At 38.6% G+C, this 57671-nt stretch carries 54 protein-coding genes (2 of these 54 running past the window's edge); 14 read left to right on the top strand and 40 right to left on the bottom strand.

Going from position 1 to position 57671, the window contains the following annotated elements; genetic code table 11:
• From leuS to nadD, 5 genes are all read right to left on the bottom strand, one after another.
• Positions 1-983: the 5' portion of a leucine--tRNA ligase gene (leuS, locus tag QKW49_RS21910; protein ID WP_282864768.1), read on the bottom strand. It extends 1483 nt beyond the left edge of the window; only the first 983 of its 2466 coding nucleotides appear in the window; its start codon is at positions 981-983; its stop codon lies beyond the left edge, outside the window.
• An 18-nt stretch (positions 984-1001) separates the two neighbouring features.
• The gene (rsfS, locus tag QKW49_RS21905; RefSeq protein WP_282864767.1) at positions 1002-1367 is read right to left on the bottom strand and encodes a ribosome silencing factor; all 366 of its coding nucleotides are present in this window, start codon (positions 1365-1367) and stop codon (positions 1002-1004) included.
• Between the two features lie 225 nt (positions 1368-1592).
• Positions 1593-2936, bottom strand: a complete 1344-nt coding sequence (locus tag QKW49_RS21900) for an LCP family protein (protein ID WP_282864766.1) — start codon at positions 2934-2936, stop codon at positions 1593-1595.
• 26 nt (positions 2937-2962) lie between these two features.
• Positions 2963-3532 (bottom strand): bis(5'-nucleosyl)-tetraphosphatase (symmetrical) YqeK, encoded by a 570-nt coding sequence (gene yqeK, locus QKW49_RS21895; RefSeq protein ID WP_282864765.1) that lies wholly within the window; start codon positions 3530-3532, stop codon positions 2963-2965.
• A gap of 65 nt (positions 3533-3597) precedes the next feature.
• Complete coding sequence (nadD, locus tag QKW49_RS21890) at positions 3598-4245, bottom strand: nicotinate-nucleotide adenylyltransferase (protein ID WP_282864764.1); 648 nt, start codon at positions 4243-4245, stop codon at positions 3598-3600.
• Positions 4246-4496: 251 nt separating this feature from the next.
• Here nadD and argC point away from each other — a divergent pair, with 251 nt between their 5' ends.
• The gene (gene argC / locus QKW49_RS21885) at positions 4497-5537 is read left to right on the top strand and encodes an N-acetyl-gamma-glutamyl-phosphate reductase (RefSeq protein WP_282864763.1); all 1041 of its coding nucleotides are present in this window, start codon (positions 4497-4499) and stop codon (positions 5535-5537) included.
• A 134-nt stretch (positions 5538-5671) separates the two neighbouring features.
• The gene (gene argB / locus QKW49_RS21880; RefSeq protein ID WP_282864762.1) at positions 5672-6580 is read left to right on the top strand and encodes an acetylglutamate kinase; all 909 of its coding nucleotides are present in this window, start codon (positions 5672-5674) and stop codon (positions 6578-6580) included.
• A gap of 165 nt (positions 6581-6745) precedes the next feature.
• On the opposite strand, the gene QKW49_RS21875 is transcribed toward argB, so the two are convergent.
• Positions 6746-8074 carry a transposase gene (locus QKW49_RS21875; protein ID WP_282868035.1) on the bottom strand — a complete coding sequence of 443 codons (1329 nt, stop codon included), beginning with the start codon at positions 8072-8074 and terminating at the stop codon, positions 6746-6748.
• A 427-nt stretch (positions 8075-8501) separates the two neighbouring features.
• On the opposite strand from QKW49_RS21875, the gene QKW49_RS21870 reads away from it, so the two are divergent.
• The 3 genes from QKW49_RS21870 (at position 8502) to fba (ending at position 10931) form a co-directional block, all read left to right on the top strand.
• On the top strand, positions 8502-8651 hold the full coding sequence (locus tag QKW49_RS21870) for a hypothetical protein (RefSeq protein ID WP_282864761.1): 150 nt from the start codon (positions 8502-8504) through the stop codon (positions 8649-8651).
• The gene (locus QKW49_RS21865; RefSeq protein ID WP_282868211.1) at positions 8648-9811 is read left to right on the top strand and encodes a uroporphyrinogen decarboxylase family protein; all 1164 of its coding nucleotides are present in this window, start codon (positions 8648-8650) and stop codon (positions 9809-9811) included. Before QKW49_RS21870 ends, QKW49_RS21865 begins: the two co-directional genes overlap by 4 nt.
• Before the next feature lie 190 nt (positions 9812-10001).
• A complete protein-coding gene (gene fba, locus QKW49_RS21860) occupies positions 10002-10931 on the top strand; it encodes a class II fructose-1,6-bisphosphate aldolase (RefSeq protein ID WP_282864760.1) in 930 nt (309 codons plus the stop codon).
• Positions 10932-11074: 143 nt separating this feature from the next.
• Here fba and QKW49_RS26075 read toward each other — a convergent pair whose 3' ends face one another.
• The 12 genes from QKW49_RS26075 to QKW49_RS21805 all read right to left on the bottom strand — a co-directional run bounded on the left by QKW49_RS26075 (position 11075) and on the right by QKW49_RS21805 (position 28196).
• Entirely contained in the window at positions 11075-11266 is a 192-nt protein-coding gene (locus tag QKW49_RS26075; RefSeq protein WP_349239054.1) for a hypothetical protein, read from the bottom strand.
• Complete coding sequence (locus tag QKW49_RS26070) at positions 11267-11398, bottom strand: enolase C-terminal domain-like protein (RefSeq protein WP_349239140.1); 132 nt, start codon at positions 11396-11398, stop codon at positions 11267-11269.
• 228 nt (positions 11399-11626) lie between these two features.
• On the bottom strand, positions 11627-12385 hold the full coding sequence (locus QKW49_RS21850; protein ID WP_282864759.1) for a transposase: 759 nt from the start codon (positions 12383-12385) through the stop codon (positions 11627-11629).
• A 235-nt stretch (positions 12386-12620) separates the two neighbouring features.
• Positions 12621-13160: a hypothetical protein gene (locus tag QKW49_RS21845; protein WP_282864758.1), complete on the bottom strand. Its 540-nt coding sequence runs from the start codon at positions 13158-13160 to the stop codon at positions 12621-12623.
• Between the two features lie 8 nt (positions 13161-13168).
• Positions 13169-18595, bottom strand: coding sequence for an RHS repeat-associated core domain-containing protein (locus tag QKW49_RS21840; RefSeq protein ID WP_282864757.1), 5427 nt, complete (start codon positions 18593-18595; stop codon positions 13169-13171).
• Positions 18585-19559, bottom strand: coding sequence for a hypothetical protein (locus tag QKW49_RS21835; protein WP_282864756.1), 975 nt, complete (start codon positions 19557-19559; stop codon positions 18585-18587). Before QKW49_RS21835 ends, QKW49_RS21840 begins: the two co-directional genes overlap by 11 nt.
• Positions 19560-19694: 135 nt before the next feature.
• Positions 19695-22589 carry a S8 family peptidase gene (locus QKW49_RS21830; RefSeq protein ID WP_282864755.1) on the bottom strand — a complete coding sequence of 965 codons (2895 nt, stop codon included), beginning with the start codon at positions 22587-22589 and terminating at the stop codon, positions 19695-19697.
• Positions 22590-23090: 501 nt separating this feature from the next.
• Positions 23091-25532, bottom strand: a complete 2442-nt coding sequence (locus QKW49_RS21825; RefSeq protein ID WP_282864754.1) for an ATP-dependent Clp protease ATP-binding subunit — start codon at positions 25530-25532, stop codon at positions 23091-23093.
• 37 nt (positions 25533-25569) lie between these two features.
• Positions 25570-26595, bottom strand: coding sequence for a protein arginine kinase (locus tag QKW49_RS21820; RefSeq protein WP_282864753.1), 1026 nt, complete (start codon positions 26593-26595; stop codon positions 25570-25572).
• Position 26596: 1 nt separating this feature from the next.
• A complete protein-coding gene (locus QKW49_RS21815) occupies positions 26597-27130 on the bottom strand; it encodes a UvrB/UvrC motif-containing protein (protein ID WP_282864752.1) in 534 nt (177 codons plus the stop codon).
• A 207-nt stretch (positions 27131-27337) separates the two neighbouring features.
• Positions 27338-27784, bottom strand: a complete 447-nt coding sequence (locus tag QKW49_RS21810; protein WP_282864751.1) for a CtsR family transcriptional regulator — start codon at positions 27782-27784, stop codon at positions 27338-27340.
• Positions 27785-28007: 223 nt separating this feature from the next.
• Positions 28008-28196 (bottom strand): hypothetical protein, encoded by a 189-nt coding sequence (locus tag QKW49_RS21805; RefSeq protein ID WP_282864750.1) that lies wholly within the window; start codon positions 28194-28196, stop codon positions 28008-28010.
• Positions 28197-28401: 205 nt separating this feature from the next.
• Here QKW49_RS21805 and QKW49_RS21800 point away from each other — a divergent pair, with 205 nt between their 5' ends.
• The 5 genes from QKW49_RS21800 (at position 28402) to QKW49_RS21780 (ending at position 35904) form a co-directional block, all read left to right on the top strand.
• Positions 28402-29592, top strand: coding sequence for an aspartate aminotransferase family protein (locus tag QKW49_RS21800; RefSeq protein WP_282864749.1), 1191 nt, complete (start codon positions 28402-28404; stop codon positions 29590-29592).
• 105 nt (positions 29593-29697) lie between these two features.
• The gene (gene carA / locus QKW49_RS21795) at positions 29698-30771 is read left to right on the top strand and encodes a glutamine-hydrolyzing carbamoyl-phosphate synthase small subunit (RefSeq protein WP_282864748.1); all 1074 of its coding nucleotides are present in this window, start codon (positions 29698-29700) and stop codon (positions 30769-30771) included.
• Positions 30764-33973 carry a carbamoyl-phosphate synthase (glutamine-hydrolyzing) large subunit gene (gene carB / locus QKW49_RS21790; protein WP_282864747.1) on the top strand — a complete coding sequence of 1070 codons (3210 nt, stop codon included), beginning with the start codon at positions 30764-30766 and terminating at the stop codon, positions 33971-33973. Before carA ends, carB begins: the two co-directional genes overlap by 8 nt.
• A 183-nt stretch (positions 33974-34156) precedes the next feature.
• A complete protein-coding gene (gene argF, locus QKW49_RS21785; protein ID WP_282864746.1) occupies positions 34157-35080 on the top strand; it encodes an ornithine carbamoyltransferase in 924 nt (307 codons plus the stop codon).
• A gap of 344 nt (positions 35081-35424) precedes the next feature.
• Positions 35425-35904 carry a GNAT family N-acetyltransferase gene (locus tag QKW49_RS21780; RefSeq protein WP_282864745.1) on the top strand — a complete coding sequence of 160 codons (480 nt, stop codon included), beginning with the start codon at positions 35425-35427 and terminating at the stop codon, positions 35902-35904.
• A 239-nt stretch (positions 35905-36143) separates the two neighbouring features.
• On the opposite strand, the gene QKW49_RS21775 is transcribed toward QKW49_RS21780, so the two are convergent.
• Both QKW49_RS21775 and QKW49_RS21770 read right to left on the bottom strand, forming a co-directional pair.
• Complete coding sequence (locus tag QKW49_RS21775) at positions 36144-36371, bottom strand: PF20097 family protein (RefSeq protein WP_282864744.1); 228 nt, start codon at positions 36369-36371, stop codon at positions 36144-36146.
• A 90-nt stretch (positions 36372-36461) separates the two neighbouring features.
• The gene (locus QKW49_RS21770; RefSeq protein ID WP_282864743.1) at positions 36462-37028 is read right to left on the bottom strand and encodes a GNAT family protein; all 567 of its coding nucleotides are present in this window, start codon (positions 37026-37028) and stop codon (positions 36462-36464) included.
• Between the two features lie 206 nt (positions 37029-37234).
• Here QKW49_RS21770 and QKW49_RS21765 point away from each other — a divergent pair, with 206 nt between their 5' ends.
• Genes QKW49_RS21765 through fetB form a run of 3 tightly spaced genes read left to right on the top strand, consistent with a single transcriptional unit; the run spans position 37235 to position 38996 of the window.
• Positions 37235-37543, top strand: a complete 309-nt coding sequence (locus tag QKW49_RS21765; RefSeq protein ID WP_282864742.1) for a PadR family transcriptional regulator — start codon at positions 37235-37237, stop codon at positions 37541-37543.
• Between the two features lie 16 nt (positions 37544-37559).
• Entirely contained in the window at positions 37560-38201 is a 642-nt protein-coding gene (locus tag QKW49_RS21760; RefSeq protein ID WP_349239053.1) for an ABC transporter ATP-binding protein, read from the top strand.
• Positions 38202-38207: 6 nt separating this feature from the next.
• Entirely contained in the window at positions 38208-38996 is a 789-nt protein-coding gene (fetB, locus tag QKW49_RS21755) for an iron export ABC transporter permease subunit FetB (RefSeq protein ID WP_282864741.1), read from the top strand.
• A 92-nt stretch (positions 38997-39088) separates the two neighbouring features.
• Here the strand turns inward: fetB and QKW49_RS21750 are convergent, their stop codons facing one another.
• The 13 genes from QKW49_RS21750 to putP all read right to left on the bottom strand — a co-directional run bounded on the left by QKW49_RS21750 (position 39089) and on the right by putP (position 48698).
• Positions 39089-39316 (bottom strand): thioredoxin family protein, encoded by a 228-nt coding sequence (locus tag QKW49_RS21750; protein ID WP_282864740.1) that lies wholly within the window; start codon positions 39314-39316, stop codon positions 39089-39091.
• A 39-nt stretch (positions 39317-39355) separates the two neighbouring features.
• Positions 39356-40372 carry a permease gene (locus QKW49_RS21745; protein ID WP_282864739.1) on the bottom strand — a complete coding sequence of 339 codons (1017 nt, stop codon included), beginning with the start codon at positions 40370-40372 and terminating at the stop codon, positions 39356-39358.
• Between the two features lie 17 nt (positions 40373-40389).
• A complete protein-coding gene (locus QKW49_RS21740; RefSeq protein WP_282864738.1) occupies positions 40390-40731 on the bottom strand; it encodes a metalloregulator ArsR/SmtB family transcription factor in 342 nt (113 codons plus the stop codon).
• 175 nt (positions 40732-40906) lie between these two features.
• Positions 40907-41308, bottom strand: a complete 402-nt coding sequence (locus QKW49_RS21735; protein WP_282864737.1) for an arsenate reductase ArsC — start codon at positions 41306-41308, stop codon at positions 40907-40909.
• 23 nt (positions 41309-41331) lie between these two features.
• Positions 41332-42387 carry an ACR3 family arsenite efflux transporter gene (gene arsB, locus QKW49_RS21730; protein WP_282864736.1) on the bottom strand — a complete coding sequence of 352 codons (1056 nt, stop codon included), beginning with the start codon at positions 42385-42387 and terminating at the stop codon, positions 41332-41334.
• 2 nt (positions 42388-42389) lie between these two features.
• Positions 42390-42773 carry a metalloregulator ArsR/SmtB family transcription factor gene (locus tag QKW49_RS21725; RefSeq protein WP_282864735.1) on the bottom strand — a complete coding sequence of 128 codons (384 nt, stop codon included), beginning with the start codon at positions 42771-42773 and terminating at the stop codon, positions 42390-42392.
• Positions 42774-42949: 176 nt separating this feature from the next.
• Positions 42950-43309, bottom strand: a complete 360-nt coding sequence (locus QKW49_RS21720; protein ID WP_282864734.1) for a NifB/NifX family molybdenum-iron cluster-binding protein — start codon at positions 43307-43309, stop codon at positions 42950-42952.
• Between the two features lie 42 nt (positions 43310-43351).
• Positions 43352-44227 (bottom strand): ATP-binding protein, encoded by an 876-nt coding sequence (locus tag QKW49_RS21715; protein ID WP_282864733.1) that lies wholly within the window; start codon positions 44225-44227, stop codon positions 43352-43354.
• Positions 44199-45059 (bottom strand): ATP-binding protein, encoded by an 861-nt coding sequence (locus QKW49_RS21710; protein ID WP_282864732.1) that lies wholly within the window; start codon positions 45057-45059, stop codon positions 44199-44201. Before QKW49_RS21710 ends, QKW49_RS21715 begins: the two co-directional genes overlap by 29 nt.
• 11 nt (positions 45060-45070) lie before the next feature.
• On the bottom strand, positions 45071-45433 hold the full coding sequence (locus QKW49_RS21705; RefSeq protein ID WP_282864731.1) for a NifB/NifX family molybdenum-iron cluster-binding protein: 363 nt from the start codon (positions 45431-45433) through the stop codon (positions 45071-45073).
• A complete protein-coding gene (locus QKW49_RS21700; RefSeq protein WP_282864730.1) occupies positions 45430-46251 on the bottom strand; it encodes an Mrp/NBP35 family ATP-binding protein in 822 nt (273 codons plus the stop codon). Before QKW49_RS21700 ends, QKW49_RS21705 begins: the two co-directional genes overlap by 4 nt.
• Positions 46252-46382: 131 nt before the next feature.
• Complete coding sequence (locus QKW49_RS21695) at positions 46383-46799, bottom strand: MerR family transcriptional regulator (RefSeq protein ID WP_282864729.1); 417 nt, start codon at positions 46797-46799, stop codon at positions 46383-46385.
• 411 nt (positions 46800-47210) lie between these two features.
• The gene (gene putP / locus QKW49_RS21690; protein ID WP_282868209.1) at positions 47211-48698 is read right to left on the bottom strand and encodes a sodium/proline symporter PutP; all 1488 of its coding nucleotides are present in this window, start codon (positions 48696-48698) and stop codon (positions 47211-47213) included.
• Between the two features lie 351 nt (positions 48699-49049).
• Here putP and QKW49_RS21685 point away from each other — a divergent pair, with 351 nt between their 5' ends.
• Entirely contained in the window at positions 49050-51890 is a 2841-nt protein-coding gene (locus tag QKW49_RS21685) for a phosphodiester glycosidase family protein (protein ID WP_282864728.1), read from the top strand.
• Positions 51891-52149: 259 nt separating this feature from the next.
• On the opposite strand, the gene csaB is transcribed toward QKW49_RS21685, so the two are convergent.
• From csaB to QKW49_RS21650, 7 genes are all read right to left on the bottom strand, one after another.
• Positions 52150-53250: a polysaccharide pyruvyl transferase CsaB gene (csaB, locus tag QKW49_RS21680; RefSeq protein WP_282864727.1), complete on the bottom strand. Its 1101-nt coding sequence runs from the start codon at positions 53248-53250 to the stop codon at positions 52150-52152.
• Positions 53251-53260: 10 nt separating this feature from the next.
• A complete protein-coding gene (locus QKW49_RS21675; RefSeq protein ID WP_282864726.1) occupies positions 53261-54388 on the bottom strand; it encodes a glycosyltransferase family 4 protein in 1128 nt (375 codons plus the stop codon).
• Positions 54385-54927, bottom strand: coding sequence for a DapH/DapD/GlmU-related protein (locus tag QKW49_RS21670; RefSeq protein ID WP_282864725.1), 543 nt, complete (start codon positions 54925-54927; stop codon positions 54385-54387). The genes QKW49_RS21675 and QKW49_RS21670 overlap by 4 nt, the downstream gene beginning before the upstream one ends.
• Positions 54924-56258, bottom strand: a complete 1335-nt coding sequence (locus QKW49_RS21665) for an O-antigen ligase family protein (protein ID WP_282864724.1) — start codon at positions 56256-56258, stop codon at positions 54924-54926. The genes QKW49_RS21670 and QKW49_RS21665 overlap by 4 nt, the downstream gene beginning before the upstream one ends.
• Before the next feature lie 233 nt (positions 56259-56491).
• On the bottom strand, positions 56492-57043 hold the full coding sequence (locus QKW49_RS21660) for a hypothetical protein (RefSeq protein ID WP_282864723.1): 552 nt from the start codon (positions 57041-57043) through the stop codon (positions 56492-56494).
• 7 nt (positions 57044-57050) lie between these two features.
• A complete protein-coding gene (locus tag QKW49_RS21655; protein ID WP_282864722.1) occupies positions 57051-57542 on the bottom strand; it encodes a DUF4330 domain-containing protein in 492 nt (163 codons plus the stop codon).
• A gap of 125 nt (positions 57543-57667) precedes the next feature.
• Positions 57668-57671: the 3' end of a glycosyltransferase gene (locus tag QKW49_RS21650; RefSeq protein ID WP_282864721.1), read on the bottom strand. It continues 1088 nt past the right edge of the window; the window shows 4 of its 1092 coding nt (coding positions 1089-1092); its start codon lies beyond the right edge, outside the window — the gene reads right to left on this strand; the stop codon is at positions 57668-57670.

Raw genomic sequence — 57671 nt, 5'->3', positions numbered from 1 at the left:
ATCAGTACATAGTTGGCAAGATATAAAGGTACCTTTTCATTATTAAGCGGATTAATGACATATCTTCCGGTAAATACGCCTTCTTTCTCGGTCTCGTTAGATGTTCTGGTAATCTCATTTAAAAACTGCATTTTTTCAATAAACTTACGGCATTCTTGTTCCTGCGGCATGCCGCTGATAAGCTCTTCAACAATCGAATGTTCAGGAGCAACAACCATATAGGATACACCAAAAATAGTATCCGGCCGTGTGGTATATACAGTGAGTGTCTTATCCATGCCATCAATCTTAAACTGTACTTCCGCCCCTTCACTGCGTCCGATCCAGTTTGCCTGCATCGTCTTAACCTTATCAGGCCATCCTTCTAACTTATCGATATCATCAAGCAGTTTCTGAGCATAGTCGGTAATCTTAAAAAACCATTGTTCCAAATCTTTTTTACCCACATCTGATTTACATCTTTCACACTTGCCATTTACCACCTGCTCGTTCGCCAGCACCGTAGTACAAGACGGACACCAGTTTACATATGATTTTTTCTTGTAAGCAAGTCCGTTTTTGTACAACTGCAAAAACACCCACTGTGTCCATTTATAATAGCTAAGATGGCAAGTAGCAACCTCTCTATTCCAATCATAGCTTATTCCTAGCTGCTGAAGCTGTTTTCTCATATTTTCAATATTGGACCAGGTCCATTCATTAGGATGCACACCATGCTTTATAGCTGCATTCTCAGCAGGAAGCCCAAAAGAATCCCATCCCATCGGATGAAGTACATTATATCCGGTCATCGCTTTATACCGCGCTACCACATCTCCTATGGAATAGTTACGCACATGCCCCATATGTAAGTTTCCGGAAGGATAGGGAAACATTTCGAGGGTATAGTACTTTGGTTTATCATTTTGTTCTACTTTAAAATGCTTATGATCCTCCCAGTGTTTCTGCCACTTTTTCTCGATTTCAGTAAAATTATAACTCATGCTTTTTCCCCCTCGTGATTAAACTCGATTAATAATTGATTCAATATCTAAACGCGGTGCATCCGACCATAACCGTTCAAGATTGTAAAAAGAACGGGATTCATGATAAAAGATATGCACAACTACCTCTCCATAATCAAGAAGTATCCATTGTGCACTGGCATATCCTTCTTTATGTATAGGATAATACTGTATTTCTATCAGCTTCTCTTCTACCGCATCCGCAAGAGCCTTTACCTGTGTAGTAGAATTTCCGGTGCAGATAATAAAATAGTCTGCCAACAAAGATACATTTTTAATATTCAAAACATCTATATCCTGTGCTTTTTTATCATCAAGAATCTCAGCGATCTTGAGCGCCAGTTTTTCTGTATTTAATGTCACTATATTCTATTGCCTCCTCTTCATCAATATATTTATTATAAATAGAAAATACTTTAAAAAAGTTATCGATATCAATAGTGGGGAGTGGGGAGTGGACAGTAGGGAGAGATTCTATTTCTTATTCCCCACTATTCACTCCCCACTCCTCACTATTTCATATTATTTTACTACATAATATTAAAAATTTCTATATTGTGTGAAAAAAAGAACGACACCGTCGCTCTTTTATCGTACTTCAATCATATCATTTCCTACTATGACCGTTACGTCTACACCGACCGATTTATCCAAATCCTTACTTGTATCTATCTCTCCTAAAGCCTTTATAATCTCCCTGGAATATTGTCTGCTGGTTCTGTCAATGGCCACAGTTTTACTGTAACGCACACCTTTAAAATTATCTACTCGTATCACGTTAAACCCCTTCGCTTTGAGGTCTTCAGCAACCATCGTTGCAACTCCATCCGTATTAGATCCGTTTAACACTTCTACTTTAATAAATTTATTTTTCCAACTGGGCTTGTACTCTGCTTGTTTTTCTTCCTCTTGCGGCAAGCTTTCCTGCTGTTCATCTTCTTGTTGGTTATTATTACCTAAATCCGTCTTCTCAATACTCTCATTTATGTTTTCTTCCGGCGTGAAATATTCTTTAATCATTTCAGCCGTCTTTGCTTTATCGTGAATGAAATACGAGATTCCGCCAATAAACTCTCCCTCTCCCGGAAGCGTCATCATTGTAATTCTTTCCTTATTTATTTGCAGTGCATCGTCTACGTATTTATACATTTCCTGTGTTTCAAAATTTGTTTTTACATTTTGAATGACTATAGCTACCAACTTAGGGATCTTAAAAATATTTTTTATGCTAACCGTCTTGTCAATGACTGCAGAAATAAACTCCTGCTGCGCCTTTACACGTCCTACATCTCCTTCCGGATAACCTGTACCGTCATTATTCTTTCTAAACCTTACAAACATCTCCGCTTTTTTCCCGTTCAATGCCTGCGTTCCTTTATTTAAATGAATATACAAATTCTGTATAGGATCGTCATAATTCATATTGATAGGAACATTTACCGTTACGCCGCCAATCTCATCAATAAGGGTTCTAAATCCCTTCAGATTTACCAAGACATATTTTTCAACCTCTATACCGGTTAAATTCTTTACAGCGGTAAACAATTCCTGCTCTTTTCCGAACGCATACGCTGAATTGATCTTTTTATCACTTCTAAAAGTTTCAATCTTTGTATCCCTAGGTACTTGAAGCATATTTACCTTTTTTGTGTCTTCATTATATTGGGCTAGAATAATTACATCTGTTCTGTATCCTTCTGCATCAACACCCAGCAGTAAAACATTGAGGATATTGGGTTTTTTTTGTTCTATTTCCTTATTATTACCTTTATTAGGGTCCGTGCTTTCAGCAGTTCCCCATTCCAACTCTGAGTCGTCATCATAATTTGCAATCCGATAAGATAAGGCAATTCCGCCAGCAACGACTCCCGCTATAAGAGAAAATACAACCACCAACAGTAGTACTAGGCGAATAAAAACCTTTAAATTCATATAATCACTCCTGATAAATCCATTGCTTATTTTTCGTATAGAAGAATATAATTTCGAGCATTGATTGTATTTGGATGTATTACCTTGCCACGTTTTAAGACGTATCTAATAGTCGCATCAATTCCCGCCAAGATCCCGTCATTCAAATCATCATAAGCAATTCGCCGTATTTCCTCTACACCGGGATAGTCACGATTAGGTTCAATAAAATCTGCCAGATAAACGATTTTTGTCAATAACGTCATTTTTTCTTTAGCTACCGTATGATAATAAATCGCGTCCAGTATTTCCGGATCGTTTATCCCAAAATAACACTGCGCAAATTTTGCCCCTAAAGGGCCATGAATCAAATGTATTTCTGATCTTTCAATTTCATTTAATACTATATCAAAGTTGTCGCATAATTGCAATAATTGTTGTTTTTTGAGGTCTTTTGCGCAATCATGAAGCAGTCCGGCTACACTTGCTTTATCCATATCACAATGGTAAATCTTTGCAAGTTGTACCGCGGTATCTCTTACACCTATCGAGTGCTTCAGTCTATCTTCCGTTAGCAGCTCTTTCAGCTTATCCATTATCTGATTTTCATCCATCATATGTTTTACATTTCCCCCTAATTTTAAAACCTCATAAAAATAGTGGTACAGCATCATACTCTCCACTATTTATATAAATTGTTCTTATATATGTAATTTTCAACCGCTTCGGATAAAAGATACTTTATAGGCAAGTCCATGCGTACTCTTTCACGAATATCAGTTGAAGAAATAGCCAATGAAGGCACTTCTACAAAATGAATTCTTCCATTATAGTTTACTGTAAGATATTCGATTTCTTTAAACAGTTCCTCGTATTTATACCCGGGTCTTGTAGCAGCAACGAACTGACACATCTCAAACAATTTTTCTATATTCTTCCATGTAAGAACCTCACTTAAAGCGTCTGCACCCGTTATAAAATAGAATTCCGCCGTTCCATTGTACTCAATATCAAAATCACGGATAGTATCTATGGTATAGGTATATCCTTCCCTATCAACCTCATTTCTTGATACCTGAAAATACGGATTGGTTGCAGTGGCTAATAAAGTCATCAAATATCTATGAGTCTTATCCAACACCTTTTGTCCTTTCTTATGGGGTGGATTTCCTGAAGGAACAAATATAACGTCCTTCAAATCAAACTTCACCCGTGCCGCCTCAGCAGCTACCAGATGCCCATAATGAATAGGGTCAAAGGTTCCGCCCATGATCCCGATTTTTATTTTTTTTGATGTCATTTCTGTGCAATTTTCAATAAAGTCCTTCATTTTTAAAATAACCATCCTGTCAAATAATACTCAAACACATTATACCATATTTATTATAATGGTAAATATAAAATCTAAGAGTATCTAGTATACTTTTTATAATATTTAAGTAGCGAATAAAAAATAATAATGTATTGCATTTTTATGCATTAATATGTATAATTATCAAATAGTCAAAATCGTTAGACCGCAAATAACTTATATAAAACATTTTTAGCGATATAATCAGCTTTCTAAAGGAGGTTTTAATAATGATTAAAGTCGGAATATTAGGCGCAACCGGATATGCAGGTATTGAATTGGTTAGAATACTATGCCGGCATCCTGAGGTTGAAATCACGTCTATTGTGTCACAAAGCTTCGTAGGGAAAAAAATATCCGACGTCTATCCGAATCTTCGCGGGATCGTGGATACCGTATGCGAGGAACTAGATGCGAAGGAGATTTCAACGAAATGTGATGTGGTGTTTACTGCACTTCCGCATGGCGCTTCTAAAACGGTAATCCCTGAACTGGTTCAATACGGTCTCAAAGTCATAGACTTGAGCGGTGATTTCCGGTACAATGATGTTTCGGTGTACGAAAAATGGTACGGTACCAAACACGAAAACGCCCAATTACTTGAAAGTGCTGTTTACGGAATGCCTGAACTTCACAGAGATAAAATCGCCAATGCTGATCTGATCGGCAATCCGGGATGCTATACAACTTGTTCCATACTAGGCCTCATCCCTCTGCTTGCCAATAAATTGGTTGATACCAAAAACATTATCATTGATGCCAAATCGGCTGTATCCGGAGCCGGAAGAAGCCTTGGACTGGATTATCACTTTTGTGAATGCACCGAAAATATGAAAGCGTATAAAATCGCTACACATAGGCATACCTCTGAAATCGAACAAGAATTAGGTATTGCTGCACAGGAAGAGATCATGGTATCTTTCACCCCCCATCTCATTCCGATGAAGCGCGGCATCATCAGTACAATGTATGCCAACTTAAAAAATAAGCATACAACGGCGCAGCTTTTGGACATTTATCAACGATATTATAAAGATGAATTCTTTATAAGGATTTATGATGAAGGTCAGCTTCCTGAAACAAACCACGTAGCAGGTTCTAATTTCATCGATATCGGTTTGGTAGTTGACGAACGGCTAAATAGAGTGATAGTGGTATCGGCACTGGATAATCTGATAAAAGGCGCTGCCGGCCAAGCTGTACAGAATATGAATATTATGTTTAAACTGGACGAAAAAACAGGCCTTGCCACACCGGGACTGTATCTCTAATTAACAATTAATAATTAATAGTGAATAATGATCAATTGCGAATAATTAGAAAAACATGCCCTACATGACGCTATAAAATTGTCCATTGTACATTTGAAATGAACTATTCACTAAAAAAAGGCGGGGGAATCATCATGAAAGTATTAGATTATAAACAAGGAATCTTAAATATGGATGGACTCATAAAAAAAGCGGGCATATTGATTGAAGCACTGCCCTATATTCAAAAGCTTTATGGAAAAACCGTAGTCATTAAATACGGCGGCAATGCTATGATTAACGAAGATTTAAAAAACTCCGTGATGGAAGATATCACACTGCTCAAATATGTGGGCGTTAACCCCATTATCGTTCATGGAGGCGGCCCGGATATTACTAAAGCACTCCAAACATATAATGTTGAAAGCAAATTTATAAATGGCTTACGAGTGACCGATGCGCAGACTATTGAAGTCGCCCAAATGGTCTTAGTAGGAAAGACTAACAAAGAAATCGTATCCCGACTGAATTGCAAGGGTGGAAAAGCAATCGGTCTATGTGGTATTGACGGCGGTCTTATTGAATGTGAAAAATATAAAACCGTTGTTGATGGCGAAGAAACAGATATCGGTTATGTAGGGAAAATAACAAATATCAATTCCAAAGTACTGCAGCATATAGCTCAAGATGAATATATTCCTGTTGTAGCTCCTATCGGGGTTGGGAAAGACGGGCAAAGCTATAATATCAATGCAGATACCGTAGCCGGTGCCATCGCGTCCGCTTTAAAAGCAGAAAAGCTTATGCTGCTTACCGATGTTCCAGGTATTAAAACCTCTGGCGATAGTGATGATGTCATTTTTGAGATCAACAAGGATGAGATATATGAATTGATTGATACAGGCGTTATTAATGGCGGAATGATTCCGAAAGTATTAGGCTGTATAGAAGCTCTTGATGCGGGCGTGAATAGGGTTCATATTATTGACGGACGTATTCCGCACTGTATCCTGCTCGAAATCTTTACCAATACAGGAATAGGAACAATGATCACAAATAAATAAATGGCATAACAGTTCACAGTTTAGCAGTTCACAATTCACGGTTCACAGTTCACGGAATACACATTCCGTAACTGATGTCCGGAATTGTGAACTTTTTTTATTTATATACTATAGTTTTGCAGAAAACTCTTGGGTAAATGTGTTACCATAAAAACCCACTGTGCATTATGCAACGAAGTCCACGATAGCATCTTTATCCAAGACAATTTCATGCTGTTCCGCTTCTGGTGCGGAATCAGCGAATACAAGTTTTCCCAAGGCATACTTTCTCAAACAATACCGTAGCTTGGAAAAACTTAACTCTGATACCCAAGGGGTATCCCCTGTATCGGAAGTAATATTTAACCATTTGCACTTGCCATACTTTATAAGTACAATTTTACCAATATTATAGGCGATACCAACAGTGTGTAAAAATCGTAATACAGGTAATAAGCTGTGGTGTTGGTATTCTCCAAAACCGAGATACTGCTTAACATCGCGTATTGCCAATTCTATTGAAAAACGGGAACCGTATATTTCAATAATCTGGGCAGCAGTGAGGGTTGTATCTGTACTGATTAATGCCATTAGCTTACCTTTATTAGTATGGAGCACTACCGTACGAACCTTTTTGGATAACTTGAGCATGCAAACATCGGCTACAGCAATTTCTATAGTTTGAATTTTGCCGTAAAGCTGTACAGTAACAATTTCATGTTCGGTAAGATTCCAAAGTTCACGAACTTTAATTTGTTTGCCATATTTGGGCTTACGACCCCTTTTTTTCTGCGATTGCGGTTCAGGGTCTAAACGTGCTACAGCATCAGCTCTTAATTTAGTAACAACATCAATGCCTTGGTCAAGCAATGGCTGAATAAAAGGTTTGTTTGCAAAGTATGCATCTTCTACGGTACGTAGTTTATGACCGCTTTGTAATACCCATTGATTTAACTGGAGTATTTGAGCATGTGCAACATCCCAGATTTTTAATGGTTCTGCTTGGCCTGATTGATTACATTTCCATTGGCTCTTTGCAAGCTTTCCTGTAACGAGTTTAAAGGAAATAAGGAAGCTAATATATTGGTTTTTGAAAAAGCCTGTAATACCAAGTACTCCCCAGTGATGTCCTATAATATATTCACCAGCATCAGCATTACCGCTGTGGTTATCCCATTTTTGAATGCCGATTACTTTCTTAGAATCTTTTGCATTCAAAGTAGTATCAAAGCAGGCTTGAATCTTACCATGTACCATGAGTTCATTTGGGAACAAGTTCAGAAGCAGCAAAAACATTTTTCTTATAACTTCTGTATAATCCCATTTATACTCCGTAAAGAACCTACACCAACTAGATACGTCTTTACGAAAGAAAAAGCAATGCCGATACAGCTTTCTGGTAGTTTTCTTGCCTGGAACCACAAGTAGGCACCATATATAGCAAATAAAATAATTATAAGTTTTTATGCATTTAAAGCATTCTTTTGGAAATAATAGTAACTGGATTATTTCCATAGGAATGTAGATAGTCATTGCAGAATCGCTCCTTTTTAAGGGATTGGGCCGGTGCCCTGCAATATCTATATTCCTATTTTATTGTGCTTTTATGCTGGTAATTGATGCATGTAATTTAAAAAGTGCAAAACTATAGTTATATAGAAACATAGTGAAATATTGCTACAATTCAAAAATTATTCAAAGAATTATTATTGGAAAAGTAGTTTCTTTCTCCAAACTTCCGATAGATTACTTATTTGTAGAAGCATCGGGCCTGTCGGACCCATCTAATATAGAGAGTATTGTAACTCAAGTTCAAAGGACTACAAACGAAGCATTCGATTTTAATGTTATTTATTATAGTGAGATTATTATAAACCCTATATAAAATGTTAGCGGAATTTAAGGAGGTAAATAATTATGAATTCAAAGCAGTTAGTATTAGATGCAATCTATAACAAAAAAACGCAGAGAACACCATGGGGTTCCATTTGTCGGCTGTCATGCGGCTACATTAATTGATGTAACTGCAGAAGAGTTTCTTAAAAGCGGTGAAAATATCGTTGCAGGTGTAACGAAAGCATATGAGTTATAAGACCCGACGGACTTCCTTCATTATTTGATTTGCAGGTTGAAGCAGAAGCGATGGACTGCCGATTAGTATATGCTGCTTCTAACCCTCTTGAAGAGGGCATGAAAATTGAAGACCTTAAAATCCCTACTGAGAAGGATGGTAGATTTCCTATAGTATTGGAGTCCACGCGTAAAATCTGTGAAACAATTGGACAGAATATTGCAATTTATGGACTTATTACCGGGCCTTTTACGCTGGCTTTGCATTTGATGGGAACCGCTATATTTTACGAGATGATCGATGAGCCTGAAAATACGCATAAACTGATGAATTTTTGCAAAGATGTATGTATTGCAACTTCCGAAATGTATATTAATGCAGGCGTAGATATCATTGCAGCTGTAGATCCCATGACCTCTCAAATATCACCGAGTAATTTTGCTGATTTCGTTTCTCCTTATATCACTGAAGTTTTCGAATATATCGCATCAAGAGGAAAAGCATCTTCTTTCTTTGTTTGTGGAAATGCTAAAAATAATATAGAAGAAATGTGTAAGTGTAAACCAAACAACGTATCAATAGATGAAAATATCCCTCTGGAATATGTCAAAGAAGTATGCCAAAAATATGGCGTATCTGTTGGTGGAAATATAAAATTAACTGTAACAATTCTGTTCGGTACGCCGACGGATAATTTAAATGATGCCAAGAATTGCATGGAGATTGGCGGAAATACAGGTTTTATCCTTTCACCCGGATGTGATATGCCCTACGCAACACCTGCTGAAAATGTTCTTGCTATATCGAGTCTTGTACATGGAGAAGAATCGGAATTTTTGGAAGCTGCAAGTGTTCTGGATGGAATAGAATATAATCTTCCGAATTATAAAGAAGAAAAACAAGTCATCATAGATGTAATAACGCTGGATTCTGAATCCTGTGCCCCTTGTCAATATATGATGGAAGCTGTTAAAACTGCCGCTAAAGACTTTGGTGATAAAGTGAAATACATTGAGCATAAAATAAAACAAAAAGAATCTGTTGTGTGTATGATCAAACTCGGCGTTAAAAATCTTCCTACCATTTGTATAGATAGAGAAGTAAAGTTCATCAGTATAATTTCTGAAGTTGATAAAATAAAAGAAGCGATAACAGAAGCGGCAAACGCAAAAGGAATCTAAGTGAAACAGTTGCTTTGAAGTCTTGATATCTTACAAACAAATATTAAAAATTTTATGCAAATGGAGAAAGATTTCTAAAAATATAGAAATCTTTCTCCATTTGCATTATAATAAAGCTGGATATGATAACCATAGTAAAACTATTTAAACCTTTACCATAGGTTTAATCAACGAAAGGCGGTAATATAATATGGCATTAGTTAATACGAAAGAAATGTTCAAAAAAGCATATGAAGGTGGATATTCCATCGGTGCTTTCAACATCAACAACATGGAGATTATTCAAGGTATAGTAAATGGCGCAAAGAAGAAAAATTCAGCTGTAATTTTACAATGTTCTCAAGGGGCTTTAAAATATGCAGGCCCTAAATATCTTAAGGCTATGGTTGACGCAGCAGTAGAAGAAACCGGTTTGGATATCGCGCTTCATCTTGATCATGGCTCAGATATGGAATACATCAAGTTAGCTGTAGAAAGCGGATTTACTTCTGTTATGTTTGATGGTTCACACTTTGATTATGAAGAAAATGTTAAAAAGACAAAAGAAGTTGTTGACTATGCGCACGCCCACGGCGTTACCGTTGAAGCTGAACTTGGCGTTCTTGCCGGAGTAGAGGATGAAGTTTCAAGCGATCATCATGTATACACAGATCCCGACCAAGCTGTGGACTTTGTCAACAGAACCGGTGTTGATTCTTTAGCAATCGCTATCGGAACAAGCCATGGGGCTTTCAAATTTACCGGTGATGCTCAATTAAGATTTGATATATTAGAAGCAATCCAAACGAAGCTGCCAGGATTTCCAATCGTTCTTCATGGTGCATCTGCTGTTGATCAAGAAACGATAGCAGTTTGCAACAAATATGGCGGAAACATTGCCGGCGCTAAAGGTATTCCGGTTGATATGCTAAGAAAGGCTTCCTCAATGGCTGTATGCAAAATCAACATGGATACAGACATAAGACTAGCAATGACAGCTGCTATCCGAAAAGTCTTCGGAGAAAATCCAAAGGAATTCGATCCAAGAAAATACTGTGGTGCCGGTAGAGACCAAATCGAAAAACTGGTTATCGAAAAGATTGAAGGTCCTCTTGGTTCTGCAGATTCAATGAGCAAATAATTATTAAAAATTCAGTTCAATATTGTAAATCAGATAAAAATATCCTCACATCTATGAATGTGGGGACTATCAAATCCGAAACCCTATTAACTCAAGAAAAGCTCCTTGCAGAAAGTCTGCAAGGAACTTTTCTTTTTTTGTCTTTATTTAATAATGACCTTTTCGGATAATTTAATTGTTTCTTCCATGAGTTCTTGGCCGATACCAGGTAATTCAGGCACTTCATAATATCCGTTTTGAGGCTGGTAATTGTATTTACAGCTATTAATATTATGAGGCAAAAGCGCTCCTGAATGATGTTCATGTATAACAAAGTTCGGAATGACCGCTTCCAATTAAAGCGCAGCAGCTTTAGCAATCGGACCACCACAAACATGCATTTGTACCCCAATATCATATACATTAGCCATATCACAAATTTTCTTCCCCTCGGTTATACCACCTACCAATCCGAGGTCAGGCTGGATAATAGAAGTAGGAGCGCAAGGACGGTCCTATTGCTTCTAATTACGCTTTAAAGACTACACTGGGAGAAATCCCTAGTATTCTTGCAATTTGCTTGCAATTTGTCTATGTGTTGCTCCTTCTATGGCTTTTGCAGCTCTTATGATTTTATCTCTTTCCGGTTTGCTCATATTATGTATACTGTCCAAACCACAGGGGCGGTTCTTTCGGTTTAGAACAATTAGTAATCTTTATGCCTTTAAAATAATCATTCTACTTATACCTGTCAACCTTTCTAATTGTCTTGTGGATAATCCCTGTTCCCTCAATTCTTTTAGGTATCTATTTCTTATTTCTGGTGCAAACTGCTGCAACTCTTGGCCATTTATTATGTTGCATGTTTTTTTAACTTTTTCAATTGCTTCATGGTCTGTTAATCTTCTATTATCTTCTATTTCCAAGCATGTATCATTATTTACTTCTCTATGAAAAGCTTTAAAACCTTCAATGGCTTTTTTTCTATCTTGATTAATTATATCAAGGGTATAATCTATATCTACAAATTCCTTGCTTACTATAAACTCATTGTAACTACACCATCTGTAGTCCAATATATCTTTTACCAAGCCTGCCTTTATAGGATTCTGGTGGATATATCTTACAACAGTCAAAAAATATATCTCACTCTCAACTACTTCACTTCTATATCGATCCTGAAATAAATGTCCGCATCTCTTATACTTCCAGTTGTACCAGTAAACATAACTTGCTCCTATCCTTTTAAATACTACTCCTAAATCTTCTTTTCCTTCTTGTATAAGTAAGTGAATATGATTTCCCATTAGACAAAATGCATATATCTTGTATCCGCTCTTTTCCTTACACTCTTTTAGTGTTTCTATGAATTTTATTCTATCTTCATCATCTGCAAATATTATCTGCTTATTTATTCCACGCAAAATAACATGATAAATCCCACTTTCACTTTTTTCTCTCGCTTTTCTTGGCATAAAAAACCACCTCCGTATCTATGGTATCATAGACACGGAGGCTTGTCAAACCAAAAGAACCGTCCCCTTGGTTTCTTCTAACAAAAAAATAGCACCACCATTTATTAAAAGATGATGCTACTATAAATAAGTATATTCATTTAACAAGAAGCATTTTTCTTCATAATCAACAGATATATTAGATTATTTATATTAATATATCTGTTCTCTCGGTTTATAGTTCGCTTTATCAGTATCATACTAGTTTTATTCTTTCTGCCAATTTAGATATAATTCTACTGTTTAGCAGCTGAGGATTTAATTCTCTAATAATATTTAAATACCCTTTTGCTTTATCTTTAACTTCTTGTTTGAAAGAATTAAATGAAATTTCTACATTCCTCCATTCCGGATAAACAAATGAATATTTCGGTTCCCCAATAATGTAATCATTACTTAGTTCATCTTTTAATTTTGCAAAACTAATATTTAATTTGTTATCGATAAGAGTAAACTCAATCCAAGAATCAAATGTCTCAATAATTTTGAGTGCGGCATACTTGCTTTTCTCTAATTGAATAATAGTATCAATTAATAGATCAAACCATAATGTAAGGAGTTCCTGGCCTGTTTCATCTTCTCCTAGAGGGTTGTCATGATAGTATCCTTCAATATTACCATTAAAATTCAGAGAAAAGAAACCTTCTACATCTCCTCCATCCATATCAAACTCATTTGTTTCTATTTGTCTCAACATGATAAAATCATCTACAATTCTAAACCTAATTTCAAACATATTTTCACCTACTTAGCTAATTTTATTAACTGCTCGTATGTAAGACTATGGGTACCAAAACCAGTAGAGAAATTCCCATCCCTTATAAAAATCTGTACTTTTTCACCATATGCTTCAATTGTATGATATCCATTTGTTATCCCTTTATTTACTGCATCTTTATAGGCACTATTTAGTGCTTGAGTAATTTGCTGTTCACTCCAATTTGGATTAAAGAATGATTTTTTGCTAAGATATTGTTCTACAGCTTCTTTTGATTGATGTAACGCTTGTTTTGCATATTTACTAGGCATATGATCATTTAGTGGATGTTTTAATGCTTTTTTACTTAAATCAGCAACTTCCTTCCACTTATTCGGATCAAAGTTATTCGGATCAAGATTACTGCTATTACCACTACCAGCAATCTCCTTTATCTTATTAGCAATATTTTTCCCTGTTTCACTCATTCCCTCAATAAATTGAGGTCCATGCTGAACAGCCCAATTTCCAGCTTGTTGAAGTCCTTCTGTTATTTGAGGTGCATATGTATACCATAGATTTTGTGTTGAAATCCATAGTTGTTGCAAACTGTTTCCGGCTTGAATCCACACATTAGGATCTGCCAATGGCATATGTCCGCTTGGGTCAGTATATAGTATAGGATTATTTAAACAATACGTATATAGATTCAAACTTAACGGATCAGTAACTTGTCCCTCATAGGAATCCTCACTAATAAACCGTCCAATTGTAGGGTCATAATACCTAGCCCGTAGGTAGTACGTTCCTGTCTCTTTGTCGAACATCTCTCCTGCATACCTAAATACATTGGTATCATTCGGGTCAGGGTTCTTTTCGTTTCCAAATGCATCGTAGTCATAATTCTTTATAACATTTCCTGATGCGTCTGTCAATTGTACTACATCACCATGCCCATTGCGCAAAATATAGTTTCTTACACCATTAATATCCTGGGTGATCAAGTCTATTCCTCTGATATACTTTTGGGTAATGTTTAAGCTCGGGTCAGCTTCCGCTATTATATCTGTACCGTCCCAGATATGATGGATGGTGACTCCATTGACGGTTTTGGAGGTTCTTAAGCCGTCACCGTTATATGCATATGTTACGGTTTTATTCCCTTGTACTGCTTTTGTTAATTCGCTAAAGCCGTTATATTCATAGACGGCGCTTTCAGTGCCTGTGGAAAACGGGGCGGCCATACCGGTTACTGTCATGCTTTGCCTATTGGAATTATCGTCATAGGTATAGGCTGCGTTCATTTCTCCGTCCACTGCTTCATTTTCCAGTCTGCCAAGGCCGTCGTAGATATAGCTTGTTTTCACTCCTGCATGGTCGGTTTTGCTTTCCTGGTTCCCATCGAGGTAGTAGGTGTACGCAAATTGCGATAGTACTTGCTGGCCTTTTTTGTTGGCCAGGTTGATTAACCGGTTGGCAAGGTTATAGGTATAGTCTGCCGTTATCTGGTTGGGGTAGGTTAATGTTTTTCTGTTTCCGTTTTGATCGTAGCTGTAGGTTGCTATCAGCGCACTGCTTTCATATACCTGGTGCATTCTGTTTAAGTTATCGTACTGGTATGACATTTGTAGTTTTGGTATGCTGTTTTGCTTTAGCGTGAAGCTTTTCCTGTTATCTCCCATATCATAGGCATATTCTTTTGTACTGCCGTTTGATGCTGTTTCATTGATTAACCTTCCAAGGCTATCATAATAATAGGTGGTGCTGCTTTGTCCTTCTGTTACCGACATACGGTTGCCGGTGAGGGTGTAGGTATATGCGTAGGCCCCGTTTCCTGCTCCGTTGATTGTTGCCGCATTACGGGTTAGCATTCTCCCCAATCCGTCATAGGTGTAGTCTATGGTATTGCCTACCCGGTCCGTTTTTTCTATGACTTGATTGTTGAGGTTATAGGTATAGCTTTCATGTTTTCCCGACGGGTTGGTTTCTTTGATGATATTTCCTACATTGTCATATTCATATTTTGTAACCTTGTATTCATCATCTCCACCGGAGGTTACATTGTCTAGCCCGTTGATTGTGAGCGGCTTGTTTAATCCGGTGTACATTCTAAGCCGGTTCCCTGCTGCATCATAATAATACTGCGTATAGTTTTCTACTGTGTTTTGGTCTTTATAGGTGATGACTTTTACCAGCCGGTTTAGTGGATCATATTCATAATCAATGATTTTATACTTTTCCGACTCTCCGGGCTTGTTGATACTTATCTTTTCTCTGATAATATTGTTGTTTCTGTCGTAGTAATGCTTTTTAATGGTGTAATGTATGGTTCCGTTTGCGTCTTTTTGAAAGGGTATCCTTTCTTGTATCAGCCTTCCCATTGCGTCATATTCATAAAGGGTGGAGTATTTGGGATTGCTTTGATTTCCTTTTGCGTCGGTTACCGTTTTTACCCGTCCCAGTGTATCATAAGTGGTGGTGGTCATGTTTCCGTTTAAATCGGTAATTTTGATGACTTTGCCACTGTGGTCATAATTGTATTGTGCCGTATACGGCTGTGCCCATCCTTCCTGGTAGGCCCGGGCAGATTTTTCTTGTACTTTATTGCCTGCATAATCATACTGATAGGTATCAGCATATTCTACGCCATTATACATCCTGCCTGTTTTTACCGTTCTGCCAAGGGTATCGGCATATGCCGTTGTGACGATGGAGGGCGAATTGCTGTCTCCTTCTGCGATCTTGGTAGTTTTTGCATAGGTTCCGTTATTGTTGGCATTATCATAGGTGTATGTCTCCCGGTTTAATAGTACGGAAACCCCGTTTTTTATTTGGGTGGTTTCGGATTTTTGCACCCTTCCATCACTGTAGTAGAAATATTCGGTGGTGGTGCCGGTGGATGGATTATACTTCTTTTTCAATCTGCTTTGGGTGTCATAGGTATATTCATTGATGGCTACAAGCTCTTTTGTATTGGTAGCAGGATTTGTGGTATATACTTTTTCCCGGATCAGCTTGCCTAAAGAGTCATAGACATATTGTGCCTTTCCTCCATGTGCCGCGTATTGGGCCTTGTTCCAGTTTTCATCGGTTACGGTGACGCTGTTTTCACCGATATCGGCGTATACCCATTCCCTGTAGCTTCCATCTGCTGTATTCGTCTTTTTCAGTATCCTGCCCAGCTTATCATAGGTATAGGCGGTCCTATTTCCGACCCTATCCTGCTCTTCTGTTACATTTCCGAACCAGTCATATTTATATCTTGCATCGATAATGCCCGCACTGTTTCCGGCTGCGGCCTGCACCAGATTGCCATCGGCGTCTTTTACGCCTTCCGTCCATTTTCTTGTTAGGTACAATCCATTGAATTTTCCGTTCCGTGCAGCATTATCGTCATCATAGCTGTACTTATTAGCAATATAGTCTGTCCAGTTTTCAAGGAACGTTCTTTCCTCTATGATATTCCCGTAGGTATCATAGTTGTACCATGCCTTGTTTTTTAAGACATCATTTTCATAACCCTCTGCCCATCTTACGGCTTTTCTATTGATGCCGGCTCCCCCGTCGGTTATGGGGATATACTTTTCTTTGACGGTGGTGCCGGCATCTTTTTTATAGCTTTTTTGCGTTAAAAAGTGATAGGTACCGTCATATTCACAGGTGATCTTTTGTTCATCGTTTGCCGGTGTCCCGTTGGCATCCCTTGATGCCTGGGCGCCCCAGTATCCTACCAGATCCCGGAAATCATTATAGTCATAATTTTCTATGATGTTCATAAATTGTCCGGTGCTCTTGTTAAATATCTTGGTTACGGTCTTTTTAAGAACCTTTTTTATATTATCAAATTCATTTATTATTTCCGATTTGTGATTAACACCTTCTTTTAGTATGTTTGTGCAAAGTTTTTTGTAGTTATAAGTGTAGATTTCACTGTTTCCTTCCCCGTCCAACATCCTTGTTTTTACCGTGAAATTCTGCGGAAAGTTTGTGGGGGAATAATAGCTTGGATAACCGTCATACTCAGGTGTACCGCCATATTTATATTGAAAACTTCTTTGGTTTAGTTTTTGCTCGTTTTCTTTGACGGCATCATACCTTTCAATGACTTTATAAAACTCCATGGCGCCCTCGGAACCACAGTTTTTCTGGTATTTCTGATAATTGTAATAGCTTTTCCCGCCGGTGGGATAGGTAATTTTCGATAAGCAGGCCGGGTAATCTACTATCTCCATGGTGCTAAAGTTTCTTTTAAGCAGTGATGAACGTGCTCCCTCCTGTTCATGGTAGTTATATTCATACAAGGTATTCCTTCCCAATGCATCGGTAACTTTTGTTAGTGCGAAACGTGAAGAATGCCCTAATATGGACTGTTTATAGTAGATGATTTGCTTATTATTCTGCGGATTTGTGGCATCGGTTACAGTTATATTGACAGAACTGTCTCTGTTATAGGTAATGTTGATTTCCCGCCCGACACTATCGATGATTTTGTTAATGGTAGGGGTTCGTAGTATTCTTATATAGTGCTGGAACTTGATTTCATTTCCAAACCGGTCCTTGATACCAAGAAGCCTTCCATCTATCCCGAAATAGTACTTCTTGCCTTCTTTCTTTGTTAATACATAGCTGGATGACATCTGACCGTTACTGTAGGTGCCCGGATCAGTAGTTAATACCATATCGGTTAAAGGATAGTCCAAAAGATTTGAAGGACTGGATCCCATGCTGAACTGCCATACTCCGGCACTTCCGAAGTGCAAGTATTTATACCCGGCACTCCAACTTAACGCTTCTGAGTCCCATCCTGCTTCAATATATGGGAAGTCAAAGGCCCACCCTTTCCCAATGCCAAAAAAACGATCGTCAGCTTTCTGGTCATAAAGGCCATCTGTATAATCATAATAGGGGTATGCGTAGTGAACCGAAAAGTTTATGTACTCTATACGGCAGTCATATCCAGCCTCCGGATAGTCAAACTCCCAAGTTACCGGTAGATTATTATACCCATTTGCCTTTTGCAAAGCGCTATATTCATCTTGGAAGTATTCTTCATCAGTATATGTATCGGTAAATCCGTATATATACTGACCGTTTTCCCAAATATCATACCTTATGTATCCTGACACATAATATCCGCTTTTACTATTCGTATTCGGTGCACGGTTTACACACGTTTCAAAGGTGTTTGACTGGGATGAGCTATAGAATCTGGTGATGTCTAAATCCAAGCCGTTTTTCCCCGGTAAGTGCAAATCGGTTTGCTTTATCTGCAAGTCTCCCGTTAAAGGGTCAATATGCTCTTCGATATCATTATTTTGTTCAAACGGAGGGGCAATGCCTTTTTGATAGGCCGCGTTCCGGTAGATTTCATTGTTGTACTTGTCTTGCATATCATCAGCCGCGTATGCGGTGATATTTGAAAACAATATGAAGAGTATACTTAGTATAAGGGCGATGCCGTATCTATTTTTCAATGTTCGTCCCCTCCAATACTTTGCGTACTACGTTCCATTCCTTGTTTTTCTTTTTAAGCGCTAGAATCTTTTCAACGCTTTGTTTGTGTTTTTCAGACAGGCTTTTTACATATCCGATTTCATATATCCGGTTGATCCCATACTCTTTGCATTTTTGAATTTCCTGGTCGGTGATATGGTATTGCTCCCTTATTTCCTGTTCGGCCTCTTCTAAACTCTGAGGATTTTTTCTTGGTGCAGGCATATTGCTTTTTAATTTTTTCTCGATATATTCTTTATGCATATCTTCCAGCTTTTTGCCGCTTTTTTTGTATTCATTATAGATGTCATCAAAACTCTTATCGGCATTTTTGGAAATCACCGCGATCTGCATGATCTCTTCCGATTTCAGTCCTTTCCCCTTATGCTGATTGATCTCTTTTTCAGACAGACCCAGCTTCTTTATTTCTGATTGGGTGTCTACCCCCAGCTCCGCTTCAATCGCGGCCCACTTTTTATTTTTATCGGAAGCTTTGTCTTTTGCAATGCTGTTTTGATCTGCGCTTTCTTCCGGTTCATAGGTTAACTTCCCTATCTTTTTTAAAATTGCATCAAAATTGCCATTGGTAGTAAGGGTTAACTGCAGGGCTTTGTTAATATCCTGCAATCCATACCCTTCATCATACAGCTGGTTAATCCTTTCTTTAGAAACAATTTGATTATACTTATCTTCGGTAATGCTCATTACAGCGCTCTCCCAATTTTCATAGGTTGGCGCCCCAAGCTTGATGAGTTTATTACCCTGCACGGTAATCCTTTCATTCCTATTATTTTTATCAAAAGGCAGCTGCATATCTTCTGTGAATGCCTGTAAAACCTCTGCTTTTTTATTTTCTACATTTACTGCATATCCGACGGTTGTAACGACGGATAAAAGAACCATGCCTATGATGGTGATTTTTATACTTTTATCTATTTTCATCATGCTAATTTCTCCTTTGATTATCGTAACTTTATATACCAAGCTGTAAACCGATCCTTGGTTTCATTAATTTTATTGATACTCTCCGCCGGGTCTGAAACCGGCGGAAGAGTAAACATAGACATATCGTATGGTGCCTTATTGGACGATACGTCTGATAAGCGCACCGTTATCATCATATTCATAATTAACAACAGAACCGGGAGACAGTTTTTTGATCTCCTGTTCTAAACTTTCAATTCTTTTGAGTAAGTAATCTATGATTTCCGAGTGTTGTCCAATCATTTGTGTATTGCCATCAATCTGTGCATCGGTATTCATGGGTACAGAGAATTCAACAGTGGGCAACGTACTCAAGCTGCTATCATAAGTATAGACGTATTCATACCGTTCCCCGCTTTGGGCTCCATCAATGGTAAAGGACATGCCCATACTAGAAACATGCACACTACTTAAATCAACTGGTATCTTGGCACTGCCATCTATTTTATAGACGCTTTCTAATTGCTCAATTGGAGGATTATCAACAGGGACTGTGATTCCTGCACTATATACGCTTATCTCTTTTACCGCCCGGTCGATGATGATGGTTCCGTTTTCAAAGCATGTAATGGGAGGGATGTTTAGCTGGATTGTTTTTGGCTGCGCTAGTTGGTAAATTAGTTTTCGATTACGCAAGTAGTCTCTCGCTTGCTGTAATGTTGTTCCTTTTGGAAATGTTACTCCAAAAACCACTGTCCCGTAACTAGAGAAAACAGTATATATAGAGTTCTGCTCATTAGTAAATCCCTCTAAAGTACACCAACCCCATATATTATTCTGGTTATAAGCGATAGAATCTGTTGGTTTATTTATATAAGCGATTTCAAAGCTTGAATTACCTGTATAAATAGTAGCTATGTCATCATCTTGAATTAATTTTTGTTTTATCCTCCTACATAGTTTTCCAGCATCCGTCCTAATTTCATCTTTAATCCCATTTGGAAAACTTCTTAATTCTTCACCAATATATAATACATTTTCTTCGTGTGAAACATACCCTGTTACATCTAATTTAGAAATAATTAAGTTATTATACTCTACTTCTCCTACTGTTGCATTTCCATCTGTGGCATAAAACCTAAAATAAACATCTTCCTCTGACTTTGTTGTGAAAACAACATTATTTACGCTAGTTGAACCAATAAATCGAATATTTCCATTGACATTATCAAATATTTCTACAAACCCCACTCCACTTATAACATTCATATCGAAAGATATTCTATATTGAGTATTAGGTTGTAATTTCTGCTTATAAGCCACATTAGTCCATATATAGCTTGTATCAGATTGTACTTTTATTCCTGTTTCTAATTCAGTTGCAGTTGCACCATTCAATAAAGATGGTTTCTTGCTTTTATCAAATACGTTTATATTTTCTGATTTTATTCTCAGATTAGATGTTGATTTACCACTACTTTCAGTATTCCCTATTATTTTAAGTTCCTTGAATGCCCCATTCACGCTCCCCTGCGGTACCGAAAACACCGCTGCATCTGTTGTTTGTACCGGAGAATATAATGGGCTCCCAGAGAATGTACTGAATGCAGACCCATACACTTTTCCATATACCGTATCAGTAACTATTGTCCCAGTCCCGGTGATAATGCCATTATCTACACCGACTAATGCATTTTGACAGTTGATACGACCGCTATAGATTCTACCTATAAGGGCTGGGAGCAAATCAGCAGATTTAATAATAGCTTCTTTAACTTGTTGGGCAGTACTGCTCTGATTCTGAGTATACAATAATGCTGCTTCTCCTGTAGCATAAGGTGCTGCCATGGAGGTACCGCTTTTTCTTCCGTAAGTATTTGCCGGCATGGTACTAAGGATATTCTGTCCCGGTGCAGCTACATGAACGGATGCCGGACCGTAGTTTGAGAACGAAGATAATTCTCCGGCTTCGCTTACCGATGTCACAGTTAGAATATTGTTAAGGTTATAGGATGCTGGATATATGGGCCTTATATCATTGTTCGTCCCATAGTTTCCTGCAGCACAAATAAAGAGCATCCCGGATTGGGCCATGGCTTCTTTTAATGCCATGCTATTTTCCGAGCCTCCCCAACTCATGTTAGCTACCTTTGCACCCATACTTTCGGCATAACTGATGGCTTCTATAATATCGCTTACATAGGCCGTACCGTTGCTAAATACTTTGATAGGCATGATCTTGGCTTTGGATGCCACACCAGTAATCCCGGTATTATTGTCCACCGCCGCAATAATACCTGCTATATGGGTTGCGTGCTGCTCGTCCATCATTGCACTTGGGTTATGTACCACGTTATTGTCATCATAGAAGTTATATCCGTTTACATCATCGATATAGCCGTTTTGACCGTCATCTATTCCGTTACCAGGAATTTCACCGGTATTCCTCCAAATGTTATCGGCTAAACCTACGTGGGTAATATCCATGCCGGTATCTATGACGGCTATGATTACATCTTCTCCCATAGGTGCACCGTATATGCCTTCACTACCATACACACTTGCCACAACAGTCTCTTGCTCTGAAACTGCTGCTTCAGGGGGTAATGATATTTCCATATCCGGTTCAATATATTCAATGATGGACTCAGCATTTTGATTTTTGATGTCCTCCATCAAATCTTCTCTACTCATTTTGTTTTTGGTAACAATAACTTGAAATCTGTTTTCCAGTTGTTTATTTTTCAATGATCTTACATTGTGGATTTCATCCTCAATTTTAGAAGTGATATCCTCGCTTGGTTTCTCTGCTTTATATTTAACAATGAATCGATTGGTTTTCTTCTGCTGCTGGTTACCTTTTGATTTTGTTAAGGCTTTTTGCTCAGTTATTAAAGTTTCTGAAGAAGTATTTTGATCTTCAGATACCCCTGCTGCTTCCTGGATCGCTTGTTGCGCATTAACGGATACAGGTGCAACCATTAAGATGAACATAAAAGTGAACACTAATAAAATTGAAAAGAATTTCTTACCTTTCTGATAAAATTGCATATATACGACCTCCATTCATGTATTTTGTCCCATATATACCTTAATATAAATAATATGGAATCAATTATGTTATTTACATAAATGTACATATTCTTCATAATTGAACAAATTCCTTCTATTTTCGACCCATAAATCATCGCAAGTTTCGACATATAATGTCGCTTTGTGTCGAATTAATATTTTTATCTTTATGCATATTATTCTTTTGCACTGGTTTTTTAGGATAGTTCACAGTGCATAGAATCCCTATTCGCTATTCTGAAACCAGGCATCGCAATTGTGAACTTTTTTATTTTCGAAGACCTTACTAAATAGTTGCTTTTTTACAAATGACAAATTTTGTCCTCAAACTACCATACGGACGCGCATGATATCTACAAAGTTTTACGCAAGATATTTCACTAATAACAAAAAAGTTCACAGTCAGATTCGCCAGTTATAAGGAATTAAATCCCTGTGAACTGTGAACCATGAACTGTGAACTGGAAAATTATATCCTACTTACTTCTTCTTAATTACGATCTGCCCTTCTGCCCCGTCAATCACCACATGATCTCCTGCTTTGATCTTACCTTCCAGCATCTCTTCCGCCAGCTTATCTTCTACTTTTGATTGTATCGCCCTTCTCAACGGACGAGCGCCGTATACCGGGTCAAATCCTTCTTTGGCTAATACGGTTTTCGCAGCATCGGTAATTTCAACGGTCATTTCATTTGCAACTAATCGCTCTACCAACTTATTAAGCATTAATGATGCGATCTGCTTGATATTCTCTTCTTCAAGCTGATGGAATACGATAATTTCATCCACACGATTGAGAAACTCAGGTCTGAATGCCCGTCTCAATTCACCCATCACGTCGCTCTTAATACTTTGATAATTATTTTTTGATTCATCGGCAACAACAGAAAATCCTAACTTCTTGGTCTCTGTAATCATTCGTGCACCGACATTTGAGGTCATAATAATGATGGTATTTCTAAAGTCCACTCTTCTTCCCTGCGCATCGGTCAAAATTCCATCTTCAAGGATTTGCAGAAGAATATTGAATACATCCGGGTGCGCTTTTTCAATTTCATCAAAAAGCACTACAGAATACGGCTTCCTTCTAACTTTTTCAGTTAATTGTCCGCCTTCATCATACCCGACATATCCCGGAGGGGAACCAACCAATCTGGATACGGTATGTTTCTCCATATATTCAGACATATCCAGTCGTATCATTGCGTCTTCATCACCAAAGATGGCTTCCGCGAGGGCTTTAGAAAGCTCTGTCTTACCAACCCCGGTTGGCCCCAGGAATATGAATGAACCGGTCGGTCTCTTAGGATCTTTCAATCCTACCCTTCCTCTTCTGATTGCCTTTGCAATAGCTTTCACAGCTTCATCCTGCCCTACTACTCTTTGATGCAATATATCTTCCATCTTTAACAGCCGTTCGCTTTCTTCTTCCGCAAGCCGTTTTACCGGAATCCCGGTCCAACTGGCGATAATCTCCGCTATTTCTTCTTCTGTTACCACCATCATATTGGTTTGATTTTTCTGCTGCCAGTTATTCTTCATTTCATCCAACTGCTTCTTAAGTGTTTGTTCCTCATCTCTTATCTTTGCTGCTTTCTCGAACTCTTGGGTACGTATGGCTTCTTCCTTTTCTTGGCTTATCTTTTCAATTTTCTCTTCCAACTGTTTTACATCGGGAGGCGCGGTAAATGTTTTTAATCTTACTCTTGAAGCAGCTTCATCAATCAAGTCAATTGCCTTATCCGGCAAAAACCTATCGGTAATATACCTGTCCGAAAGCTTCGCCGATGCCTCTAGCGCCAAATCGGTTATTTTTACCCTATGGTGCGCTTCGTACTTATCCCGGATCCCTTTCAAAATGAGAATGGTCTCATCTACTGTGGGTTCTCCTACTGTGATGGGTTGGAAACGTCTTTCCAACGCAGCATCTTTCTCTACATGTTTTCTGTATTCATTCAGAGTGGTTGCTCCAATGACCTGCAGCTCTCCTCTTGCAAGAGATGGCTTAAGGATATTAGACGCATCTATCGCGCCTTCCGCCGCGCCTGCTCCGATAATGGTATGCATTTCATCGATAAATAGAATAACATTCCCTGCTTTACGTATCTCATCCATGGCCTTCTTCAATCTTTCTTCAAACTCTCCACGGTACTTCGCACCGGCTACCATAGATGACAAATCTAATGTCACTACCCTTTTATCTTTTAAAGTCTCAGGAATATTCCCCTCAACGATTTTTTGTGCCAATCCTTCCGCGATGGCCGTCTTACCAACCCCCGGCTCACCGATCAAGCAAGGGTTATTCTTGGTTCTCCTGCTTAAAATCTGGATCACACGCTCTATTTCCTTATCTCTTCCTATGATAGGATCAAACTTTTCCTCTCTGGCCATATCTGTAAGATCTCTGCCAAATTGATTAAGCGTAGGCGTATTCGTAACTCCCGTAGCTGCCTTTGGCGCACCCGAGGCACCTGGAGCCTCTTCATTCAGCATCCTTAACGTCTCTGCATATAGCTTTTGAATATCCAATCCCAAATCATTCAATATTCTTACTGCGACACTTTCGCCTTCCCTCATAATCCCCAGCAATATATGTTCGGTGCCGATATAGTTATGTCCCATTCTTCTAGCTTCAACAAAGCTTAGTTCAAGGACACGTTTTGTTCTCGGAGTTAATCCGGCAGGTTGTTCTCCTGTTTTCTCAGATGTACCAATTAATTCACTAACTCTTTTTATCACTTTTTCTTCCGATATCCCTTGATTCTGCAGTACGCGCGCTGCTACACCGCCGCCTTCCTTCATCAACCCCAGTAGAATATGCTCAGTACCTACATAATTATGGCCTAATTCCATTGCGACTTCATTGGCAACTCTCAAAGCTTTTTCTGCTCTTTCGGTAAATCTGTTCTCAAATGTAGCCATCTATTTTTCTCCTTTCGTTACAGTTTTTAATATATATTTATGAAATTTTTTCACGAATCAGCTCAGCTCTTTTCATATCTCTTTCTTCCGGACTTAAATCCTCTCCATATCTTTTCATAATACTTGCCGGCTGCGTTTCAATCATTAATTCATTTAGTGTTTCTAATGCCATATGATTCATTATTCCCAGATTGACGCCTAATCTAACATCAGATAGTAATTTCATGAATTCTTCGGATGTTATGACCCGCGCATTGGAGAATATGCCATATGAACGGTACAAACGATCCTCTAACTTTAATCTGCTATTCTTTAGTAAATTTTTTCTTGCCGCCCTTTCCTGCTCAATAACTTGATTTATAATACTCTTCAGGTTTTCAAGTGCCTCTTGTTCCGACATCCCTAATGTAACCTGGTTGGAAATCTGAAATATATTCCCTCTGGCTTCGCTCCCTTCGCCATAGAGTCCTCTGACTGTAATCCCTAGTTTGTTTACCGCACTTAGTATACTATGAATATATCCGGTAATGGTCAATGCGGGAAGATGTACCATAACAGATGCTCTCATACCCGTTCCTACATTGGTAGGACAACTGGTTAGATAACCGTAATTTTCACTGTATGCATATTCAACGTTTTCTTCAATCAAATCATCAATTTTATTGGATAGATCATAAGCCGCATCCAATTGCATCCCGGGAAATAAACACTGTATCCTTAAATGGTCCTCTTCATTCAGCATGATACTGATTTTTTCATCGGAACTCAGTATAGCCGCTCTAGAATGCACATCCTGAAGCATTTGCGGGCTAATCAAATGTTTTTCCACCATCACTTGCTTATCAATGGCATTCAGCTCAGCCATAGAAACATACTTAAACTGATTGGATGATATATCGCTGCTTGCAAAGATTGCATCCTTGCACTCTTTAATTACTTGCTCACCTTGTTCTCTATTCATGCGCACCGGAAACGGGATGGACATAAAATTTCTTGCAAGCCGGATTCTGCTGCTTATCACCACATCCCACTCCGGCCCTTTTTCAATGTGCCATGCTGTCATGTTATTCTTCCTCCTTCAACTGCATCTCCAGTTCTCTAATCTGATCCCTCAATTGGGCAGCTTGCTCAAATTCCTCCGCTTGAACAGCTTTCATCAATTTAGATTTCAAAGTGCCAATCTCCCTTTTCGCCTTAATCATTCCGCCTTTTCTCTTTGGTAATTTCCCATTATGGTATGTGGTTCCATGAATTCGCTTTAATACCGATTCAAGTGTATTGTTAAAAACATGATAGCAGTTCGCGCAGCCTAACTTACCGCTCCTTGTAAACTGCTCATATGTCATTCCACAGGCAGTACATTCCGGCATCATCGCCGGCTCTTGAGGTTTTACCTGATATCCTACATCTTTTCCTAAAAAACCGGTTAGAAAATTGCTAATATGAAAAGGAGAGATCATACCAAATGGATTGTTAAACGCAATTTCTTCATTCTCACGTGCACACTGATCGCATAAATGTACTTCTCTTTTCTCATTATTGATGACCTGCGTCACATGAACGCTTGCCGGTCGCTGCTGACATCTTTGACATAACATTTTTATCACGCTCCTTTTATGTTGGTTCACGGTTCACGGTTCACAGTTCACGGTTCACAGAATTTTACTCCAAATATAGATGTCGGATTGTAATGTTCAAGTATAATAAATCTAAGCGCCTGTTTTATATACATTATTGTATCTTCCCTACTATTGCTTTCTATTTATAGTTACTGTGAACTGTTAACTGTGAACCGTGAACTAACATCATATTAAACTCAATATCATATTTTTTAATATGCTTGCCCTTAATTTGTCCCGAATGGGCTGCGGGACATTCAATACTTTATCACTTACAACAATATTCATAAGTCTTGCTTCTTTTTCGTCAATAGCGTCATAATCAAAAAAGTTACTGATAAATGCTTGAGCGGACTGCTGTGTTATAGAATCACCAATACTATTAACTATATGCATAAGATAATGGCTTTTATTTATATTTATCCTCTTTATCTTAATATAACCTCCGCCGCCTCGCCTGCTCTGCACAATATAACCTTTTTCTGCCGTAAAACGGGTATCGATCACATAATTAATTTGAGAAGGAACACAGTTAAAATAACTGGCTAATTCATTTCTCTGAATTTCTACCACACCTTCAGTTTCTTGTATCAATTCTATTAAAAACTTTTCTATCGTATCACTAATCCTCATATTAGTACTCTCTCCTGACTTTGACTTTCTTTGACCTTGATTTAATTATACTCTATTTTTTATTAAATTCAACAGTCGATAAACCTGATTATAAGAGAAATGCTCCTAATATAATCAAATATCTTTATTTATTGTGTTATATCCCTTAAAAAGCATAGGTTACTTTATTTATCATCACTCATCTTTATTTCAGCGCAGGCTCACAAGGCCTGTGAACCGTGAACTACTCTAATCCTCTTCTTTTGATATTGGCCGGCTGGTTGATCTCAGTAACTTCTTCTAAGTGTCGTGCCGTTGCTCTTTGTCTTTCAGAACTGGTCCATTGGTCAAAAGATGCAATAAATTCACCATATTGTGTTGTATCTTCTATTCTTTCATTTTTAACTAACGGTTTCTGTTTTTTATTTGCCATTCATATGCCTCCCAAAATGAGTTTCAAATATATTTTTTGTAAATACTATTTTTATATTCATTTACTTATTGCATTTTTATACAAAAAACTGTATAATTATTTATAATTCATCGGGCAGTGAATAGTCGATAATGAATAGATAATACTTCTAACATTCGATACTTCAGCTGCTCACTATTTTAAAGCTTTTGAAGGGGGCATTAAGATGATGTTACAGGATATTATTCAAATGGATAAAGAATATTTTATGAATGTTTTCGGTGATAGGATTCCCGTAAGTTTTAAATATGGAAAAGGTATAAACCTATGGGATTCAGAAGATAAAATGTATTACGATTTTCTAGCAGGCATTGCAGTTAGCGCACTGGGCCACAGTCATCCTCAATTTATAACGGCTTTAAAAGCTCAGCTTGACAGTTTGATACACACATCCAGCTTGTATTATATAGAGTCACAATCAAAGCTTGCAAAAATGCTGGTAGAAAATTCGTGCGCTGATAAAGTATTTTTCGCAAATAGCGGCGCAGAAGCCAATGAAGGTGCTATCAAGCTTGCAAGGATTTATTACAAGAAAAAAGAACAGCCGCATAAATATGAAATTATTACATTAAAGAATTCGTTTCATGGAAGAACAATGACCACAGTGGCAGCAACAGGTCAAGAAAAATATCAGAAGCCTTATGCACCGCTCACACCAGGTTTTAAACATGTTGAAAGAAATGATATCGATGCGTTGAAAAATGCGGTCACTCCTTCTACTTGCGCAATCATGCTGGAACTGATTCAGGGCGAAAGCGGTGTCAACCTTGTTTCGAAAGAGTATCTATTAGAAGTGAAAAAAATATGTGCTGAAAATGACCTGCTGTTAATATTTGATGAAATTCAAACCGGCATGGGCAGAACAGGTAAATTATTCGCTTACCAGCATTATAATATCGAACCGGATATCTTTACTTTGGCAAAGGCATTAGGCGGTGGAATCCCAATCGGTGCGGTCTGTGCAAAACAGCAAACCGCATCTGCTTTCGAACCCGGTGACCACGGCTCGACCTTCGGTGGAAATCCTTTCTCATGTACCGCTGGGTTAAATGTAATGGATATACTGCTTAATGACGGACTGGTTCAAAACGCATCGGATGTCGGACAATATTTCATTACAAAGCTTCAAGACCTCATGGCTAAGCAAGGTATAATCAATGAAGTACGTGGAATAGGCCTTATGGTAGGAATAGAATTTAAAGAAGATATATCTAAAGAATTGATGAAAAAACTGTTCGAAAAAGGCTTCTTAGTCGGCAGTGTAGGAACAAAAGTATTACGTTTCCTGCCACCGCTCGTTGTAACAAAAGAAGATATTGATAAATTAGTTGAAGCATTAGACGAGATATTATCATAGATAATAGTAGCTAGTGGATAGAAACTAGAATACTTCCTTATAGTAAATGTTTTTCTCTCCCCACTCCCACTATCCACTCCCCACTAATACGAAAGGAGCATAAATATGCAAGCAATTTTAGTACTTGAAGATGGCACTGTTTTTTTGGGGAATTCCTTTGGTGCCGCCGGAGAAACTTTTGGAGAAGTTGTTTTTAATACTTGTATGACCGGATATCAAGAGATTCTAACGGATCCTTCTTATAATGGACAAATCGTAACCATGACTTACCCCTTGATCGGTAATTATGGTTTTAATGAAATAGATAATGAGTCTTATAAACCCCATGCACAGGGTTTCATTGTAAAAGAGCTATGTGATGCACCCAGCAACTGGCGGTGCAGTATATCACCCGATACATTTCTGAAGAAACACAACATCGTGGGTATCAAAGATATTGATACCCGAAGCCTGACACAGCATATCAGAAAATTCGGAAGCATGTGGGGTATCATCTCTACTGACTGTCAAGATGTAGAAGTATTGCAAAATAAGATTAAGGAAAAGGCAGCAGTAACCAGGTATCTGGTAAAAGAGGTAAGTACGAAAGAAATGTATAATATTCCTGCATCGGGTAAAAAAGTCGCCGTACTGGATTTCGGAACCAAACAAAACATATTGAGGTCTCTAAACAGCAGAGGCTGCGACCTATATGTATTCCCGTGTACGGCAACAGCTGAAGAAGTATTGGCTGTAAACCCAGATGGAATTCTACTTACAAATGGCCCTGGAGACCCTAAAGACTTACCTGAAGTTGTAGAAAATATAAAAAAATTGCTGGGACAAAAGCCTATGATGGGCATATGTCTGGGACATCAGTTACTTGGCTTGTCTCTCGGCGGTAATACCTATAAGCTCAAATTCGGACATCATGGCGGAAATCATCCTGTAAAGGACTTTACCACCGGAAGAGTGTATATTACTTCTCAAAATCACGGTTATGCACTGGAAAAGGATTTCAGCCTGGATATTACCATTACCCATATGAATGTAAATGATAATACCGTTGAAGGATTCAGGCATAAACATATGCCTATCATAAGTGTACAATATCATCCTGAAGCCGCTCCAGGCCCTCAGGATTCGGCATATATCTTTGATGATTTCGTAAAGATGATGGAGGTGGGCACCAATGCCTAAAAGAACAGATATAAAAAAAGTCATGGTCATCGGTTCCGGCCCCATTATCATCGGGCAAGCCGCTGAATTTGACTATTCAGGCACACAGGCATGCAAGTCCTTAAAAGAAGAAGGTATTGAAGTTGTACTGATTAACAGCAATCCGGCTACCATTATGACTGATATGGGAGTTGCGGACAAAGTCTATATTGAACCTATTTCGCTGGACTTTGTCAAAAAAGTAATTTATAAAGAAAAGCCTGACGGTATTCTTCCTTCTCTAGGCGGACAAACAGGATTGAATATGGCTGTAGAACTGGCAAAAGACGGTATATTGGATGAATTAAATATAGAATTATTAGGTACGTCCCTTGAATCAATAAAGAAAGCGGAAGATCGTGACCTGTTCAAGAAAACCATGGAAGAAATCAACGAGAAAGTAGCATTGAGTGCCATCGTCACCAACCTGGATGATGCCGTTGGATTTGCTGAAGAAATAGGATTCCCTATCATTATCCGTCCTGCCTACACTTTGGGCGGAACTGGCGGCGGGATTGCCAATGATATGGAAGAATTTAAGTATATCGCCGGTCGTGGGTTGAAGATGAGCCCCATCAAGCAGGTACTTCTTGAGCAAAGTGTTGGGGGCTGGAAAGAGATCGAATATGAAGTCATGCGTGATAATGCAGACAACTGTATCGTCATCTGTAACATGGAAAATTTCGATCCCGTAGGTGTGCATACGGGAGACAGTATCGTTATTGCTCCGAGCCAAACACTATCGGATATTGAATACCAGCTGCTGAGAACTGCTTCTATTAAAATTATCCGTGCATTGAAAATTAATGGAGGATGCAACATACAGTTTGCACTGAACCCTCATAGTTTCGAATATGTGGTCATTGAGGTAAATCCCAGAGTTAGCCGCTCCAGCGCATTGGCATCCAAAGCAACCGGATACCCTATCGCCAGGGTAACAGCTAAAATCGCGATTGGAATGAATTTGGATGAAATTAAAAACTCAGTAACAAAAAATACTTACGCTTGTTTTGAACCGTCACTGGACTATGTTGTTACAAAAGTACCAAGATGGCCTTTTGATAAGTTCGGTACCGCCAACCGTTCCTTAAGTACGCAGATGAAAGCCACAGGAGAAGTCATGGCCATCGGCAGAACTTTTGAAGAATCTCTTTTAAAAGCCATTGACTCATTGGATATTAAATTAAATTATCAACTGGGCTTAAAAGAATTCGAAAGCTACAACGTTGAAAAGCTTTTAGCATATATCAAAATCCCTCAGGATGACCGTGTATTTGCATTGTGTAAAGCACTTCAAAAAGGTGTGACGGTGGAAGAAATTGTTGATATCACAAAAATCGACTACTTCTTTATAAAGAAACTTGAAAATATCGTGCGTGTAGGAAAAGACTTAATGGACGCAACCATTGAATCCGTTTCCTACGAGCTGATGAATACAGCAAAAAGAATAGGCTTTGGCGACGCTTACATCGCTAACCTGCTAAAAACTGATGTAGATCATGTCATTACCAAAAGAAAAGAATATGATATACATCCTGTATATAAAATGGTTGACACCTGTGCCGGAGAGTTTGAAGCTGTCACGCCATACTATTATTCTACCTATGAAGGAAAGGATGATGCACTCGAGACCGACGGCAAAAAGGTGCTGGTCATCGGTTCAGGTCCGATCCGTATCGGCCAGGGTATTGAGTTTGATTACTGCAGCGTGCATTCGGTGCAAACATTAAGAGAACTGGGCATTGAATCAATCATCGTGAACAATAATCCCGAGACCGTCAGCACTGACTTTGATACCTCTGATAAGCTTTATTTTGAGCCTCTTACCAAAGAGTGCGTACTGGATATTATTGATAAGGAAAAGCCAGAAGGCGTTATTGTTCAATTCGGAGGCCAGACAGCCATTAACCTGGCAGGTCCTCTCCATCAGGCAGGCGTCAAAATACTGGGTACTTCCGTAGAACATATTGATATTGCTGAGGACAGAGATAAATTCCTTAAACTTCTGGAGCAATTAGATATCCCTTTGCCTCCCGGAAGCACCGCTTTCTCGGTAGAGCAAGCTATTGTTATTGCCAATAGAATCGGCTATCCGGCATTGGTAAGACCCTCTTATGTATTGGGCGGCCGTGCGATGGAAATCGTATATAATGAAAAAGAATTAAAGGAATACATGCAGTTGGCTGTAGATGTTTCTACGCAGCACCCCGTATTGGTGGATAAATATATTACCGGAAAAGAGATTGAGGTAGATGGCATCTCCGACGGCACTGATGTCTTGATTCCCGGTATTATGGAGCATATTGAACGTGCCGGTGTTCATTCAGGCGACAGTATGGCCATCTATCCTCCTCAAAGCCTGGACATGAAAACAAAAGAAACCATTGTTGATTATACGCAAAAACTGGCTAAGGCGCTGCAGGTAAAGGGTTTATTCAACATACAGTTTGTAATGGATGAGAATAATAAGTTGTATGTGATTGAGGTAAATCCTCGGGCAAGCAGAACCATACCCATCCTTAGCAAAGTTACCGGCATTCCGATGATCACGCTGGCTACACGGATTATTTTGGGTGAGTCGTTAAAAGAAATGGGATATTCCTCCGGAGTGGCTCCCGAAACAGGTTATATCGCCGTAAAAGCACCGGTATTCTCATTCTCAAAGCTGACTACGGTAGATACCTTCCTCGGACCGGAAATGAAGTCAACCGGAGAAGTAATGGGTGTGGACAAAGTATACTCAAAAGCGCTGTACAAAGCATTGATCGCGTCCGGCCTCAAAGTACCGATCGGCGGAAACGTACTGCTGTCCATCGCCCAAAGAGACCGCGAAGAATGTATCCGGATTGCCGGTAAGCTTTTAAAAATGGGTTATAAGCTTTGTGCAACCGACGATACGTATCATTATTTAAAAGATAACGGTATCAACATCCGCCTTACTCCTATGGATGAGGTTCAACAGTGGTTGAAGGAAGATAAAATCGATATGGTTATTAATACTCCTACTAAAGGAAAGATCAGTACAAGAAACGGTTTCTTCCTAAGACGTACATCTATGGAATTTAATGTGCCATGTATTACATCACTTGATACTGTCAATGCAATCCTCTTAGCTTTAGAGAGTATGGAAGCAGATAACGCAATCGATATATATGCGCTGGATGAGTATTCTCCTAGCTACTAGTGGGGAGTGAGGAGTGAGGAGTGGGGAGAAATCTCTCACGTCATGCTCTTATAGTCTAGCTACCTATATTAATCAGAATAAATGACTAATTATATTATGAGGATTAGATAGTGAGAAGCAGGTAGAAAAATTCTCCTCACTCCCCACTATCCACTCCTCACTATTTCGAAAGGAGTTACATCCATGAAACACTTATTAAGCTTACACGATTTAACAGTTGATGAAGTAGAAAGCATTTTAAAACTAGCTGAAAAACTCAAGTACGAGCAAAAAAATGGTATACAGCATCACATCCTAAAAGGGAAAACGCTGGGCATGATTTTTTCAAAGTCTTCTACCAGAACCAGGGTATCCTTTGAAGTTGGCATGGTCCAGTTGGGCGGATCTCCCCTCTTCCTCAGCTCCAATGATATTCAATTAGGCAGAGGTGAAACCATATATGATACGGCAAACGTACTATCCCGATATATAGATGGAATTATGATAAGAACATTTAAGCAAAGCGATGTGGAAGACCTTGCTAAATACGGTTCTATTCCTATTATTAACGGCTTAACCGATCTTCTTCATCCCTGCCAGGCGTTGGCTGACTTGCTGACGGTCTATGAATACAAATCAAAATTAAAAGGTCTTAAAATGGCCTATGTGGGTGATGGAAATAATGTGGCACACTCCCTCCTCTTTGGCTGCGCTAAGGTTGGAATGGATATTGCTGTTGCAACGCCCAAAGGCTATGAATGTAATAGTGAAATCGTAGACAAAGCAATAGAAGATGCTAAGCTAACCGGATGTACTGTTACCATTACTAACGATCCTGTTGAAGCGGTAGCTAACGCTGACGCAATCTATACCGATACTTGGGTAAGCATGGGGCAGGAATCGGAAAAACAAGAGAGAATAAGCATATTCCAACCTTATCAAGTAAATAAGGAACTATTCGGAAAGGCAAAAGAAGATGCCATCTTCCTCCACTGCTTGCCTGCCTATAGAGGCTTTGAAGTGACTGAAGATGTGATAGACGGACCTCAATCCGCTATTTTTGATGAGGCAGAAAACAGGCTCCACGCACAAAAAGCAGTCATGGCGTTGCTAATGAAAAACCGATAAAAAATGTACAATGTACATTGGACAATGGACAATAATACCATCATAAATACTATGCATTTTCATTGAAGATATAGGACAGCGAGATAGAGTGCTTGATCGTTCGAAAATCAAACGTGTGGACAGTCCCTCTGTTATGCCAAACCAGGCAAACAGCAGGGACAGTCCACAAGTTCGATTTTGTCTGTGTGCTAAATTTGACTTTATCGCAGCCTCCTATAACATGGTATCATTTAAAGGGTTAATGTATTTTACAATATAAAAATTGTACACTGTACATTGTCCATTGTACATTAATAATTATTCACTATTCATTATTAACTATTAATTGGTATTGGGGTGGTAATATGGCAAGTTGGTCGTTTGAAGTACGGAAAGCAACAGTAGAAGATATTCCGGAAATACAAAAGATTACAAAGGAAGCTTTTGTAAAATATATGGAGTTGGCAGGTGTGACAGAACGAGTCGCTGCATTGAATGAAACTTATGAAGATATAAAGAAGGATATTGAAACAAAGGAAGTTTTTGTAGCATATATAGATGGTATCCCTGTGGGAAGCGCGCGGGTAGAAATTTCCCCTGATAAGACAGCATACTTTAGCCGTTTCGGTGTGAGATTGGACTACCAAAATAATGGCGTTGGTAAAGCCATTATGAATGTTGTAGATATGGCGATGAAAGAATTAGAGGTAAAGAAGTTGCATCTTCATACAGCGTCTAAGGCATTCTCCCTCATTCGCTTTTATTATGGAAGAGGATTTTATATCGAATCCACTACCACAGATCGTGGTTATATCAGAGCATTACTTTGTAAGGAATATAAATAACCATCAGGCAATGGTTTCAATTTGTATATAGCATATAACAACCACTTTCTCTTAGGCCTTAAAACAAAAGGCTTGAGAGGGAGTGGTTTTATACTGTCTATTTTTAAGTGATGTTCAAATACCGTTAACTTAAAACCATATTAAATCCATGATTTGATGGCACCGGTAAAATTATTTGTATATCCTGAATGAGCCGTAAACATCATCTTTATACCTTTTAACTTGGCCAGTTTTCTGATTCATTTTATGTTCTTTTCACTGTAGTCTATAATGATTTTTTTGCAGTTTTCACAACAATATGCTTCAACGCATGAGCCTTTAAAGAAAGATGATTCCGATAGAATGATTGCTCCATTATGAAATTTAGCATTACCAAAAAGCATTGCCTTCTTTGGTTTCCAGTTTATTTCATGTGGACTTTGAATTACTCCACATTTCATTTCTTCATCGCAGTAAGGACATTTCATAAAGTTGCCTCCCATAAATTTTGCTTTGTATTTTTAAATAAAAATGAATAATTCCTATAGTCCTCTCCTCTTAAACCTTGAAAAACCAACTCATGAAGGATTGTTTTTTGTCTTTATTAATGAAAAAATATACTCATCCCAGAACCTACCTTTATAAAATCCATGTTCCCTTAACAAACCTTCTTTCTTAAATCCTAGTTTATTTAACAAGCTAGCGGATTGATGATTGCCAACCATCACGTATGCCTCAATTCGATTAAGATGTAAGAAATTAAATCCATAGGAAAGCATGGATTTTAATGCCTCCGCCATATATCCTTTCCCCCAATGCTCCCTGCCTAATTCATAGCCGATCTCTGCGATAAACTGATCTTCTTCCAATCCACTATTATATCCACAAGTTCCAATGATACAGTTTAAATCCTTTGAGTATATCCCCCACCGTATAGCTTTCTTTTCTTCAAAAAGACTATTTAACAGTTGTATCATATCTAAAGCTTCAGTCTTGTCTTTAAACTTACTAATATTCATATATCTTGTTACCATATCATCCGACCAATACTTAAATAAAGCATCTTGGTCATTCTCTATTATTTGCTGCAAAATCAAACGTTCTGTTTCCAATATGGGAAAATTATTAAATAATTTATTGTCCATTACTACTATCCTCTCCACATAATCTATCTACCAAGTTTGAATATATATATAAGATTGAAATATGGCTTATAAAGTTCCACATTTCCCTTAACAATATGATTAAATTGGAAAAAGATTGTGTGTTGATAAACACCAAAATTGTTGATATAATGATATTGTATTTCGTTATCGTACTTCGATATAGTATATATTAGGAGTGATATGCCATGCAAGACCAGATTATAAGAAAGTTATTTCTTGGTTTTATCCAAATACATATTCTTCATCATGCAAAGAAAGAGCCTTTTTTTGGTTCGTGGATAATTGAAGAATTACAAGAACACGGGTATGCCATGAGTCCGGGAACACTTTACCCGATTCTTCACAGTATGCAATCTAATGGACTGTTAGAGAAAGAGGATAGAGTGGTTGAAGGTAAAATCAGAAAGTACTATAAGATTACGAATCAAGGTGAGCATATCTTGACAGAAGCAAAACAAAAAGCGTATGAACTGTTTAAAGAAATCAAAGATTAACGACAAAGGGGGTTTTATGATGTTTCGTTTAGAAAAGGTTAAATATAAAAAAATACTTGATATTGCAAGCCTTGTGATCCCCGGCAATAAAGTCACTTGTGTTGTCGGAGAAAGCGGAAGCGGCAAGACCACTTTGTTGAGAATGCTAAACAAACTGATCAGTTGTGATACCGGAGAAATCTTTTTTGAAAATATGCCTTTAAGGGATATCTCATCTGTTGAATTAAGGCGGAAAATTGTAATGCTCTCTCAGACACCTGCAATTTTTTCCGGAACTGTGAGGGATAATTTACTTATAGGCTTACACTTTGCGGAGAAGCCAATCGTATCTGATGACCTGCTACTGGAAACCTTAAAAATGGTGCATCTAATGAAACCATTAGATGATGAGGCCGAAAAGTTATCCGGCGGTGAAAAGCAAAGATTGGCTCTTGGAAGGGTATTACTCTTAAACCCCGATGTCTTCCTGTTAGATGAGCCCTCTTCCGCTTTAGATGAAGATACCGAACACTTGATTATTGATAAAATGGTTGCCTATGCAAAAAAATATAATAAAACGCTGATCATGGTTACTCATTCAAAAAAAATCGCGCAGCATTTTTCAGATTATATTATAGAAATTAAGCAAGGTAAAGTGACTAGCCAAAAGGGGGCATAAAACAAAATGGATAAAATTATTAATCTTCAAGTATGGCAGATGGCAGCGGCGTATATATTTATTCTGCTATTACTGCTTATCGTAAGATTGAGAGGTATTCCGCGAGAAAAAGAAATATTATTATCTACTTTTAGGATGACGTTGCAATTAGTCCTAACCGGGTATATTCTTGTTTATCTGTTTGATCATCCATACCCGCTATATACCATCATGGTAATCGCAGCAATGGAAGTGTTCGCAATTTATAATATTATTAAACGGATAAAAATAAAACTGTCAAACAAGATGAAAAGAATTATAGCGGTCTCCATGGTCACCGGAACACTATCCAGCCTTGTCTTCTTTGTCCTTGTCGTTATGAGTGTATCTCCCTGGTATGATCCCAGATATTTTATACCTATTGCCGGAATGCTCATCGGAAATTCCATGACCGGAATCTCTCTTGGTGTAACACGACTTACTGATGGAATGAGCATGCAAAAAAATCTTGTGGAAACAGCATTAATGCTCGGTGCTACCCCTAAAGCCGCTTCCAGGCAAATTGTCAATAATGCTTTCGATTCCGCAATCCTTCCCACCATTAACTCGATGGTAGGAATGGGGATTGTCTTTTTACCAGGCATGATGACGGGTCAAATATTATCCGGCACATCACCTGTTACCGCAATTGAATATCAGATCGCAATCATGCTGGGCATCCTTGGAAGTGTTGCATTAACCGTAATACTCTTTGTTCAATTAGGATACAAGACTTTCTTTAATAAAGAAGACCAGTTGATATTTGACGAACAATAAAATAATGTAAATTCTATTATTAAAAACAAACAGCCCCATCTATAAATATGTTTCATATTTATAGATGGGGCTGTTTAAAAGAGATGCATAAATTATAAGTATTTTTTAATGTCTTCTACAGATGGAACCCGCCCCATCACTTTTACCTGTTCATCCACCACAAGAGCAGGTGTTTTCATCACGCCATAGGCCATGATATCTTTGATATCTTCAACCTTTTCTACAGAAGCATCAAGACCTAGCTCTTTTACTGCCTCTTTTGCATTTGCCTCCAGCTTCTTACAGCTTGCACATCCTGAACCTAATACTTTAATAACCATTGACATTACCTCCTGAAAATTAGATTTTTTTCTTGTATTCTATATAAAAACATAAGAAAATGCATTAAATAAATATCCGATTATGATGATCCCTATAGATACAATCGTAATGAATATTGCTAATAATTTTGTCTTCACTACCTTACTAAGCATAATCATGGAAGGAAGAGAGAGAGCCGTTACCGCCATCATGAAGGATAATACCGTACCTATGCCCACCCCTTTGCCAAACAGTGCTTCTGCAATGGGAATAGTACCGAATATATCAGCATACATTGGAATACCTACAGCGGCAGCCAATATAACGGCAAATGGATTGTTGCCTCCGATCACTGTCTCAATAATTGATTGCGGAATCCAATTATGAATCGCAGCTCCTATACCTACACCAATGAATATATATATCCATACTCTATGGATAATTTCCTTCACTTGTTCTTTTGCATAGGATATTCTTTCGTCGCGAGACATTTCTTCAGCTTCCACATCCACACTTTTTATATCCCTTACATAACTTTGAACGTGTTCTTCCATCTTTAACTTATCGATAAGCGTACCGCCTGCAACAGCAAGAATCAATCCCACAATGACATAAGCTAATGCAATCTTAATCCCAAAGAAAGACATCAAGATCAGAAAGGACGCCAAGTCTACAAGCGGTGATGATATTAGGAAAGAAAACGTAACACCCAATGGCAGTCCTGCCGATGTAAAACCTATAAATAACGGTATGCTTGAGCAACTGCAAAAAGGTGTTACTGTTCCAAGCAGCGCTCCAAGAATATTTCCTTTAATTCCTTTTATGCCGCCAAGAATTTTCTTGGTCCTTTCAGGCGGAAAGTAACTTTGGATATAGGATATCGCAAAGATTAATACAGATAGCAGGATAAAAATCTTTATCGTATCATAGATAAAGAAGTGGATGCTTCCTCCCAGTCTGTCTTCAATAGATAGTTTAAATACTTTCTCTACCAATAACTTTACAAGTTCATATAACCATGTCATTTTTAATAACTGATCGTTTAGCGCGCCAAATACTTGTGCTAATATGCTCATTTTGAATCCCCCTTACATCATTTTTGGCATGCTTCAAGATACTTTTCAGCATCTTTAGATTTTTCAATATCACTTTTAAGTACCGGATAGCGGTCTATATCATCCACTATATTTTTTAAAATATCTTGATATAATTGTTCTTGAAAATTCAATTCATAAAATATGAACTGCTCTTGCCTTGCGTCTTTTACAAATCCCATATCTCTAAGTTTGGCAAGATGTTTTGATATCTTAGGTTGTGCTTCACCTGTAATACCGCACATTTCACAAACACAAAGTTTCTTATGATAGAGTAAAATCAATATTCTCAAACGTGTTTCATCCGAAAGCACTTTGAAAAAATTAGTTAGTTTATTCATACGACCACCCTCTCACCGGCTCTTTTGTATAAAATTATTTTAATACTTATATACTCATATGTGTATATAAGTATTATATACCTCTCATCTCTTTGTGTCAACATATCCATGATAAAAAATAAAAAGTACAGGAAATTTCTCTCCGTGTACTCTTTTGTATTTAAGATTAATAACATCATAGTTCATTGCTTTCAATTCTCTTAATTAAATCTTTAACTTTACCTTTAATAATATCCCTCGTTTCTCTAAAACCCTCTGCCGGGCCTCCTGAAGGATCAGTGAGTCCCCAATCCTCTCTGTACTCACATGGTACAAAAGGGCATTCCACATTGCATCCCATTGTAATAAGGATATCTAGCTCCGCCGGAATATCACTTAATAGTTTCGGATGATGTTCGCTCATATCCACCCCTGCTTCTTCCATGACTTGAACTGCCAACGGCTTCACTTCAGGATAGTTTTCTGTTCCAGCTGAATAGGCTTCCAATACTTCACGGCCTAATTTTTTCGCCCAGCCTTCTGCCATCTGGGAACGGCATGAATTGTGAACGCATACAAACGCAACTTTCTTTTTCATAAATATACACCTCTTCACAATATTTATTTGAACCAATGTCTTGTTTTGTTTGCTATTTTAACCAGCGTTAGCATTAATGGCACCTCAACTAATACACCTACTACTGTTGCTAATGTTGCTCCCGATTCCAATTTGAATAATGCGATTGCAACTGCAACTGCAAGTTCGAAGAAATTACTTGCACCTATCATTCCTGCAGGTGCTGCAATATCATGAGGCAGTTTCCACACTTTTGCCCATCCATAGGCAATAAAGAATATGAAAAATGTTTGAATAATCAGCGGTATTGCTATTAATACAATATGCAGAGGATTACCGAGAATGATTTCTCCCTGGAACGAGAAGATAATCACCAAGGTCAGAAGCAATCCTATAATGGTGATATTATCAAACTTTTTAAGAAATACTTTTTCAAAATATTCCTGTCCCTTAGATTTGATAATGTATTTTCTGGATAAGTATCCTCCTGCCAGCGGGATCACTACAAATAGTACCACCGATAAAAATAATGTCTCATAAGGAACAATCACATTACTCACACCAAGTAAAAATGCTACAATAGGTGTAAATGCGAATAGAAGAATCAAGTCATTTACCGCTACCTGTACCAATGTATACGCTGGGTCTCCTTTGGTTAAGTGGCTCCATACAAATACCATCGCAGTACAGGGTGCTGCTCCTAATAGTACTGCTCCGGCCAGGTAATCGGTAGCCAGATCAGCAGAAATCCACTGTTTAAATACAACATTAAAGAAGAATCCCGCGATCAGGTACATAGTAAATGGTTTAATCAGCCAATTGGTTACACAAGTAACCGTTAACCCCTTCGGTTTCTTTGTTGCCTCCACGATACTGGAAAAATCAATTTTGAGCATCATCGGATAAATCATCAACCAGATTAGAATAGCTACCGGAATGGATACATGGGCATATTCGAATCTGCTTAATGTCTCCGGGAATGCCGGAAATAACTGTCCTATTGCCACTCCCGCTATAATACATAGAGTAACCCATACGGTCAGGTATTTACCAAACAGATCCAAGCCCTTTTCGTCTTTTTTTGCTTCGTTATTATTCATTATCATCCCTCCAAAAATTTTTTAACTGCACACATATCTTCCCTTAACTGTTCGCAAGTATAACTGCTGCTCTTATATTTGTTAAGACGTTCCCTGTCTTTCTTCCAGTCAACGTTCTTAGCCGCCTCATTCTTTAGATAATCATAAAGCAACCTGTTTTGCTGAATAAATTTGTCATCGATTTTATTAATCACCCATTGAGACTTTTTATATGACGTCACTATACCGGCATGCTTTAACTTTATCAAATGCCTTGAAGCATTGGATTGTGTCATATCCAATATGGTCTCTAACTCACAAACACACAATTCTTCTTGCATAAGCACATTTAGAATTCTAATCCTATTTTCATCTCCCAGTGCTTTAAAAATATCCACAATGTTCATCTTCTCGCCACCTTATTACCATATTCAATTATACTCATATAATATGCAAATAACTGAATTTTGTCAATATATTTTTATCAAAAAATCCGGTAGGATACAGTATTACCTGTCCCTCCGGATTTTTCTGGATACCTGACCATTATATTTTTATTTATCTAATACAGATTTAGAAAAGCTTAGTGTCCTCCGCATTCTCCCGCATGCTGGTGCTCATTGCATATACTGCCGGATGACTTCAACTCCCCTTGAACATATTGGTTAACGATATCTTTTGTACTTCCTGAAGCTCCGGTAACGACTTCAATCCCTTTTTCATCAAATATTTCGATTGCGCCTGCCCCCATTCCTCCTGCAATGATCACATTTACACCTTGCTCATGCAAGAAAACAGGCAAAAATCCCGGACGATGGCCCGGACTCTCAACAAAGCTGCTGCTTTTTACATCCTTCCCCTCTGTTTCATAAATGGTAAATCCCTCACAATGCCCAAAATGAGGGCATACCATACCTCGTTCAGTTGCTACAGCAATTTTCATATGCCATTTCTCCTTTCGTCTTTAACATGATTTATTAAACTATTATTTATCCAACCACTCTTTAATCTCGGTCCACAATTCATTTACTGCTTGTGCTGCGGGACTTAAGTGGTATTCTATAATAGACTTGTTGCAGTTCACTGCTTCTATCACAGCAGAGTCATAGGGAATCCTGCCTGCAAACAATATCTTCTCATCATGACAATACTGCTCTATTTGTTCGGCTACTTCAATATTTACATCATACTTATTAATGCATACGGCACAGGGTGTTTCAAATCTCCTTGCTACTTGGACAATCCGTTTAAGGTCATGAAGTCCGGATAGGCTTGGTTCTGTCACTACCAACACAGCATCTGTTCCGGTTACCGAAGCAATAACAGGGCATCCTATTCCCGGAGAACCATCTATGATAACAAGCTTCTCATCTTTCATTTGACTATAAAGCCTTTTTCTTACTTCAGTGACCAGTTTTCCGCTTGCTCCATTCCCTATCTTCAATTGCGCATGGGAGAAAGTTTCTTCGTTTACTTTTGATACGTAGGTATGACCTGACACATTATCTTCCAGCCGTATAGCCGCAATACCTGTAAGACTTGCCGCAGTACAGAAATATTCACATACGCCACAGCCTTCACAGTGATGGATATTCACCGTACCATTGGTTATTGCTCCAAACCGGCAGTTTTGCTCACACTTGCCGCAATGAACACATGCCTCTTCATATTTCACCGCTTTTTTCAATGCATAGAATTCATTCTCAGCTATTTGATGCAGATCGTTCATCACCAGATGAAGGTTTGGAGCGTCCACATCGCAATCGGCAAAGGCTTTGTCTTGAGCGAGTCTTATAAAAGCACCGGCAACCGTTGTTTTTCCTGTGCCTCCTTTACCGCTGAGAATGACTAACTGCTTCATTGGCCTTCACCTCCATCATCGCATGATGCATGTCCAAAAATTTTTGTCTGCAATCAGATAATTTTGAGCTAATAATCAGACCTTCCGAGCTCAGCCTGGCGATTTCCTTGCTAAAAGGAATCTCCATCAATATGGGAATATTATGTTCCCTGCAAAAATCATGAGCCACATGGTTTCCTGTTATCGCTTTATTGATGACAACACCGCAGGGAATGGAAAACAATTTTGTTAATTCATAAACCATATTCATGTTGTGTATACCAAACAAAGTGGGCTCTGTTACAAGTATACAAAAATCGCAGCCATCAATACTTTCCATGACGGAGCATGAGCATCCCGGAGGACAATCGATAATGGTTTTATCCTGATGAACTGCACTTGACAGCAACTCTTTTATAATCGCCACCCCTGTAGGCTCATTGTGATTTAATATACCATGATAAAAGCGGACATCTCCGGCCACCCCTTCTTCTATCACACCAATGCTTCTTTCTATTTCTTTCAGCGCACCAAAATCACATGCTTTAACACATCCGCCACAGCTGTGGCAGAGTTCCGGGAACACGGTTACTTTGTTTTTAATAAAAGCCAATGCATTGAATTTACAAAATTGGATGCATTTCCTACAGCCTTTGCACCGTTCTGAAATAGCTTCCGGTACTTTTACGTCTACCGGTTTCCGCTTTAGAATATCAGACTTTAGAAAAATAGCACCATTCGGCTCTTCTACATCACAGTCAATATATGCAGAATCATGTACCACATAAGCAAGATTTACCGCTACAAGTGTTTTTCCAGCCCCACCCTTGCCGCTTAATACACATATTTTCATGGTTTATTTATTCACCTTTCTCCATGGTATCCCGGATGAATATCATTGAGTTCTTCAAGCTTACCATCTTTAAATGCTTCCACCAGCTGTTTTACTGTGCCCGGAATTGCTTTATACAACTTAACTCCGGCCGGTTTTAGCACATCCGAGGCATTCTGTCCGCAACGGGCTGTGATAAGCGCCTGTGCACCACTGTCAACAATGGTTTGCGCAGCTTGAATCCCCGCACCTCCGCTTGCGTTCATGGCGGGATTTTCGATAGCATCATACGCTATTGTATCCGAATCAACAATGATAAAGAACGGACTTCTTCCAAAAGTTTGATTAACTTGACTATCGATACTCTTCTCAGAACATGGCATTGCGATTTTCACTTGCTCTCCACTCCTTCCAATTGATTTTCGATTTTATTGATACAGGTATCTAAATGCTGGGTGCTATATTTCTCTATTTCTCCCTGATCACTCAAAAAGCTGATTTGAGGATCAATGGGCAGACGAGCTAATACATCTAATCCCATTTCACGTGCAATATCATCCAAATTGCTCTTCCCGAATACTTCAATTTGCTTCCCGCAATCAGGGCACTGGATATAACTCATATTCTCTACTAATCCTAAGATAGGAATATTCATTGCTTTCGCCATATTATAGGCTTTTTTAACAATGAGTGAAACCAGATCCTGCGGTGATGTTACGATAATAATGCCATCCAACGGAATGGATTGAAATACGGTTAGTGGAATATCCCCTGTGCCGGGCGGCATGTCGATAAACAGATAGTCCAAATCGCCCCAAAGAACGTCTGTCCAAAATTGCTTTACCGTGTTTGCAATAAGGGGGCCCCTCCATATCACCGGCGCATCAGCCTGATCCAACAAAAGGTTCACCGACATCACTTTAATATCATTGTGTGAGCTTTTTGGAAAAAGACCGTTTTCGTTTCCTCCGGCTCTTCCGTTTATACCAAACATCTTTGGGATGGATGGTCCGGTTATATCCGCATCCAAAATCCCTACCTTAAATCCCTTTCTTCTCATCATTACGGAAAGAAGAGATGTGACCATCGATTTGCCTACTCCCCCCTTACCGCTTAGTACTGCAATGACCTTGCGGATGTCGTTATATTCATTGGTTGGGCATAAAAAATCCTGTGCCTGATTCTTCTGTGCTTCGCAACTTGATTGTTGCATTATCATCACCTCTAAATATTTTTATTGATAATACTTAAATAAATTTATTTAACCCATAAGCCTAAAAGTGCATATAGGAATTAAATACAAAAATTTATGTTTATATTTCTAGTATTTCTCCCATTAAAATCCTATTCATATATTTTATCGCAGTCCTTACAATTCTGGTATACAGTACAGGTACTGCACATATCCGCTTTATCATTCGCCTTGAAGCAAAAAGCACCTTCAAGTTTCCAGCAAGGCTTTGACTTATTAATAGGCATGGTACTGTTTTTCATAGCACCTCCGCTGCAATGCCTCATATACCAGCAGGAATACATATCGGTAACTTGTTTAACCCCGGCAATGTTCAGGCCCTTGCTGTCAAGAAGATACTTCACAAATTTCAGCCTTTTCAGATCGTTATTCGAATATCTTCTCTGGTTATTAACCCTTTCAGGTTGAATAATGCCATTCCGTTCCCACACCCTTAATGTTTCAGGATGCTCACTTATAAGCTCGCTTACGGTACCGATTGTGTATATACCTTTTTCTTCATCCAGCACTATTTCCATCACCTCATTTCAAACTAACAATAGCATACCGTATTACTATATATATTTCAATATTTTTTTTGAGGTTTAGCTTTGAATGAAGATTAGTTCTTTAGATTACTCTTAAACTGATATTTATTCTATTACTGTTTTTGGCATATGTCAATAACTTGTTTGAATTTTATCTATAGGACATTGTGAAAAAGTGCTTAATTGGTCAGGGCAACACATGGGGACAGGGCCGCAGTCCGGCCAAAAACCAGGCCTGACAGCAGACCAGTCCCCAAGTCTTGCATCCCCATGCTTCACTCCTTCTATGTGCTAAATTCGATTTTATCGCAATCTCCTATAAATTATAGTCACACGCTAAGAACTAAAAAATCCGACTCGGCGGCTGCCGAATTGGATTTTTTAGTTCTTCTATTATATTTTACTTACTCCTACCGATTCAAATTCATCTTGTATTTCCTTTGAAGGCTGCTTATCAAGCAAACTTACAATCACAATTGCAATCACTGATAGGATGAAGCCAGGTACAATTTCATATAGATCAAATATTCCACCCTTTAACTGCTGCCAGATAAGCACTGTAATTCCACCCGTCACAATTCCGGCCAGTGCACCGGATTTTGTCATCCTCTTCCAGAACAATGACAGCAGAATGGTAGGCCCAAAGGCCGCTCCAAAACCAGCCCATGCGTATGAAACCAGTTTAAATACCGAGCTGTCGGGATTGATTGCCAGTATGAAAGCCAATACCGACACACCTACAACCGTTAATCTTCCTACCAAAACCAATTCCTTATCACCAGCGTTCTTTCTAAATAAAGCCTTGTAAAAATCCTGCGATATGGCAGATGAGGTAACAAGCAGTTGAGAATCAGCCGTACTCATGGTAGCCGCCAATATCGCTGCCAGCAGTATGCCGGCAATAAGGGTCGGGAACAACTGGTTCACCATCACCATAAACACTGTTTCCGAAGCTGCTCCTTCTAATGTCTGCGTAAGATAAACTCTCCCTACAACTCCTACAAATAGCGCTGCAGCCAAGGAAATAAGTACCCACACCATTGCAATGGTTCTGGCCGGTTTGATTTCGTCCGATGAACGTATTGCCATAAAACGCACTAAAATATGCGGCATTCCGAAATAACCGAGCCCCCATGCCAATGAAGATACAATGGTCATTACCGTCAGCATTTTCCCGCCCGTTGAAGCCATGATATTTAAAAATGCAGGATCAACTGCCGCTATTTTATCCAGAGTTACCCCTGTGCCCCCCAATGCAAACACAGCTGCAATAGGTACGATAAGTATAGCAAAAAACATTAACATCCCTTGAAAGAAGTCGGTCCAACAAACTGCCATAAACCCACCCATAAATGTATACGAAATAATTACAAGCGCACCAATGGCAAGACCCATTAAATAAGGAACCCCAAAGACAGTATTAAAAAGCTTGGCACCCGCAGCAAACTGTGCCGCAGTATAAATGAGAAAAAAGATAAGGATAAATACCGCAGATACGATACGGAGTATCTTCGAATGATCTCTGAACCTGTTTTCAAAGTAATCCGGCAATGTAAGAGAGTTCCCTGATATCTGCGTATACTGCCTAAGACGTTTCGCTACAAACTTCCAGTTTAAATACGTACCCAAAGCCAGTCCACACGCAACCCAAAAAGCTTCTCCCATCCCTGTCAAGTACGCAAGGCCGGGAAGTCCTAAAAGCAACCATCCACTCATATCGGAAGCTTGTGCACTAAGAGACGTAACCCATTTATTTAACTGTCTTCCTCCTAATATATAATCGGAAAGATTTTGCGTCCTTTTGTAAAAGAACCACCCCACGAACAGCATCAACCCTAAGTACAATATGAATGATAAAATTATACCGGTTTCTTGTGACACTTTCACTACACCTCCATCATTAATCCACATTGAAAATACACTATTCCGATGTATTTAAAAATGCGCTTTTATAATTATACAAGCAAACCCTGTTTATTGCAAGTAAAATGATTTGTGCATTCATCTAAACGGGTTGCATCATTATTATATATCATTATGCATCGTTTTGTAATCGAAATGTAAAACATTCTTAATCTCTATTACACCGTACTTTTGGTAAAATATAATAAGGGTGGTAGGTAATTGATAATAGGTGGTGAGCAAATATAGCAATTAAGACTGAAGTCCATCTTGATGTATCGGCCAAAAACAACAAGTTTAAAATTCTATGAATACACGAAAGGAAATTTAATGATGAAAAAACCAATCGCTTTGCTGATAATACTTTGTATTGTTTTTACATATTTTTCAACTGCCTATGCGGCAGATTATACCGTAATCCATACGAAAAACTCGGAAACTACCCTTGCCAAGGGAGTCACACTTAACAGTATCCGTCAGTTTACTACTAAAGGATGGCTCAACATTAGTGTGATGAAGGTCGATTTATCGCAGAATCATATTGATGTGGATGCGTTGTATGATCAAAACGGAATCAGAAATAACAATAACCTATTAAAAATTTCCACCAACCAAAACATTATTGGTGCGGTCAACGCCGATTACTTTTCAAAAATCGCTAAGCCTGTCCCTATTTCCTGGCCGGTAGGTACGGTTATAAAAAATGGTGCAATTGTTTCCGCACAGTCATATACAGAAGATAAATTCGCCACCTTGGGGGTTACTAAAAACAAACTCCCTTTCTACACCTACTGGAATAGCGATATTAAAGTAATTGCACCAAACGGTACAAGTGCCGGCATCGGTCTTGTAAATAAATATTACAGTGATTACAACCTGAATTCCATCATTATGTATGACAAAAATTGGGATGGCTTATCGGTTGGCTCAGACGGTTTGTATAAGGGCATTATTGAAGTAGTGGTTGATAACTCCAGAGTCATCGAAATCCGTAAAGATATGCCGGGTACTACTATTCCGAAAAACGGATTTATACTGGCAGCCGTCAGCCAAAATAATTCTTTTCTGGACGAAAACTTTAAAATAGGTGATTTTGTCAATATAAGTACCCTTACAAACCCTGATTTTAGTTCCATTCAAACCGCTGTTAGCGGTGGAACCCTGCTTTTGAAAGATGGACAGCCGCATAACATTACATGGAAGCATTATGGAAAAATCCCCATTACCGCTGTAGGTACGGATGCCTCTAATAAGTATATGTATCTGGTGACAGTGGACGGAAGGCAATCCATCAGCGGTGGTATGACTCAAAGTGAAATGGCCGAATTCATGAAGAACCTGGGCTGCTATAATGCGATTGAAATGGATGGCGGCGGTTCTACTACCATGATTGCACGTCTTCCCGGCGAAGAAACGCTGAGCGTGATTAACTCTCCTTCGGATGGAGGTTTAAGAAATATCAGTACCGGATTGGGCATTGTCAATAACGCGCCCAAGACGAACTTAAGTGCCATTATTGTTGAGCCGCTCGATACAAATGTGTTTGTCAATACTTCCTTGCCGTTGACTGTAAAAGGCTATGACAGCAATTACAATCCTGTAGCTATTGATGTGTCTAAAGTAAAATGGGCTGTTAGCGGTATCGATGGCAGCTTTAAGAATAACGTATTTTATCCGTCATCGGTAGGGTCAGGAACTGTTACAGCTACCTACAACGGCGTATCCGGAAGCAGCGATATATATTCTTTAAGCGCACCGGTAGAACTTATAATGACACCTTCAAAATTCTATGGGAGTACAGGTCAAAGCTTTGATGTGAAAATTCAAGGGCTGAATAAGAATGGCTATGTTGCCCCCATCAGTACCAATGATATCACATGGTTGGTTCAAAACAATGCGGCAAGCATTAAGGATGAAAAACTTACCATTTCCAGCCCTGATGGTGGAATTATTAAAGCTTCGGTAGGAGATGTACATGCATATGCTGTCGTATCCTCAAGCAATAAAAAAGTTACCGATGCTTTTGAGACATTAAACGGTACTTTTATAGGCTATCCGGCTCAGGTTGCCGGTTCATACAACCTATCGACATCCACCATAAAGAATGGTAAAAGCGCAGGCCAATTGACCTTTGACTTTTCTGCCGATATTGCTGCCAGTAAAGCGGCATATTTAAAATTGAATACCGGTATTCCTATTTCCAAAGACGTATCAAAGATTGGCGTATGGGTTTATTCTCAACCGACTTATTCGCATTGGCTAAGAGCGCAGCTTACCGATGCAAACGGAAATATCTTTAGGCTTAATCTCGCCGGCAATATGGAATGGGACGGTTGGAAATATGTAGAAGCCGATGTACCGGCAACCGCTGCTTTCCCGCTTACTTTAGACAGGTTATATATCGCGCAGACCGACCAAACAATAAAAGGTACGGGTACAGTATACTTTGATGATCTCACTTTGGTTGTAAAAGATTCCGGAGACGCTGTCCAACTGCCTGAGAACACCAAATACGCTGATCCTTTGAATACTGCTCCTACACTCTCCAGCGACAGTAAGCCCTTTAGGGTAATGGTATTCGGAAATACGATACAATCACGTACATTATTAGATAATATTCTTATGAAAAAAATGATAAACGCGGCTAATAACAACAGCGATGCAGCCGTATTTTTAGGGTTTAACGATGCGAGTACTTTATCAGGCTTGAAAGTACCGTCTATGATTACAAATGGCTTTAATTCAAAAGCTTTGGATAATAACCTGTTTATCACTTTGGATTCCAGCAAACGAACACTGCGGGAACCGGATGAGACCCAGTGGTTAAAACTCAAGAATCAGATTTCATCCATAAAAAGTGATAATGTATTCATATTGATGCCGTCTCCATTGGATGGCGAAAACGGCTTTACCGATCCAATGGAAGCAAATTTGCTAAAAGATGTGCTTACCGAAGAGATAGTGCAAAAACAGAATAAAAATGTGTTCTTCCTTTACAATGGCGGAAAAAATAATGCCAATATTTATCGTGGGGTTAGATATTTATCTACCAAAGGCATTCAAGAAATTACCGCACAAAACATTGCACAAAAAGCCGATGACATACAGTATATTCTCATTACCGTGGATGGAAAGAATGTGACGTATGAAGTAAAATCGTTATTTGAATAAAAGAGGTTGTAATTCCAAAAGAAAAGATTAAGAAATTTTATATTTTACTTTTTTCTATTTATCAATCATATTTCAATCTAGTACCTGTAGGGGTGGACGACTCTGTCCACCCGATGTTTTATTACGATATCTGCGGGCGGACAGGGTCGTCCGCCCCTACAATAAAACTACTAAAATACATCTAGTTGATAAGAATACTTTTAACGTTCTTCATCGAATAAAAATTCCTAATGAATGCTTATTCATTAGGAATTTTCTATTATTGCTTTTCAATTAATTCTACTGCCATGCGGGCATTTTCCATGGCTTTTTCTTTTAACTTTGAAACCACGTCTTGCATCTGGGTGCATACATTATGCCGATTTGGCCATATATCGTCTATAATTTCACATAACTGATCATACTGGATGGTTGATATATCTCCCGCACAAGCTTGCCCCAGATAGTTTAGAAAACCTTCCACCTTCGCCTCATACGCAAGTCCTATCATTGGCACCGCAAGCGTTGCGGCATATATCAACGCATGAAGCCGCATCCCGATCAGTAAATCAGTCCTTTTAATAATGCCGAGCAATTCCGGTACCTGATATCTCTTTTTGAGTATAAAAGGAGTATGCTTCATTTTTTGCGCGATCTCTTGCATGACATGCAAGTCCTGTGGAAAGTGCATGGGCATCAGTAAAATATCCGTATTATATGTATCTTTCATATAATCGGCTGCCTTTGCAATAATATCACTATATTTATTTTCTTGCTGCTGCCAGCCTCTGATAGAAATACATACAACCGGATTTTTAAATTGGATTCCTTCATCCATTAACATTTTATCTACTTTTTCATCATCTACCGGTTTTAATGTAAGAGCAGGGTCAGCGGTCACCCATACCGGCGGCTTATCTATACCCAATCTTTGAATCTCCTTTAAAGATGCCTCTTCTCGCAATGTAATCAAATCTACCCGATTGGCCACATCTCTTACCATTTTTTCATTGCTTTTCATTCTAATAGGTCCAATGCCATTGGCATACAACATCACTTTTTTATTCATCTTTAATGCCAGCTTAATGGTTTCCAAATAATAAAGAAGCGAGCGGGTACTGGTAATATCCTGCAACAGGCTTCCTCCGCCATTGATAAAAAGCTTACAATTTTTAATCACCCTGTAGAGGTCGAGTAAATTAAACCTATTTACAGAATCTACACCATAAAGCCTTCGGGTCTCCCTAGGATTCATAGATAAAACATTAATCTTGATATCGGGCTTATAAACCTTCAAACTTTGAATAATCGCTAACAGGATCGCATCATCGCCGCTATTCTTAAAACCATAGTAACCTGATATAACTACATCGTACATCATCATTTCCCCTTCAACCATCCTGCATCTTTAGTATTTCCCGGTAGATTTCAATATGCCTGTTAGCTAGGCTCTTATTCGAAAAGCTGTCTCTGGCTCTTTCATATAGCTTTTGTCCGAACTCTTTCCTTAAATCCTTATTATTAACCAGTTTCAATAATTTTTCAGCCATTTCCGAATGGTCAGTAGATTTGAAAAGATATCCGTTTTGCCCATCTTTGATGAGATCCGGAATCCCTCCTACCGCTGAACTTATAGTCGGTTTTCGCAGCCTTGCTCCTTCCAATAATACATATGGAAAGCTTTCACTGTATGAAGTAAGTGTATTAATGTCCAGTGCATTTATAAGATCGTAAATCTTATCGATAAACCCTAAAAAGACCACTTTATCCCGTATTCCAAGTTGTTCTGCCATTTCCTCAAGATTTTTTCTTTCATTTCCGTCTCCCGCAAGCATAAAACGGCACTGAGGTGCTTTTGATGCTACCTCGGCTGCTGCTTTTACAAATACTTCATGTCCCTTTACTTTATCCAACCTGCCGATAATGCCCACCAAGACATCATCTTGATCTACTGTAATGCCATGGTCCGTCAAGAATTGCTCCCGCGAACAATAACTGATTTTACTATCAAAATCTATACCGTTGTATACGGTAAAAACCTTATGAGGCGGGTATTTTCTTGATATCAACATCTCTCTGAAATTCTCGGATACAGCGATATAATAGTCCATATATTTTAAAGACAACATGTTTAATCCGGTATATACCAACCGCCTATAGAGACTTCCATCAAAATCCAACAAGTAGTCGCTATGCACAGTAGTAACAATAGGCAGACGTATATATCTCTTTAAGATGGCTGCTATAAAATTAGCTCTGGCTCCATGAGTATGAATAATCTCATATTTCTCATCACGGATTAGGGTGACCAGTTTTTTTACCACGCTCAAGTCATATCTGTGCTTTTGCAGAAACAAATCCACTGGTATGTCCATATCCAGTATTTCCTGATAAAAGATACCGGAGGTAAAACATATGATCTTGACATCTATATGGTTTTTCAATTCTCCTAATAAGGAAAAAACGTGGGTTTTTGCGCCACCACTATCGCCACCGCTGATAAGGTGCAATGCTTTCATACATTTTCCTCATTTTCTTTTCTAGATTTTATTTTTCTTGCAGGATTTCCTCCAACGATGGTATAAGGTGCGACACTCTTGGTAACGATCGCACCTGCAGCCACGACAGCACCCCTTCCGATTGTCACTCCCGGAAGAATCACTGCTCTGGCGCCAATCCATACATCATCCCCTATCATCACCGGCCTGGGCTCGGTATCTCCTTGTTTGATCATGGGGATGTCCGTCCTGTCAATACGATGATTACGGGTATATATCAATACATCCGGGCCCATCATGACATTATCGCCGATGGATACCGGCCCCTGAACACGACAGTTTAATCCCAAGCCGGAATTTGTGCCGATAGAGATCCCTGCGCCGCCTCCGAAAAACACACCATGTTCGATATTGACTCCTGGTGCGACATCATCAAAAATCCTTTTGCACAGCATCCTTCTTATTCTTTTCGCTCCCAAAGAGTACGCGGAATCGGAAGCAGGCAAGTGCCTTGCAATAAAATAATATAATAAAAGTGCTGCATGCTTGGTGAATCTCATAGTTCACCTTCTTTTGCAGCAAGCTTTAAAGAAGTCATCATCAATCCCAATACCAGCCAAAATGCCAACATGATCCTGGGATAAAACCATACATATTCTACTAATCCCATAAAGCTGATCCCTGCTAATGCCGAAATGCCGGCAATCAAAATGTTTCCGTGATATCGGTCACCGGTATACACCACTTTTATAGCTTTCTTTACTATTCTTATGAGATGCCATATAAAGCTGACAATTGCCACCACTCCCATTTCCACCCATACCTCTAAAAAGAGTGTATGTGAATGGGCAGCCTTAGTAACATAAGAACTCATATAGTTAGGTGAAATCCTTGCAAAAGGCTCAGGACCAATACCGATTCCGGTTGTCCAATAATCCTTTAATAAATCCATGGCTCCTTCCCAGATATAAAATCTGTAGGCAATCGAGGAATCTCTGAAATTGGTGATAGTCATAATCCTATTCATAATGGACTGGGGCAAAAACGGAATGGCCATCACCCCGGCCACAAGCGCTACGGGAACCAATCTCCAGTTCTTAAATGCCATGAAAACAAAGACTGCAATGGCAAAAGCCACATATCCTGCTCTTGAGTAAGTAATCGCCAGGGCTATCACAGGAAGAATCAATGTACATCCGAAAAGAACCTGTTTATACCTGCTCTTTAAATTGAATATATACGCCACACAAAAAGGAACCATCAGAATCAAGTATTCCGCATAATTATTGGCATTCTCCAGCGTGGAATATATTCTTCCCGGCATGCCCTGATTTAATTCAACATCTGTCAACGCTAAATCCACCTCTACACCTACAATACCCTGGTATACACCATATATCGATGTAAGCAGTACCGCGATATATAATGCGATTAATACGTAATTAAGGCTTTTCCTTGAAGTAATGCTATTGGTTAATAATACTACCAGCACAAGCGCGGTAATATAAAAGGCCATCGTCTTTATACTCGCCATCGGCGTAATGGAGGTAATGGTTGATAATACGATAGTCAACGCAAACAATAAAAACATAAAATCAAGGGTTTTTATATTAAAAGAGTATTTTTTGTTACCCGCAACTTTTAGTGCATATACCACCACATAAAAGCCAATGGCACCGATACTGTATATATTGTTCCAGTACTGATGAGGTATGATAAAAACCCCTAATAAAAATAAGCTGAGCCCTATCTCAAAATGAAAAAAGGTAATCAGTATTACAGTGACACCTGCTACCATCGCAACTACCTTAACAGGTGAAACGAAAAAGCAGAGTGCTCCAACAAACAATCCTATTATTATATAAAATGTTTTAAATGCATTTAGTTTCATAATATTTTACTCCTTATATTTTTAAGCCCGGAGCTCGGAAAACATTTTGATAGCCCTCTGATATAGATAACTATATGAGTCGGAACGGCACAGGGGCCGTTCCCTACATAGAACACCAAATTCCATTCATACATGATTTGCAATTCGTAGGGAACGCCCCCCGTGGCGTTCCATTGACTTGCAATATCCAATTATTTAATATATTGCTAACTTATAGTTATAGTCATATTCCCCTAAGACGCTATGACCCATTTGACAATTCTAACAAAAATGCTGTTTTCTATAGCTTGCGAAAGCTTTTTATTATCAACCCAAACAGGGAATGATATTGCCAGCATTAGAACAATCCTTGTGATAGCACCGACAGATGTCAATGCATTATGCTGCCAGGAAATCATTATATTCATGAATATAAAACCGGCAAGTATGCATGAAAGAGCCATAGTGGCAGTGGATACCGATGATAACGGTTTAAAAAAAGACTTATTAGTCCTGCCCGCAATACTGTTCTCCGACAAGTTAGCAATACCTTCATGCATTTTTCTTAGTAATAAAATTTTAAAGTGTATCAATCCATCTACGCATCGATAAATAAGACTGTTTTCCCAAGCTTTGGATATTCTTTCATTTCTGCTTATGTATCTGCATATCGTACTGCCGCCGCAAAGATGTGCTATTTTTTCGGATATCCGTTGCAAAATACGCTCTGTATTGCTATATTTATACGATTTAACAACTGCAAACATCAGTTCTGTGGATTTCTGTAATATATAGCTACCAAACATAAATCTGCTACTCCTTTACTTCCACATCATATACTCTTACCCATATGGTACTCTTTCCTACATTTAGTACAACGGTTTCACCCACACCGTAATTCACACCGCCAAACACAGCACCATTCTGTCCTTTTGTTCCTTTACCTTGAACTGTAATAATCGCTGAAGCCAGTCCAGGCTTTGAGCTCTGCACATATTTGCCCTCACTATTCACACCGTAGGAAAGCGAGCCATCTATCACCGGCTCTTCTATTACTTGGCCAAAATAAGTATTTTTTTGGTCATCAGTGGCAACATCGCCTACTTTCACTGCTTTTGCCGCATATTCCGGCGCTTCATCCGCAAAGAATTTAATAATGATTTCATCCTGTTTAACAATGGGGCCAACATTTGCCTTCCCAAATTTATAGAAAGCTCCCGCTGCCGCACCAAGTATAACCAATACAATCAATAAATCAATAATATTAAATTTGCCGAAAAGTCTTCCTTTATCATCTATTAACATGCTTGCACCATCCTTCTCTTTTTTAATATACATTGTAAATCTAATAGCTTGTATTACTTAGGAATGACGAAATAATAATTTTTATCAAAAAATCCCTCGCTTGAAAATCCGGCATCATTATTCCGTCAT

The sequence above is a fragment of the Petroclostridium sp. X23 genome (genome assembly GCF_030013905.1).
In the GTDB taxonomy this organism is placed as follows: domain Bacteria; phylum Bacillota; class Clostridia; order SK-Y3; family SK-Y3; genus X23.
This window is presented reverse-complemented; position numbering and strand designations above follow the sequence as displayed.

Excerpts from the sequence above, each read along its gene's own strand:
- QKW49_RS21900 (WP_282864766.1), bottom strand. The coding sequence starts at position 2,936 with ATGAATTTAAAGGTTTTTATTCGCCTAGTACTACTGTTGGTGGTTGTA.
- yqeK (WP_282864765.1), bottom strand. The coding sequence starts at position 3,532 with ATGATGGATGAAAATCAGATAATGGATAAGCTGAAAGAGCTGCTAACG.
- nadD (WP_282864764.1), bottom strand. The coding sequence starts at position 4,245 with ATGAAGGACTTTATTGAAAATTGCACAGAAATGACATCAAAAAAAATA.
- argC (WP_282864763.1), top strand. The coding sequence starts at position 4,497 with ATGATTAAAGTCGGAATATTAGGCGCAACCGGATATGCAGGTATTGAA.
- argB (WP_282864762.1), top strand. The coding sequence starts at position 5,672 with ATGAAAGTATTAGATTATAAACAAGGAATCTTAAATATGGATGGACTC.
- QKW49_RS21875 (WP_282868035.1), bottom strand. The coding sequence starts at position 8,074 with ATGGAAATAATCCAGTTACTATTATTTCCAAAAGAATGCTTTAAATGC.
- QKW49_RS21870 (WP_282864761.1), top strand. The coding sequence starts at position 8,502 with ATGCAATCTATAACAAAAAAACGCAGAGAACACCATGGGGTTCCATTT.
- fba (WP_282864760.1), top strand. The coding sequence starts at position 10,002 with ATGGCATTAGTTAATACGAAAGAAATGTTCAAAAAAGCATATGAAGGT.
- QKW49_RS21850 (WP_282864759.1), bottom strand. The coding sequence starts at position 12,385 with ATGCCAAGAAAAGCGAGAGAAAAAAGTGAAAGTGGGATTTATCATGTT.
- QKW49_RS21845 (WP_282864758.1), bottom strand. The coding sequence starts at position 13,160 with ATGTTTGAAATTAGGTTTAGAATTGTAGATGATTTTATCATGTTGAGA.
- QKW49_RS21835 (WP_282864756.1), bottom strand. The coding sequence starts at position 19,559 with ATGATGAAAATAGATAAAAGTATAAAAATCACCATCATAGGCATGGTT.
- QKW49_RS21830 (WP_282864755.1), bottom strand. The coding sequence starts at position 22,589 with ATGCAATTTTATCAGAAAGGTAAGAAATTCTTTTCAATTTTATTAGTG.
- QKW49_RS21825 (WP_282864754.1), bottom strand. The coding sequence starts at position 25,532 with ATGGCTACATTTGAGAACAGATTTACCGAAAGAGCAGAAAAAGCTTTG.
- QKW49_RS21820 (WP_282864753.1), bottom strand. The coding sequence starts at position 26,595 with ATGACAGCATGGCACATTGAAAAAGGGCCGGAGTGGGATGTGGTGATA.
- QKW49_RS21815 (WP_282864752.1), bottom strand. The coding sequence starts at position 27,130 with ATGTTATGTCAAAGATGTCAGCAGCGACCGGCAAGCGTTCATGTGACG.
- QKW49_RS21810 (WP_282864751.1), bottom strand. The coding sequence starts at position 27,784 with ATGAGGATTAGTGATACGATAGAAAAGTTTTTAATAGAATTGATACAA.
- QKW49_RS21805 (WP_282864750.1), bottom strand. The coding sequence starts at position 28,196 with ATGGCAAATAAAAAACAGAAACCGTTAGTTAAAAATGAAAGAATAGAA.
- QKW49_RS21800 (WP_282864749.1), top strand. The coding sequence starts at position 28,402 with ATGATGTTACAGGATATTATTCAAATGGATAAAGAATATTTTATGAAT.
- carA (WP_282864748.1), top strand. The coding sequence starts at position 29,698 with ATGCAAGCAATTTTAGTACTTGAAGATGGCACTGTTTTTTTGGGGAAT.
- carB (WP_282864747.1), top strand. The coding sequence starts at position 30,764 with ATGCCTAAAAGAACAGATATAAAAAAAGTCATGGTCATCGGTTCCGGC.
- argF (WP_282864746.1), top strand. The coding sequence starts at position 34,157 with ATGAAACACTTATTAAGCTTACACGATTTAACAGTTGATGAAGTAGAA.
- QKW49_RS21780 (WP_282864745.1), top strand. The coding sequence starts at position 35,425 with ATGGCAAGTTGGTCGTTTGAAGTACGGAAAGCAACAGTAGAAGATATT.
- QKW49_RS21775 (WP_282864744.1), bottom strand. The coding sequence starts at position 36,371 with ATGAAATGTCCTTACTGCGATGAAGAAATGAAATGTGGAGTAATTCAA.
- QKW49_RS21770 (WP_282864743.1), bottom strand. The coding sequence starts at position 37,028 with ATGGACAATAAATTATTTAATAATTTTCCCATATTGGAAACAGAACGT.
- QKW49_RS21765 (WP_282864742.1), top strand. The coding sequence starts at position 37,235 with ATGCAAGACCAGATTATAAGAAAGTTATTTCTTGGTTTTATCCAAATA.
- QKW49_RS21760 (WP_349239053.1), top strand. The coding sequence starts at position 37,560 with ATGATGTTTCGTTTAGAAAAGGTTAAATATAAAAAAATACTTGATATT.
- fetB (WP_282864741.1), top strand. The coding sequence starts at position 38,208 with ATGGATAAAATTATTAATCTTCAAGTATGGCAGATGGCAGCGGCGTAT.
- QKW49_RS21750 (WP_282864740.1), bottom strand. The coding sequence starts at position 39,316 with ATGGTTATTAAAGTATTAGGTTCAGGATGTGCAAGCTGTAAGAAGCTG.
- QKW49_RS21745 (WP_282864739.1), bottom strand. The coding sequence starts at position 40,372 with ATGAGCATATTAGCACAAGTATTTGGCGCGCTAAACGATCAGTTATTA.
- QKW49_RS21740 (WP_282864738.1), bottom strand. The coding sequence starts at position 40,731 with ATGAATAAACTAACTAATTTTTTCAAAGTGCTTTCGGATGAAACACGT.
- QKW49_RS21735 (WP_282864737.1), bottom strand. The coding sequence starts at position 41,308 with ATGAAAAAGAAAGTTGCGTTTGTATGCGTTCACAATTCATGCCGTTCC.
- arsB (WP_282864736.1), bottom strand. The coding sequence starts at position 42,387 with ATGAATAATAACGAAGCAAAAAAAGACGAAAAGGGCTTGGATCTGTTT.
- QKW49_RS21725 (WP_282864735.1), bottom strand. The coding sequence starts at position 42,773 with ATGAACATTGTGGATATTTTTAAAGCACTGGGAGATGAAAATAGGATT.
- QKW49_RS21720 (WP_282864734.1), bottom strand. The coding sequence starts at position 43,309 with ATGAAAATTGCTGTAGCAACTGAACGAGGTATGGTATGCCCTCATTTT.
- QKW49_RS21715 (WP_282864733.1), bottom strand. The coding sequence starts at position 44,227 with ATGAAGCAGTTAGTCATTCTCAGCGGTAAAGGAGGCACAGGAAAAACA.
- QKW49_RS21710 (WP_282864732.1), bottom strand. The coding sequence starts at position 45,059 with ATGAAAATATGTGTATTAAGCGGCAAGGGTGGGGCTGGAAAAACACTT.
- QKW49_RS21700 (WP_282864730.1), bottom strand. The coding sequence starts at position 46,251 with ATGCAACAATCAAGTTGCGAAGCACAGAAGAATCAGGCACAGGATTTT.
- QKW49_RS21685 (WP_282864728.1), top strand. The coding sequence starts at position 49,050 with ATGATGAAAAAACCAATCGCTTTGCTGATAATACTTTGTATTGTTTTT.
- csaB (WP_282864727.1), bottom strand. The coding sequence starts at position 53,250 with ATGATGTACGATGTAGTTATATCAGGTTACTATGGTTTTAAGAATAGC.
- QKW49_RS21675 (WP_282864726.1), bottom strand. The coding sequence starts at position 54,388 with ATGAAAGCATTGCACCTTATCAGCGGTGGCGATAGTGGTGGCGCAAAA.
- QKW49_RS21670 (WP_282864725.1), bottom strand. The coding sequence starts at position 54,927 with ATGAGATTCACCAAGCATGCAGCACTTTTATTATATTATTTTATTGCA.
- QKW49_RS21665 (WP_282864724.1), bottom strand. The coding sequence starts at position 56,258 with ATGAAACTAAATGCATTTAAAACATTTTATATAATAATAGGATTGTTT.
- QKW49_RS21660 (WP_282864723.1), bottom strand. The coding sequence starts at position 57,043 with ATGTTTGGTAGCTATATATTACAGAAATCCACAGAACTGATGTTTGCA.
- QKW49_RS21655 (WP_282864722.1), bottom strand. The coding sequence starts at position 57,542 with ATGTTAATAGATGATAAAGGAAGACTTTTCGGCAAATTTAATATTATT.